The sequence below is a fragment of the Halorubrum kocurii JCM 14978 genome, assembly GCF_000337355.1.
GTDB lineage: Archaea > Halobacteriota > Halobacteria > Halobacteriales > Haloferacaceae > Halorubrum > Halorubrum kocurii.
Genome location: NZ_AOJH01000047.1, coordinates 1 through 55014 on the forward strand (window position 1 = coordinate 1; position 55014 = coordinate 55014).

Here is a 55014-nt window from a genome sequence, read left to right on the forward strand (position 1 = left end):
CAGAGATGTGTATAAGAGACAGGTCGAGCACTCTGTCTCGGAGGTCCGGGTGAGCCTCTATCAGCGCGTCCAGCGCGTCGCCGACCGTGTCGCCCGGCTCCGCCGCCACGTCGATCTCGCGTCCGCCGGCGATCTCCGCGAGGTCGGCGAACAGCTTCCACTCCATACGCGGATCCCCGCGCGGGCGACTCAAGAGCGTTGCGCCCGGTCGGCGTCGTCGCTGTCGTTGGATGCGTCGCTGTCGTCCGCGTCGGGATCCTCCTCGTCGTCTCCGTCCGAAGGCGTCGATCCCGCCGCCGCGGCCGCCTCGAACCGGCGGATCGCGTCCGGGCGGCCGACGAGGTACACGAGGTCGCCGGCCTCGAACGTGTACGCGCGCCGGGGGATCGGCTGGACGGAGCCCTTCTTCGGGCGGACCGCGGCGACGACGGTACCCGCCTCTCCGACGGTGCTGCCAGCGAGGTCGCTCCCCGCCCCAACGGTGACGGACGCCATCGTCTCGTCCGCGGTGCGCAGCAGGGAGGCGAACTCGCGGTCCGCCTGCGGCTCCGCGGGGAGCGTCACCAGCCGGTACCCGCCCTCCCCGACCAGCCGCTCGGCGTCCGACTCATCGAGCGCGACGGTGACGGCGTCGTCCGCGATCCCACGGAGCTCGCCGGTCGCGACCCGTTTCGGCTCCGGGTCGTCCCGCCACAGCTGGACCGTGTCGCCGGCGGTCGCGTTGTTCGGCGGGTCCGTCGCCACCGCGACCGCCGCCGACCCCGGCGCGAGCGTCGGTCCGAGCCCGGCGGCGCGGGAGCCGACCGCGAAGTACTCGACCGTCCCCTCCGCGTCGAGGTCGACGTCGACGTAGCCGACGCCGTACTCATCTTTGAGCCGGGCGACGAGCCGCTCGCGGAGGTCCTCCTCCGAGAGCTTTCGCGCGAAGAGGAGCGTCGTCTCGGCGAGCTCCTCCTTCTTGTCCGGCGAGACGGGGTCGTATGTGTCCATGTCGCCGATCGCGTCGGCAGACGGGAGCGTCACCGCCGTGAACCGGCCCACCACGCGAACGACGCCGCTCAGCTCGCCTTCGAGCTGCTTGGCGCCGGTGAGCGCGAACACGTCGACCGCGAGCCTGTCGCCCGCGTACCGGCCGATCGGTGCCATCACCGCCGCCACGCCGAGGGAGACGAGGTTGAAGAACACGCTCTCGGGCGCTAACAGCGCCGGGTTGTCGCCGACCGCGACCGCGCCCAGCGAGGTCGTGTTGAGGTACAGCGCGACGACGGCGACCCCGAGCAGGCCCGTCACCCCGTCGGGGATCTCCGTGCGGAAGTACCAGCGGTACGCCAGCGACGCGCTTCCCGCGACGAGCACGGCGAGGACGGCGAACGTGGTGAGGGTGACCGCCGCCTGCCGGGGTCGGGCGAACCCGACGTCGACGGCGGCGACGACGGCAGTGACGGCGGCGGCGTCCGCACCCGCCCCGCCGACCTCCGCGACGACGACCGCGGCGGTCGCGAGCGTCACGCGGCCACCTCCTCGAACCGATCGAGCGCGTCTCGGCTCCCGACGACGAACAGCTCGTCGCCCGCCGAGAGCGGCTGTGACCCGCTCGGCGCGATCGTCCACGACTCGTGACGCGCCGCGAGGACAGCCACGTCGTACGCCTCTCGGACCTCGACCTCGCCGATGGTGTGGCCGTCCAGCGGTCCGCCCGCGACGACCGAGACCCTCCGGAACCGCTTGCCAGTCCGCCGCAACAGCGCCGTGAGCTCGTACTCTCGGCGGGTGCCCCGCGACAGCACCAGCACGCGCCCCCGGTCGGCGCGCAGCAGCGCCGTCGCCTCGGAGCGATCGACGGCGACCGTCACCCGGCCCTCGCCGCCGGTCGTCGTCGGCGCGGTCGCCGCCGGGGGAGCGGCGACGGCCTCCTCTCCGCCGTCAGTCCGGAGGTCGTCGGCGGCGCCCTCGTCGACGGTCGAGTCGGGGATCGGTGCGGCGCCCGCGCCGGGCTCCGCCTTTCCGCTCGACCGGGCCGCGAGCACCGCCCCCTCCACGTCGTGGTCAGGGGTGACCACGCGAACGAGGTCGCCCCGGGCGAGGCCGGTCGGCACGAGCGCCGACAGCGACACCGCGCGCCTCCCGGCCGGGACCCGCTTCGAGAGCGCGCCGGTGGGGGGTGCGGCCGCCACGGTCGCGCGCGCCTGCTCGTCGATGCGGACCGACACGTCGGCAAGATCGAGCTCGGTCCGTAGCCGCTCCCCGAACCGCTCTTCGAGCTCCGCGAGCGGGAGGTGAGCCGGGAACGTCCAGTCGCCGTCGAGGATCGCCCGGCGGGTCTCGGCCGGTAGCGGCGGGTACCCCTCCATGTCGCTCACCTCGCCGGTCACCTCCACGGAGACCCGCCCCCGACCGCCGACGAGCTCGATCACGTCGGTCGAGAGCGTCCGGTCGCGGAGCTGTCTGAGCGAGATCCGCTTGGGGACGCTGGCGCCGAGGCGGTCCCCCTGCGCGTGGGCGTACATCGAGAGCATCAACACCACGACGATCGCCGTGAGGACCGCCGGCGCGCGCTCCGACGACCGGATCGTCTCGTCGTTGAGCGCGAGCAGTCCGCCGTTTATGCCGGCGATCGCGAGCGACAACACGACCACCCCGAGCCCCGGGATCGTCACGTCGGTGACGTACTTGAACACGAACCCGAGGACCCCGGCCACCAGTGCGGGGACGATCCCGGTGATGACGCCGAGGTAGATCCCGAAGACGATCTCGACCGGCAGTGACATACGCCCCTCACTCGGCGGCGGGTTTAAACCTGTGTCGGCGTTGGGAGCGACCCGAAGCGTCTGTCAATCCCTCTCAGGGGCGTCGTCGACGTCGCTCGCGGGGTTTAAGTTCGCCGTCGGCGACCACCTCGCATGGAGTTGACCCGCGATTGGGTGACCGTCAGAGCATCCATTCTCCTGACGTTCGCGGTCGCGGTGCTGTCGATACTCGCCGGGCTCGCCCAGATCGGCGGGCTCGGGGTCGACGGCCCGCTCTCCCCGTACGTGCCCGTGGTCGTCCGACAGACCGTCGGGTTCACCGGGACGATCACGGGGTTCGCGATGTTCGGAAGCGGCTTCGCGCTGCGGAACGGCTACCGCGTCGGCTGGTACTCCACGGCGATACTGCTCCCGCTAACCGCCCTCCAAGGCCTGATGCAGGCCTCGGTGTTGTCGTTCCCGTTGGTGGCGCTGTCGTTCGTGTCGATGCCCGCGCTGGCGTACAACCGCGGGCGGTTCGACAGGAACTTCTCGCCGTCGCCGACCCAACTCGCGGCGGGCGCCGCGCTCGTGACCGCGGTCTCGTACGGGACGGTCGGGACGTACGCGCTCCGCGACCGGTTCAACGGGGTCGAGACCATCGTCGACGCGTTCTACTTCACCGTCGTCACCGCCTCCACGGTCGGCTACGGGGACGTGACCCCGGAGACCGGTTCGGCCGCCGACATCGCGCAGCTGTTCGTGCTCTCCTCGCTCGTCATGAACGTCGCCGCGTTCGCGGTGGCGCTCGGTGTCCTCCTCACCCCGGCCATCGAGGCGCAGCTCTCCAAGGCACTCGGAAAAATGACCGACAGACAGATAGACCTCCTCGACGACCACGTCCTCGTGCTCGGCTACGGGGACCTGACGGAACCGATTCTCGAAGAGCTCGACGCCCGGGACGGCACCGAGTACGCCGTCGTGACGACCGACCAGACCGCCGCCCAGCGGCTCTCCGACCACGAGGTGCCGGTGCTCGTCGCCGATCCCAGCGACGTCGAGCCGCTCGAACGAGTCAACCTCGAGGGCGCCCGCGCGGTCGTCGTCGCGACCGAGGACGACGCGCGCGACGCGCTCGCAATCCTCACCGCCAGACAGCTCAACCCCGACGTGCGCATCGTCGCCGCGGTGACTCAGCGGGAGAACATCAACAAGCTCCGTCGGGCCGGCGCAGACCAGGTCATCTCGCCCACGACGCTCGGCGGTCACATCCTCATCGACTGCGCGTTCGGCGCGGACAGCGGCGACGCGACGACCAACCTCCTCGGCGACGCCATCGACGACGTGGAGGACCTCGACGACCCGGCCGACTGAGAGCGAGTCCCGTTCTCCGTCGTCGCTTCAGCGGCTCTGACGCCCCTTCGTCTGCCGGTAGTCCCGACTCAACACGTTCTCGCGCATGTGTTCCCGGAACGCGTCGGCCTCGGCGTCCGTCATCTCAGTCGGATCTTTCATCGGTACCAGCTCGAAGCCGCGACCGCGGATCGTCGTCGCGTGCTCGGCGTCGAGGTCGAAGGAGTCCGGCCGCCGGGTGGTGTACTCGATCGCGAGCTCGCGGAGCGGTCGCTCGCCCACGGGTACGATGATCTGCGGGTTTATCATCCGGATCTCGGCGTTGAGGAACGGCTCGCACGTCTCGACCTCGCGATCGGTCGGCTCGCGGTCGGGGTGCCGACAGCGCGTCAGGTTCGTGAAAAAGACGTTCTGCACGTCGGGCTCCGTCGCGTCCGGCGCCGACCGGACGAACCCGAGGTCGGCGAAGATCGACTGCACCCGCTCGCCGGCGCCCGCGCCGGTGAAGGGGACGCCGTTGGCCTCGGCGGCCGCGCTCGGTCGGGTGCCGACCACGAGGAACTCGCCGCCCACGTCGCCGTAGCCGTGAACGACGCGGTCGCGGGGGCCGCACAGCTCGGGACAGTTCTCACACTCCGTATCCATCCCGAACGGGTTTCGAAACTCTGTCTGGTTCGCGTCCACGGCCTCACTGCGTTCCGCGGGCTGGTAAACGCTCCGCTGACCGGGTCGGGGAGCGTCGAGAACGGACCGGTGAGACCGTCAGTTCAGCGCGTAGGTGTCGCCGTCGCAGTCGACCATGTCCTCCTTCCGGAGGGTCTTCAGGATGCTGTACAGCGAGAGCTTCTTCATCCCCAGCGAGTCGCCCATCTCCGAGACGGTCGCGTCGCCGTTCGTCGTCAGGTACAGGTACACGAGCTTCGCGCGGGGAGACTGCAGCTCCGGCGGCAGTGCCGGCGCCGCGGTGCGTGCGGTCTCTGTCTCTAACATCTTGTCTGAGACATAGAGTTCGACGATAATAAACCCCCCATTCAACGATCGTCGAAATCACTCGAACAGCCGGTAGCGGGGCGAACACGCCCGATACGCGTCAACTATTGGGTCGAATCGGTGAGCCCACCGCCGCCGTCCCCGGCCGATCCGCATCGGCTTTCGACCGACGACGGATAGGAAATCGTGAACGATCCGGATCGATCGTCGGCGACTCGCCGCTTAGTACGACCGGCTCTTCGGCTCGTACGTCTTGTCTTCGCCTTCGAGGATCGTCGGCTTGTACCACAGTTCGGGCTCGCCGTCGTTCCAGGAGACGAGCGTGTGTTTCAGCCACTCCCCGTCTTTCCGCTCCTGGTGCTCCTTCCGCCAGTGGGCGCCGCGGAACTCCTTGCGCGCGAGCGCGCCCATCGTGAGCGCCTCCGCGATGTCGAGGATGTTCCGGGTCTCCATCGTGTGGATGAGGTCGGTGTTGAACGTCCGGGACGGGTCCGAGACGGCCACGTCCTTGTACGCCTCTCGCGCCTCGCGGAGGTCGCCGAGCGTCTCCTCGAGCCGGCCCTCCTCGCGGAACACATTGACGTTATCGGTCATCGTCTGCTGGACCCTCGAGCGGATCTCCGCGTGGTTCCGGCCCTTCCGCGAGAGCAGTTCCTCGACGCGGGCCTTCGCGCGCTCGACCTCGGCTTCGAGCACCCCGTCGGGGTCCGTCGCCACCGCGCCGCCGTCGGCCGCCGCGGGGCCCTGTCCGCCGGCCTCGCCGACCTCGACCTCGAACTCGTAGTCGGCGGGCTCCCAGTCTCCCGCTTTACCGGTCGTGATCTCCGCTTCGCCCATCTCCTCGCCGGCCGCGTGGCGCCCGGCGCGCTTGCCGAAGACAATGAGCTCCGGAAGCGCGTTGCCGCCGAGGCGGTTCGCCCCGTGGACCGACGCGCAGGCACACTCGCCGGCCGCGTAGAGACCGCCGATGGCGGTCTCGCCGAACTCGTTCGTCTCGATGCCGCCCATGGCGTAATGTTGGCCGGGCTTGACCGGCATCGGTTCGGTGAGCCCGTCGGCGCCCTCGAAGTCCTCCGCGAGGTGGAGGATGTTCTCAAGCCGGTCGAGGATGCGCTCCTCGCCGAGGTGACGCATGTCGAGGTGGACGTACTCGTCCTCGATGCCGCGCCCCTCGTTGACCTCGGTCAGCTCGGCCCGGGAGACCACGTCGCGGGAGGCGAGCTCGCCGTCGTTGTTCGCGTAGCCGTGCTCGAACATGAAGCGCTCTCCCTCCTTGTTGTAGAGGATACCCCCCTCGCCGCGGACCCCCTCGGAGATGAGCACGCCCGTCGACGGCAGCGTCGTCGGGTGGAACTGGATGAACTCCATGTCCTCCATCGGGACGCCGGCGCGGTACGCCATCGCGACGCCGTCGCCGGTGTTCGCGACCGCGTTCGTGGTGTGATCGAACACCTGTCCCATCCCGCCGGTCGCGAGAATGACGCCGTTCTCGGCGCGGAAGCCGCTTATCTCGCCGCTCTGAATGTCGTAGGCGACGACGCCGTGACAGGTCCGGTCGGCGGGGTCCTCCTCGTCGGTGACGGCGAGCTCCATCACGTGCCACTCGTCGTACACCGTGATTCCGCGTTTGACCACCTGCTCGTACATCGTGTGGAGCATCTGGTGGCCGGTCTCCGCGCCGGCGTACGTGGTGCGCGGGAACGACAGCCCGCCGAACGGCCGCTGAGAGACGCGCCCGTCGTCCTCGCGGGAGAACGGCATCCCCCAGTGTTCGAGCTGGATGACCTCTTCCGGGCTCTCCTGACAGAGGGCCTCGACCGCCGGGGCGTCCCCGAGGTAGTCGGAGCCCTTCATCGTGTCGTAGGCGTGGTCCTGCCACGAGTCGGCGTCGCGAAGCGCCGCGTTGATCCCGCCCTCGGCCGCGCCCGTGTGCGATCGGACCGGGTGGAGCTTCGAGACGATGGCCACGTCGGCCCCCGCTTCCTGTGCCGCGATCGCCGCCCGGAGTCCCGCCCCCCCGGCGCCGACAACGATAACGTCGTGTTCGTGCATTGTTGTATGGTATCTCGTTAGGTTCGAAGTAACTTGAGCGTGTCCACCGTGCTCACCAGAACTTCAGGTTGTTCTTGACTGCCTCGCGTTTCAGCTCCTGGATGTGCTCGGTGAGCGGGATGTCCTTCGGACACACCTCCGTACAGGAGAACTGCGTCTGACACCGCCAGACGCCGTGTTCCTGCTCGATGATCTCCAGTCGCTTCTGTTTCATGTCCTCGCCCTCGCGCTCGTCCATCGCGAACCGGTAGGCCTTGTTGATCGCGGCGGGGCCGAGGTACTCGTTGTCGCCGGCGGCGATGTTACACGAGGACATACACGCACTACACCAGATACACCGAGTCGACATCTTGATCTTCTCGCGGTTCTCCCGCGTCTGGCGCTGCTCCTCCAGTTCGCCGTCGGGGTACTCGTTCGTCTGGAAGTACGGCTCGACGGCCTCCATCTGGTCGTAGAAGTGCTCTAAGTCGACGACGAGGTCCTTCCGCACCTCGGCGTGGGGAAGCGGCTCCACCCGAATCGGCTCTTCGAGGTCCGAGATCTGGGTCTTACACGCCAGCTTCTGGCCGCCGTTGACGAACATCGCGTCGGACCCGCAGACCGCCTGTCTGCAGGAGTGCCGGAACGTGAGCGAGGAGTCGTACGTGTCCCGCGAGTACATCAGCGCGTCCAGGACGGTCATCCCCTTCGTGAACGGGACGTGGAACGTGTCGAACCGCGGCTCCTGTTTCCCCTCGATCTCGGGGTCGTATCGGAACACCTTCAGCTCGACCGTCTCCTCGTCGGCGGCGGCTTTCTCAGCCTCCTCCGCCTGACGGCGCGCGCGATCCTCGGCGGCGCGCCGTCGCTTCTCGTCTCGACGCTCGTCGCCTTTCGAAGGCGCCTCCGCCTCGGCGTCGGTGTCGCTCGATTCGTCCGTCTGTTTCGGTATCTGCGTACTCATAGTTCAGAGAAGCGGGAAACCGCCCGCCCATGCGTTTGCCGTCCGAATCCCCTGGAACAGCAGCACGACGCTCGCGGCCACGAGCGACCACTTGACGACCGTGCGCTTGGTCCCGGTCAGCCCCTGGTTGACGAGCGCGTTGTACACGCCGTTGACCCCGTGGAACGTCGCGGTCACGAGGAACAGTACCATCAGCGAGTAGTAGCTCAGCTGCTCCATCCGCGCCGAGCTGGCCGCGAGCGTGACCTCGTCGGCGTGGTGGACGAAGTGAAGCAGGAAGAAGTGGAACGCCAGCACGACAAGCAGGAACGCCGCCGTGACGCGCTGGAGCAGCCACATCCGCCCGCCAGACTCGAACGAGGAGTAGCGCTCCGCCATGTCAGAACGCCCCCGCGATGAACGTCGGAACCGACGCGACGGTGATCGCTCCGGTCAAGATGAGCGACGCGTAGAAGCTCTTGTCTTGTGCCTCCAGTCCGACCCCGAGGTCGACGAGGAGGAGCCGGGTGCCGTTGAGCATGTGGAACACGGCGACTGCGAGCAGGCCGACCTCAAGGATACGCACTAAAAGCAGCCCTTCGAGGCTGACGATCGTTCCCGTGAACACGTCCGTCTGTGACCCCTGGAACATCATCGTCGCGCCGTCGGCTGCCGGGATCGCGGTACTCAACACGGCGATGTGAGTGAACAGGTAGCCGATGAGCACCCACCCCGTGAACTTATGAAAGATCCAGGCCCACATCCCCGCCTCGAACTCCCGCCAGCGGCTGAAGTCCTCGATGAGGCCTCGATTGTACGACTGACTCATACCTAACGGTTCCGCACCGGGGTCGTATAGTAGTTACTAACGTGGCGGAGTCTTCGGGGTATCGACGAGCGGCGTCGCCGGCCTCGTGTTGCGAATCTGTCACCGGCTCGGTGCGCTCGGGGGGCACCCGAATGGGAGCCGCGAGAGCCGCGGTTTGCGGGGGGATAATCACGTGTGGCGGGCACGGTCGATCGCGGGTCGCGGGCACGGCTCCTAGCGGCCTGTCCGTGGGGCGGGTTCGCACGCCCGAACCGCTCGCGGAAGCCTTTTATGTGCTCCACTCCCCGGTACGAGTGCAATGGCGAAAGGCGAAGTTGACTTCTTCAACGACACTGGCGGCTACGGATTTATCGAGACTGACGACGCGGACGAGGACGTGTTCTTCCACATGGAGGACGTCGGCGGCCCGGACCTGGAAGAGGGTCAGGAAGTCGAGTTCGACATCGAGGAAGCGGACAAGGGTCCGCGCGCGACGAACGTCACCCGCCTGTAACTCCGGCGACGACGTTCTCAGGTGTATCGGCTTTTCGACTGTCCTACGCTCCTGAGCGACTGCTCCGTCCGCTATCGCGACCGAAACGTCACCGACCGACAGGGATTTACCGATTGCTGACTGACCGGTCAGTCAATGAGCGACGAGCCGAGCGCGGCGGACGAGATCATGGACGGGGTCTACCGCGCGCTCCGCGCACACGGCTACGCCGACGCGACGATGCAAGACATCGCCGACGAGTGTTCGAAGAGCAAGTCGCTGCTCCACTACCACTACGACACGAAGGAGGACCTGCTCGTCGCCTTCCTCGATCACGTCATCAGCGACTCGGAGCGTCGGATCGCGGCCCACGCCGACGACCCGCCGGCGGAGCGGCTCGCGGGGTTCATCGGGTGGTTCGTCTTCGAGCGACAGGCGGTCGACCGGGAGGCGTTCCACATCGCCCTCCTCGAGCTCCGCACGCAGGGGCCGTTCAACGAGCCGATCCGCGAACAGCTCGTCCGGAGCGACCGGCTGCTCCGCGGGACAGTCGTCGACATTCTCGAATCCGGCATCGAGGCGGGGGTCTTCCGCGACGTCGACGTCGAGGAGACGGCCGCCCTCTTGGTGGCGACGCTGGACGGCGCGCGGACGCGACAGATAACCTTGAGCGGGGGGGCCGACGACGCCGCCGACGGCGAGGGGTTCGGCCGCGACCGGTCCGACGACTCTTCGCCCGACGACTCTTCGCCCGACGACTCCTCGCCCGACGACTCCTCGCCCGACGACTCCTCGCCCGACGACTCCCCGTCCGGAACGTTCGACGCCGCCGACCGTCCCGAGCCGACGTATACGCGAGCGGTCGCGGAGGCGACCCTCCGCCGGATCGTCGACCCGCTGCTCGCCGAGGGCGTGGAGCTCCCCTCGCTCGAAGTGGGGATCGCTGAGATGGCGCCGGAGGGCGGGGGGCGGACCGAGAACGGGGACGCGGACGAATGATCGGCGGCCCGGGCCGGAACGGCGTCGACCGCGTCCCCCGCCGCCCGACGAGGCGGGGTGGCTGAGGTGGGGCTGCTCGGGTTCGATCGGCCGCCGACCGTGCTGCTCGCGGTGATCGCCAGCACCTTCTTCGTCGGCTTCGGCGGCGGGGTCGTCTTCCCGATCCTCCCAAACCTCGGCGCGGTCCTCGGCATCTCGGCGTTCATGGTCGGGGTGATCCTCTCGGCGAACCGGTGGGTGCGGCTCGTCGCGAACGCGCCGGCCGGCGCCTTGGTCGACCGGTACGGAACGCGCACCCCGTTTGTCGTCGGGCTGCTCGTGGAGGGCGTCGCCACCCTCGGGTACGTCGTCGCGCTCGCGATGCCGCCCGCCGAGTCGCTCCGTCCCCTCGCCGCCTCCCTGCCGACGGTCGCGGCGGGGCCGGTGACGCTCGGCGCGGAGCAGTGGTTCGCTCCGATCGGGGTCGCCGTCGCGCCCGAGACGTGGTTTCTGCTCGCGCGGGTCCTCTGGGGGCTCGGGTCCGCCGCGGTGTTCGCGACCGCCTACACCATCGCCGCCGACCTCTCCGACAGCGGTTCGCGGGGGACGAACATGGGCGTCGTCCGCGGCGGGATCACGATGGGGTTCCCGGCCGGCCTGGTGCTCGGCGGAATCGTCTCCGCGCTCGCGGGCAACATCGCCGCCTTCGCCGTCGCGGCCGCCTTCGCCCTGACCGCCAGCGTCGTCGCCTACCGCTACGTCCCGGAGACCCACGTCACGGGCGACCGGTCGGGCGACGCGATCAATCCGTGGGACGTGGACACCGCCGTCCCCGCCGTGACGGTCGGGCTGGTCAACTTCGGGCTGATGTTCGCGTACATCGGCGCGCTGTTCTCCACGCTCGTGCTTTTTCTCGGGGCGAACGACATCTCACTCTTCGGGCTCGCCCCGCAGGGGACCTCCGGGCTGTTCATGGCCGGCACCGTCCTCTCGGCGTCCTTCTTCATGCTCGTCGGCGGTCGGATATCGGACACTCGAGACTCGCGGACGCCGATACTGCTGACGTTCCTCGTGGTGTCGTTCGTCGGGTTCCTGCTGCTCGCGCGGGCCGGGTCGGTGGTCTCGCTCGGGCTCGCCTGCGTCTTCATCGGCGCCGGGCAGGGCGGGACGAGCGGTCCGATGATGGCCCTCCTCGCGGACCTGACCCCCGACGAGCGGATGGGCCGGGCGTCGGGGACGAACAACGTCCTCGGCGACGTGGGCGGCGGCCTCGGGCCCATGGTGTCGCTCCCGCTGATCGAGGCGGTCGGGTTCGCGCCCATCTACGCCGCCTGCGCGGTCCTCCCGCTCGCCGCGGGAGTCGCGCTGCTGCTCGGCGTCCGCCGCGAGACCGGGACGTTCCTCCCCGGGCGCACGGCTCGCGAAGCGGTTCCGGGAGACGGGTCGCCGCCCGCGGAGCCGTGATCCGCATCGGGTCGCCGGCGATTCGGTGGCGGTCACCGCGCGGGAGCGCTTATAAGCGATCTCCGCGTCCGGAGTGTCCCCCCAAACGACGTAACGGCCGCACCACGGCCGATCACAGTGGTGTGCGAACCGCTGGCTCCCGCTGCTCGAAAGAACAACCGTTAAAAGTCGCCACCGGGTTCGTACGGATATGGCTGGAACTATCGAAGCGCTCGTCCCCGGCGGGCAGGCCACCCCAGGCCCGCCGCTCGGTCCCGAGCTCGGACCGACGCCGGTGGACGTTCAGGACGTCGTGTCGCAGATCAACGACGAGACCGCCGCGTTCGACGGCATGGAAGTGCCCGTCACCGTCGAGTACGACGACGACGGCTCCTTCACGATCGAGGTCGGCGTCCCCCCGACGGCCGAACTGATCAAAGACGAGGCCGGCTTCGAGACCGGCTCCGGCGAGCCTCAGAAGGACTTCGTCGCGGACATGTCCATCGAACAGGTGAAGAAGGTCGCCGAGCAGAAGTCGAGCGACCTGCTCGCGTACGACGTGAAAAACGCCGCCAAGGAAGTCGGCGGCACCTGCGCCTCCCTCGGCGTCACCATCGAGGGCGAGGACGCCCGGACGTTCGACGACCGCGTCGACGCCGGCGACTACGACGACGTCCTCGACGAGTAACCCTCGCCCGCGGCTTTTTCAGGCGGTCTGTTCCGTTCCCACTGAACACCGGCGAGTCTCGACCGTCCGCCGACTCACACGGCGGGCCGATTCGCGGTGTCGGGTTCCGTCGCGTCGGTCGCGACCGGCCGCACGTCGGTCCACGTCCAGCCGATGATCGCGGCGGCCGCGACGATCGCGTAGAACTGGACGAACACCCCGGCGATCGTGCCGAGGACCGGGACGACGGAGAGCACGCCGATCGCCAACGAGCCGGCGAGCGCCACCGCGATTGCGGTGAGCCACCCGACGGCGTACGCCCGCTTCGAGACGACGCCCCAGAGCGCGCCGAGCGCGAAGCCGTCGCCGACGCGCCCGGACTCCGCGACCGCGGCCAGCGCCGCCGGCGTCACGTAGACGCCGGCGACCGAGACGGCCAGCGCGGCGACGACGAGCAGCAGCGCCAACAGCCCGCCGACCAGCCCGCCGAGGATGCCGCCGGCGCCGTCACCGGAGCCGAGAACGGCCGCGCCGACGCCGAAGACGGCGGCGACCGCCAGGATCGCGAGCGGCAGCAGCGAATACACGAACGTGACGGCGAACGCCTTCGCTCCCTCGACGAGGAGGTCGCCCCACTCCTCGAAGACCGGCGGTTCGTCGTCGCCGTCGGCCGTCTGCCGGAGAACCCGTGCGAGATATCCGAGCACGAGGAACGAGGGAATCAGGAGCGGACTCGCGAGCAGCAGTACGCCGCCGATCGCGACCGTCACGATGGCGTCGTCGCTGTCGCGGAGGTAGTTTAGGGATTCTGACAACATGCGTGATCCCCTGTGTGAACGCGCTGTGAGGACTTAACACCCTACGGTGGTTTCGACCGGTGAGGCGCGGTCGCCCGTCTCGGCCGCCTTCGGACGGCGGTTTTATTCCCGAATCGCGCGCATGTCCCGGTATGCCCGACCTCAATCCGATCGCCAAGCGCATCCACAACGTTCAACCGCGGCCCGTCCGGCTCACCCTCGACGACGGCGAGACCGGGGTCTACGAGTTCTCCTCGACGGAGTTCTTCCAGCGGGAGTTCCGCGGCGAAGGGGTCCGGACGGACGCCGACGGCGACGCGGCGTTCCGCCTGATCACCGACGACGACTACGAGTCCGTGTTACTCGGGCGCTCCGGTCCGGACGAGAACGGGTGGACGGTCGTCGGCGAGGTGACCGAGGCGGAGCAGGCTGAAGACTGATCCACGTCGCCGCCGGCGCCCCGTTTTAAATACATACCTCACCGAACGACCGTCACGGGCACCTCGGCCCGGCGGACCACGCCCTCCGCGACGCTCCCGAGCAGGACCCGGGAGAGCCCGGTCCGCCCCTGACTCGCCAGCACGACGTGGTCGAACGGCTCGGCGGGATCGTCCTCGCCGACCGGCTTCTCGCCGCCCGCCACGCCGAGAATCGTCGCCGTCGGCCGCCCCACCTCGAGTCTCGTCTCGACCTCGCGGTCGACCGTCGCGGCCGCCTCGCTCAGGACCCGCTCGCCGCGCTGCTTGGCGCTGTCGTACCACTGGTCCGCGGCGCCCGGGAACCCGCCCTCCGCGCCGGTCGCCGAGTCGGCGGGGTTGATCACGTGCAGGGCCGTCAGCTCGGCGTCGGGCCACTCCGTCGCCGCGAACTGAAGCGCCTCGGCCGCCTCCGCCGACCCGTCGATCGCAACGAGGATCCGTTTGCCCATAGGCCAGTTTCTCAGTCTCGAGGTAAAAAGGCCGGCGGCGGCTCCGACTCGGCGGCAATCCGGTCGCGATCGAGCTCGCACCGATCCCGACCGGCGCGCGCGCCCGTCCGCTCACTCCCCGTGGCGAGTCACGCACTCCGAGAGCCCGATCAGCTCGACGGGCTCGGAGTTGTCCGGGGAGTAGACCACCATCTGCCCCTTCTCCATGTACGGGACCTTCCCGGCGAGGTTCGCGGGGATGTTGACGCTGGAGATCGCGTCCTCGTCGCCGAGGTTCAAGACGATCTTCGTGTTCACCTGTTTAAATACCGACTCGGCAACGTCCTGCGGGTCCTGCGTGATCAGGAAGAGGCCGAGCCGCTCCTTCCTGCCCTGCTTCGCGGCCTCGGTGAACTTCTGGACGACCTTGCGGGCCTGCACCGTGTCGGCGTCCGCGAGGAAGTTGTGCGCCTCGTCCATCCCGATGAGCAGCGGCGTCTCCTCGATCCGGTCGCTGTCGGGGTCGTTCGAGAGCTTGTCGTCGACGAGCAGGCCCGCGACCGCGAGCACGACGATCTCCTTCTGCCGAGACGTGGGGAGGTGGTACGTCGGGATCACGGAGAGCCCGCCGGGCCGGACGAGGGTGTGGTCCAGCTCCGTGATCGGCTTCGCGTCCTGGTCGAAGACACCGCCGGGCACGCCGCGGACCCGCCGTTTGACGGCGTCGAACGTCGCCTCGTGGACCCGACCGCTCTCGTCGAGCTCCTCTTTGAGCGCCGGGTCGTCGAGGTACGAGAGGAACTGGCTGTAGGTCCCGTCGTCGCCGTAGTCACGGAAGAAGCGGTTGAGCAGGGTCAACAGGGCGGGATACTGGTTCTCGTTGAGCCCGGAGCCGGCGACGAGCCACGGCATGTCCCGCGCCAGCGAGAAGGGGATCGTGAACTCGACGCGCTCGGCGCGGTGGCCCTCGCCCGGATACGTCGCGTTCGCGGCCCGCGGCACCAGCGCGACGGTGTCGTCGTGGCCGCCGTGCGCGATCCCCTCGCGGTCCAGCCGGCGCGCGAAGTCGGCGCCGAGGTCGGGGTTGTCGTCGTGCATCTGCGCGTACTCGTCCTGCGGGTCGAACTGGACGACCGCCATCCGCGACTCCCGGCCGTCGCCGGTCGGGTACGTGCGGTCCGAGTCGAGGTACTGCCGGAGGACGTTCTTGGAGGCGTGGGTCTTCCCCGACCCGGTCCCGCCGGCGACGAGGGTGTGGCGGAACGCGAGCGGGTCGCCGTCCGCGTAGTCGTCCTTCACCCGGTAGTCGACCGTGGGCGGCTCGGCCGCCGTCCGGACCTTCTCGCCGCCGACGGAGAGGTGGCCGAGGAAGACGCCGTCCTCGGGGATCTTCAGCCCGGTCTTGATCTCGGCGTCGTCGGAGGCCTCTTCGACGACCGCGCCCGGCTTCGGGACCCGGTCGGTCATCCGTCGTTTCATGTCGTCGCCGGAGCCGTAGACGACGGACATCGGCTCCAGTTCGGCCATGAACTTGTAGTCGCGCTCGGCGAAGTCGTCGCGGCGCATCTGCCGGCGGGCGTGGATCTCGGTGGCGTCGTCCGACCGGAACTCCTGTGCGTACTCCAACCCCGTGATCCGACAGAACAGCCGCTCACCGTCCGGATACGGGATCAGGAGGTACTTGCCGAGCCGGACCGACTCGCGGTTCCCGGTCGTGACGAACGCCCGCAGCGTCGTCTCGTCCTCCTCCTCGGCGACTCGGAGCCCCTGCGAGACGGAGACGACGCCGAGCCCGGCGTCCTCGCCCGCCGGTTCCACGTCGTACGCGGCGAACCCGCCGCCGGCCGCGCCCCCGTCCGACGACGCGGTATCGCCGCTCTCACTGTCACCGCGTTCGGCGTCACCGCGCCCGGCGGCCGGGGGGTCGGCGGCGTCGGTATCGCCGCCGTCGCCCTCGTCGCCGCCGAACTCGGTGAAGTCCTCCAGCGTCATGGCAGATCCACCGCCTCCCACGCCGAAAGCGTTTCCCCCTCGTCGCCCGGTTTCGGGACGTTCTCACGGGCCCCTTTTGAGTCTCCGGACCGTACCGAGGGCATGATACTCGTTCGCGGCAGCGGCGGCGGGACGGAGCTCACCGGAACGGTGTTCGAGCGCGGTGAGGAGCCGCCCGGTTATAAGGGCGCCCCCGACGAGGACGCCCCTTACGTCTGGGTGTGCGACTCCTTCTACGAGGTCGAGAGCGGCGGGTCGTCCCTCCTCGTCGACGACGAGGAGATCCGGGTCGCCTTCGAGGAGCCGATGCCCCGCGGGTTCGACACCCGCGATCAGGCGCTGACCGCGGCGAAAGAGCACGTCAGAACCCAGTTCGCCCGGATCGGCGTCGACTCCGCCGCCGTCGAGATCGAGGTGACGAAGGAGGATCCGGCCTGAGCGCGCCCGGGGCGGCGCGCTACGCCTCGTCGTCCCTCGTGTCCTCGTCGTCCTCGCCATCGGCGTCGCACACCCCGAGCGGGAGGCTCTCGGTGCGCGCGGCGTCGGCGTCGAGCCCCTCGTAGGCGTCGTCGATGAGCCGGGCCAGTTGCGTCTCGGGGCTCACGCCGCGGGCGGCCGCGAGCGCCGCGAGCCGGTCGTACTGCTCGTCCGGCACGGACACCGTCCCCTCGTTCATACGCGCCGGTCCGACCCGGAAGTACAAAAGCGTTGTTCGGAATCCGACGCTACCCCGGGCGCTCGGCGCGATCTTCCCCGGTCGGCGCTGACCCGCTCTCCCCGGGCAGCCCCCGCTCCTCGAACCGATCGGACAGGGCGTTCATCACCGACGTCAGTACGCGTATGGGCGCCCCGGGGTCCCGGCGTTCAAACGCGTTCCGACGGCGCGCTTATTGGACCGCGCCGTCAAGGATGACCCGGATGTCCGACCGACCCTCCAACGGCGGCCGCGAAGCGGAGCCTTCGGCCGCGGTCGACGACGTGTCCGTCGACGGGGCGCCGGCCGAGAGCGCCGACGGGGCGCCGAGCGACGTCGACGACGATGGCGCCGCCGAGGTCGACGATGAGGTGCGGCGCCGCCTCAGAGAGGCGTACCTCAACGACGCCGAACGCGAACTCGTCGTGACCGGGGTGCGGTCGGCGGGCGACGAGGTCGTCGTGGAGTTCCGGACCCCGCACGGCGACGCGACCCACGCGGAGCGGTTCCCCGCCCCGCGGAACGGCTCGCTGACGGAATCGGACGCGTTCCTCGCGTTCCTCGAAACGGTCGGGGTCTCGCCGCTCGACGTCGACGAGCTCGTCGGGGCGCGAGTACCGGCGACGTACGACGGCGACGGGTGGCGGCTCGACGAGTCGTATCTCCCCGGTCCGTCCGAGGGAGCGGTCGACGGCGACGCGGGGAGCGTCGGTCCTCACCCGGCAGCGGCGTTGGCGCGGTCGAGAGAGTGGATCTGGACCTACCGCTACTGGCTGTTCGCGGCGGTGCTGATCGGCGGAGAGCTGCTGTTCGTGGCGCTCGTCATCGTTCTGTTCGGCTGAGTCCCCCCGTCGGGCGACGGGCGTGCGTTACTCCTCCTCTTCGAGGATCTCGCCCGCCTCGTCGCGCTCCGCCTCGTCGGTGTCGGCGCGCCGCCGGACGTCGACGCGGTAGTCGGTGAGGATGTCGCGGCCGAGGAGGAGGGGGTACTCCATGTGGCCGCGGTCCTCGACGCTGGCGGTGACTGTGTGCTGGTTCCCGCCGATGCCGATCACGAGGTCGACGACGGGGCGGGCCTTCCCGCCCTTCACGCTCCCCGATTTCACGCGAGTCATGCTCTTTATTGGTCCGGCGCCAATCTCGGCGGCGAGCTGGGTATCGATGCTGGTCCGCGTCGCGCCCGTGTCCGACTTCGCGAGCGCCTGCGTGGAGCCGGAGGTGCCGGTGACGACGACCTCCTCGATATAGCCGATGTCGGGCTGCTCGGTCGAGGCCGGCTTCGGCGCGGGCGCACACGAGGGCCGCGAGTCGTCAAGGGTGGCCGCGATGCGCTCGACGGCGTCGTCGTCGACCTCGCCGCCGACCGTCTCGATCGCGAGTCGCGCGATGTGCGGGGCGGGGCTCGTGCCGGTCGCCTCGAACAGCCCTTTAAATCCGGCCGTCGGGTTCACCTCCAGCACGTACCAGCCGTCGTACCCCTCGACGAGGTCCACGCCGGCGTAGTCCAGGTCCATCACGTCGGCCGCGTACAGCGCGGTCTCGGCCGCCTCTTCGGGCATGTCGTCGGTGGCGTCCTCGACCGCGCCGCCGAGCGCGACGTTCGTCCGCCAGTCGCCTTCGGGCGCGTAGCGGTACATCGAGCCGACGATCTCGTCGCCGACGATGTACACGCGCAGGTCGCGGTGCTTCTCGTCGTCGCGGTCGATGAGCCGCTGGAGGAACGCCTGTCGGTTCCCGACCTTCGGGTTCACCCGCTCGGTGAGGTCGACCTTCCACGTCCCGCCGCCGTGGGTGCCGATCGCTGTCTTATAAACGCCGACCTCGCCGAAGCGCTCGCGCCCCTCGTTGAGCCGGTCGTTCGAGAGCGCGAGCAGCGCGTCGGGCACGCGGATGTTCCAGTCCGCGAGCGTCGCCGCCGTCGCGAACTTGTGGATCGACGCGAGCACGGCGTCGGGCTCGTTCAGCATCGGCCGGATCCGCTCGAACGTGGTCGCCAGCCCGAGCAGCTCCGCGGGCTGGTCCGTGTTCGAGAGCAGCAGCCGGTTCGCGATCACGTCGACTGGCGGCTCGACCGACACGTCGCCGTCCTCGACGCTGATGGCCGCGTTCTCCTCGCGGAGCCACACCGGCTCATGGCCTAGGTCCTCGACCGCGTTGCAGATCGCCTTCGTCTCCTTGCTGTTGTGCAGCGACAGCACTCCCACCCGTACCGAGTCCGAACTCATGCCCACAACTGCGTGGGCCCACCTAAAAGGTCGACCGATCGCTCGATTCGAAAGCGGCACCGATCGTCGTCGGTCTCCGCCCTCGTCGCTCGACCGGAGCGCGGCCGGCGGGTCGCCATATATATACCCCCTGCCGTGCTCCGGTCCGACATGAGCGACGACCGGGTGTTCACGTACAACGGCGGCGCGGTGCCGCCGGGCGAGACGCAGAACATCCGTTACGGAATCAGCGAGACGTATCTCGGCGATCCCGTCCGGATCCCGGTGACGATCGTCAACGGCGAACGCGACGGCCCGACGGTGTTCCTCACGGCCGCCGCGCACGGCGACGAGCTCAACGGGATCGAAGTGGTCCGCGAGGTCGCACACGACTGGGACCTCTCGTCGCTGTGCGGCACGCTCGTCTGCCTCCCCGTGCTCAACGTCCCGGGATTCATCGCGCAGAAGCGATACCTCCCGGTGTACGACCGGGACCTCAACCGGTCGTTCCCCGGCGAGCCCGGCTCGACGAGCTCGAAGCGGATGGCCGACCAGATCTACTCGAACTTCATCGCGCCCTGCGACTTCGGGCTCGACTTCCACACCTCCACCCGCGGCCGGACGAACATGCTCCACGTCCGCGGCGACATGACCGACGACGGGGTCCACCGCCTCGCGATGGCGTTCGGCTCGAAGGTGATCATCGACAGCGAAGGGCCGAGCGGCACCCTCCGCGGCGAGGCGTCCGCCGACGGCGTCCCCACGATCACGATCGAGATGGGCGAGGCCCACCGCTTCCAGCGGCCGCTCATCGACGACGCGCTCGCCGGTGTGCGGTCGGTGTTCGCCGAGTACGGGCTGCTCGAAACCGACACGGTGCGCTGGCCCGGCTGGCGGACGATCGTCGCTGGCACGGGCGAGAAGACGTGGCTCCGCGCCGACTCCGGCGGCATCGTCGACACGCACTTCGAGAGCGGGTCGCTCGTCCGCGAGGGCCGGCGCATCGCAACGATCACCAACCCGTTCAAGGAGGACGCCGTGGGGGTTCAGGCGCCCTTCACGGGGCTCCTCATCGGGCTGTTGGAGAACCCGGTCGTCTACCCCGGTAACCCGCTGTGTCACCTCGTGGAGATCGACGAGTCGACCCGGCGCGCGATCGAGACGGGCGACGCTCCGAAACCGGTCGGACAGCCGAGCGCGGCGGACCGAGAGCGGTAGGTCGACCGGGGCGGCCGCGCGGCCCTCGTTACTCCGGTCCCGCAGCCCGCGTTACTCCGGCCCCGCGCCCGACCGCCCCCTGAGCCCGAGCGCGGCCGCGGCGACCACCGCGAAGAAGCCGACGAGGAACGCGACCGGCTGGACCGCGACCCGCTGGGCGACGACGGCGCCCGGCTCGCGCTCGACGGTCCGCGTCCAGAACTCGTAGCGCTCGCCCTCGTACGCGACCACGAGGAGCCCGTCGCCGAGGGACGGGTCCGTCGGGTACGACAGCGAGTCGACGCGGGAAGCGGGGTCTTCGACGCCGAACCCGCCCTCCGCGTCGCGAGCGCGGTCGAACGCCGCGCGGGCCTCGGGGTCGAGGTCCGCGTAGTCGACGACGCCGTCGGCGGTGTCGACCCCCTCGTCGGGCGCGTCGACCCCGGCGACGGGCGACCCGTCTTCGACCGGCTGAACGGTGTGCGTGTAGGCGGGATTGGGCTCACCGACCGGAACGGGGAGGTACAGCGGGTTCACCATCAGGAGGACGCCGACGGCGAGGAGGCCGGCAACCGCGAGCCGGGTGCGCATACGCGGGGTTCGGCGGGGGAGGGTTTGAGGCTTTCCGCGCGGGGACCGAGGGGCGGGCGGGAGGTCCCGCCTGCTCGACGACGGTGCGAAGGGGCCGCTCGACGGTGCGAGGGGTCCGCCTACTCGATGTCTGGCGCCTTCTCGCCCGCGGGAACGACGATCTCCAGCCAGTTCTCCTCGGGCGGGAGCGGACAGGAGAACGTCTCACTGTACGCGCAGAAGGGGTTGTACGCGAGGTTAAAGTCGATCGTTACCGCGTCGCCGTCGCCGAGCTCGCCGTCGGGTTCCAGCTCCATGTACCGCCCGTTGTGGTATGTCTGCTGGCCGGTCGTCTTGTCTCGGAAGGGGACGAAGACGGCCCCCTCGTCGCCCTCCTGCCGGTACCCCGCGAGCGCGTGCTCCTCTCCGCCGACCTCGAACGCGAAGGTGACGACCCGGAGGTACCGAACCGGGTTGCTCGCGGTGGTCTCCATCTCGACCGGCTCGGGGTCGTCGTGGACGGTGACGGTCGCCTCGACCCGGTAGTCGGGGTTCGGCTCGAAGTAGTCGAGCCCGTCGAACTCGTCGCGGTGTTCGGGCGGGACCGGCGACTGCGGGTGCTCGGCGAAGAACTCGTCCTTTTCGCGGCGGTTCCCGCGCAGGCGCTCGGCGTAGTCGTCGCTCATGTCCGGAGCGAGGGCGGCCGGGGGTTTCAGAGTCGCGGTCCGGGCGCGAGCGCGTGCCGAGGCCGACTCACCTCCCCGGTGACCGACTCACAGCGCCTGGAGGTCGGTCAGGCAGTCGTCCAGATCGCGGGTCGAGGTCGCCAGCGAGAACCCGTCGACCCGCGCCAGGTCGGCGGCGTGGTCCCACAGGTCGCCGTCCTCGATCCCGTGGAGGACGACCGCGTTCGGCGTCGGGCTCACCACGCGCAGCGCGACCAGCGGCGACTCGCCCCGGGTGACGCGGGTGAACACGAGCGCGCGGTTCGTCGACTGGCCGTACAGCCGGTAGAACTCCTCGCTCGACAGGCGGGTGATCGCCTCGATGGAGTTGATGACGGTGTGGCCGTTGACGTGGTCCTGCTCGCCGCGGACGACCTCCGTCGCGCCCATCGCCTCGTAGAACTCCTCGAGCGGGACCGCCGTCGAGTACTCCCGGAGGTCGTGGACGATGTCGCTCTCGAACCCGGCGGAGAGTACCCGCGCGTACTGGCGGAGCCGGCCGCCGCCGCGCCGCTCGTCGATGTCCAAGAGCCCCTCGACGGTCCGTCGGACCACGCCGATCCCCGGACTCTCGCGGCGCCCGCTCTCGTAGTCCGAGACGACCGACGAGGAGACGTCGAGCTGGTCGGCCAGCTCCGTCTGGGAGACGTCGAAATCGGTCCGCCACTTCCGGAGGGTCGCTCCCGGGTCGTCGCTGAGCGTTATCTCGCCGGCGATCCGCCGAGAGAGCTCCTCGCGTGCGTCGCTCATACCCCGATCCGACGACCGAGCTCCGCAAAAGGCTACCGAAAACGGGGTTCGTCGAACGTCGACACCGGGTCGGGACGGAGGAGGAGGGTGACGGGAGTACGCGACCGTCTCGCTCGCCTCACTCCATCGACAGCGAGTAGACGATGACGCCGAAGCCGATCGCCGTCAGCAGGCTGTTGATCGCGATCCCGACGGCCAGCGTCGATCCGATGATCTGGTGTGAGACGCCGCCGATCAGCGCCCCGAAGGTGACGACGCCGAAGCCGATGCCGAGCGCGCGCAGCGAGGGGTTTCCGGTCCGACCGTACGCCCGGAGTGCGTAGTAGGTGATGCTGCCACCGAGCACCAGGATGGCGGTCTTTGCGACGATGATGAACAGGTTGATGTACGTATTCATGTTTCCTCGCGGAGCTCCGACCACAGGTCGGCCAGCCGTTCGTCCCGGGTGCGTTCCGGGCGCGTGAACTCGATCTCGAACTCGCGGTCGCTCTCCTCGTCGATCGAGACGGTCACCGTCTCGAACGAGACCGCGTAGCGGGTCGTGTGTTGTCCGTCGCGGCGGATGTCCGTCGACTCCGACAGGAGGGAGGCCTCGGTGAGCAGCTCCAGCTTCCGGTAGGTCGTCGACAGGGGGATGTCGCACTCCTCCGAGATGTCGCTGGCCGTCTTCGGCTCGGAGAGCGCCGCCACGATCCGCCGTGCGTCGTCGTCTGCCAGCGCGTTCAGCACGTCGTCGACGGACGGCGGATCTTTCTCGCGCGACGAGTCCCGCACCATACCTGACCGTTCGCCCGCCGGGACTTAAAGCATCGAACTTCCGCCCGCGGCGACGCCGAACGCGGCCCGTTTTTGTGGGTGGGTCGCGTACGACGGCCCGATGGACTCGTGGAAGCGGCGCGTCGCCGGCTACTCTGCCTTCGTCCTCTTCGTCCTGATCTTCACCGCGGTCGCCTACCGCTACGGGATGCGGGTGTACGAGGGCGACCCACGGACGATGATCGAAGCGCTGCGCTTCTCGATCGAGATGTTCACCACCACGGGGTTCGGCGGGGACTCGCCGTGGGAGAGCCAGGAGCTGAACGCGTTCATCGCCGTGATGGACCTCGTCGGCATGTTACTCCTGATCGGCGCGCTCCCGGTCGTGGTGACGCCGCTCTTGGAGGAGGCGTTCTCGACGACGGCCCCGACGTCACTGGACGGGGACCGGTCCGGACACGTCGTCGTCTGCTCGGACACATCGCGGGCGGCGGCGCTCATCGAGGAGCTCGACTCGCGCGACATCGCGTACACGATCGTCGAGCCGGACGACGACCGGGCGGCGCAGCTGTACGAGACGGGCCGAAACGTGATCTGCGCGGACCCGGAATCGACGGAGGGGTTGGCGGCCGCGAACCTGACCGCCGCGCGGGCGCTCGTGACCGACGTCTCCGATCAGGTGGACGCGAGCATCGTGCTCGCCGCGAAGGAGTTGGCGCCGGACCTGCGCGTCATCAGCGTCGTCGAGGACCCGGACCGCGAGCGGTACCACCGGCTCGCCGGCGCGGACGAAGTCCTCTCGCCCCGCTCGCTGCTCGGCGAGAGCCTCGCCGCGAAGGTGACGACCGCGCTCCAGACCGACCTCGGGGAGGCGGTCGCCATCGGCGACTCCCTCCGGCTGTCGGAGGTCTCGGTGCCGCACGGGAGCCCCCTCGCCGGCTCGACGCTGGCCGAAAGCGGGATCCGCGAGCGCGCCGGCGTCAACGTGATCGGCGCGTGGTTCAACGGCGAGTTCGACGCGGCGCCGCCGCCGGACGCGACGCTGTCGGCCGGGACGGTCCTGCTCGTCTCCGGCCGGTCGGACCAGTTGGAACGGCTCGTCGATCTGACGAACTCCGGCACGCGCCGGTTCGGCGCGGGCGAGACCGTGGTCATCGGGTACGGACAAGTCGGGCAGACCGTCACCGAGGCGGTCTCGGACGCCGACCTGCCCGTCACGGTCGTCGACCGGGAGGAGGGCGACGGCGTCGACGTGGTCGGCGACGCGACCGAGCCGGAGACACTGCGCGACGCCGGCGTCGAAACGGCGCGGACGGTCGTGCTCGCGCTTCCGGACGACACCACGACGGAGTTCACGACGCTCGTGGTCCGCGACCTGGCGCCGGACACGCAGGTGCTCGCCCGGGTCGACGAGTCCACGAGCGTCCGGAAGATGCACCGGGCGGGCGCCGACTACGTGCTCTCGCTCGCGACGGTCACCGGCCGGCTGTCCGCCTCGAGCGTCATCGAGGACCGCGACGTGCTGTCGCTCAACCAGCAGATCGAGGTCGTCAGGAGCCGAGTGCCGCGGCTCTCGGGGCGGACGATGGCCGAGGCGAGCATCCGGGAGGCGACGGGGTGTACCGTCATCGCCGTCGAGCGGGACGACGAGACGGTGACCGACATCGGCCCCGACACGCGGATCGCCGCCGCCGACGAGCTCGTCGTCGTCGGCACCGACGAGGGGATCCGGGAGTTCGAGCGCCGGTTCACCTGACCGGTCGGCGGCGCGAGTCGGAGCGTCCGGCCGCCTCCGCGCCGGTCTCTCCGGACGTACGACCGACACGAGTCGAACGCTTCAAGTATTCGCTGGGTGTTCTTCCCTGTATGAAAGACCAGGGACGCTCCACGCGCAAGCGGACGGGCGGCCGACTCAAGCACGCCTCGAACAAGAAGCGCCACCAGCTGGGCCGCGAGCCCGCCGAGACGACCGTCGGCGAGACGCGGGTCCAGTACATCGACTCCCGCGGCACCGAGAAGAAGGTCCGCGCGCTCTCGACGAACGTCGCGCAGGTCGCCGACGGCGACGAGGTCAGCGAGGCCGAGATCGAGAACGTCGTCGACAACCCCTCGAACGTCAACTACGCCCGCCGGAACATCGTCACCAAGGGCGCCGTCATCGAGACGTCCGCGGGCCGCGCCCGCGTCACCTCCCGCCCCGGTCAGACCGGTCAGGTCAACGCGGTCCTGCTCGACTGAACGGCGTTCCGCTCGCCCGCGGCCGACCGCTTTCTGAACCTATTTATTCGTCCGAGACGACGAGCGACGCGTGTACCTCGGCGTCGACGAGGCCGGAAAAGGCCCCGTGCTCGGACCGATGGCGGCCGCGGCGGTGCTCGCCGACCCGTCGACCCTCCCGGCGGACGTCGACGACTCGAAGCGGCTCACCCCCTCTCGCCGCGAGTCGATCGACGCCGCGCTCCGAGAGGCCGACCGCGTCGCCGTCGGCGTCGCGTTCGTCGAGCCCGACGAGATCGATCGCCCGGAGACGGACATGAACACGCTCACGGTGCGCGGACAGGCGCGGGCGGTCCGAGCCGCGCTCGCGGACCGGGCTGCGATCGGCGACCGGGCCGCCGCCGGCCCTCTCGACGAGCCGGTCCGCGTCGTCGCCGACGCGGGCGACACCAGCGAGTCGCGGTTCGCCCGCCGGCTGGGCGAGTTCGTCGCCGACGGCGACGCCGACGCCGATCTCCCCGAAGTGGACGTGTCGGCCGCCCACGGCGCCGACGAGGACGACCCGCTGGTCGGCGCTGCGAGCGTCGTCGCGAAGGTGGCCCGCGACCAGCGGATGGCTGCGGTCGACGCCGACTACGCCGCGTACGACGGGGTCGGGAGCGGCTATCCGAGCGATCCGACGACGCGATCGTTCCTCCGGGCGTACGTCGACGACCACGGTGACGTGCCAGACTGCGCGCGACGCTCGTGGGCGACCTGCGACGACGTGTTGGCGGCCGCCGAGCAGTCCGGCTTAGACGACTTTTAAATCTGGGCGAGGCGGGTCGAAACGCTCCGGGCGGGTCAGACCAACCCGGCGGCGGCCGCGCCGACGGCGTCGATGAACGTTTCCCAGACGGAGAAGCCGGCCACGATGGAGAGCACGGTGTCGGCGCCGAAGAAGGCGAACAGCGTCGCCGACGCGAGGTGCGCCCGCCGCATGTTGACCCGGTGGGCGAAGGTGTGGAAGAAGTACGCGTTCGCGACGCTGATCGGGATGATCGCCAGCATCTCCCCGACCCAGATCGCGGAGGTCACCCCGTACTGCACCGCCAGTCCGATCGTGACCAGCTGCGTCTTGTCGCCGAACTCGCCGGTGGCCATGAGCACGAAGATCGGGAGGAAGCCGCCGAGCGACCCCTCGTACCGGTCGAGCGGACCGGGGAGCGTCACCGAGTCCAGCGCGTCGAGGGTCGCGTCCTCCGGCGTCGGGTCCGCACCGGCCGCCGTCGAGTCGCCGTTGGCGGCGGCGCGCTCCGAGTTCCGATCCGGCATCGACCGGTACAGCAAGTACGCGAAGACGAAGAACAGGACCGCGGTCACGGCGTCGAGCACGACTCCCGGCAACGCCGACTGCAGCGCCTGCCCGAAGGCGATCTCCACCGCCGTCCACCCGGCGAACGCCGACCCCGCTGCGGCGACGACCACCTTCGGGTCGTACCGCGTCGACAGCGCGGCGATCATGAACTGCACCTTCTCGCCCGGTAACACGGCTAACTGGGCTACGAACGCGACGATCAGGATCTCCGCGTACGCGGTCATGCGGTCCCGCCCTCCACCGCCTCGCCGGCCGCGGTCGACTGTCCGAGTCCGTCCGCCCGTGCGACGACTGTCGCCCGGATTCGCGTGTCGATCGGGCCCGTCGATCCTGTCGATCCGCGTCGGTCGTCGGTCGTCACGATCGATTTAGAATGGTCTAAACTAATAGTTTGTCGACTCCGCGGATCTCGCGGGGACAGAGCGACGCGGCGTGCCGCCCGCGTCGCCCTACCGGACCGTCAGCAGGCGACGCAGGATGTCCCCGTACGCGGGACGGGTGATCAGCACGCCGATCAGCACGCCGAGGATGGTGAAGATCGCGAAGCCGGACAGGTCGCCGAGCGATAGCACCATCAACGGCGACATCGCGATGATCGTCGTCGCCGCGGCCGCACCGATCACCCAGAAGGCCCGGCGGAACCGGGAGTTGAACACCTTTCGGGAGTTCACCTCGCCCTCGCTCATCACCTCGTCGGCGATGATCACGAGGTCGTCGACCCCCGTCCCGACGACCGCGATGAACCCGGCGATCACGGCCAGCTCGATCGGGTAGCTCAACAGCGCGGCGAAGCCGAGCAGCGCGTACACCTCGGCGAGCGCCGTGACGATCATCGGCAGCGCCACCGCGGGCTCGCGGTAGCGCAGGAACACCATGCCCGCGACCGCGAACACCGCGAGGATTCCGGTGAAGAGCGAGTAGTTCTTGTAGTTCTCGCCCTGCGACGCGGAGATGGACCGCGAGGTTCCCTGCCCGCTGATGTCGAGCTCGGCCGGGAGCGCGCCGGCGCGCAGGTTGATGGAGATCCGCTCCGCCTCGCTGAACTCGCCCGTCGTGAGTCGGAAGCCGCCGTCGGTGGCCCACGAGCCGCTCGCCATGCTGTCCGCGAGGCCGGGGTCCATCCCGAAGGAGTTGACGACCTCTCCGTCGACGGTGAGCAGGAGGCACGGGTTGCTCACGTCGTCCGGATTCGCGCCGTAGTCGCACTGGTCGAGGTCGGAGTTGTACGCCTCCGCGAACCCGCGGTCGGCGACCGCCTGCTGGAAGCTGTGGGCGGGCGACTGCTCGCCCTCCGGCGCGGTGTTCCGGACCGTCACCGGCACGTACGCCCCGGACCCCCGCTCGGCCTGAGCGGCGGATCCCAGCTCTTCGAAGTCGTCCTGCGTCAGCACGTCCTCCTGTATCTCGGTCCCGTTGTCGCCCGGATACGCGATGTCGATCGCGACCGTCCCGCGGTCTTCGAGGAGGTCGATCACGCTGCTGCGGTCCTCCCCGGGCACCTCGACGAGGATGAAGTACTCGCCGGTGAGCGACTGCACCTGCTGGACCGTCCCGCCGGAGAGCCCGGTCTGATCGATCTTGTCCTCGATGATCCCCTCCGCGACGTCCCGGGTCTCTTGAGTCACCCCGGACCGGACGTCGCCGTAGGCGTAGCCCGACGCGTCCATCGCCGCGCGGAACTCCGACTCGGTGACCGACGAGTCGGTCACCTCGACGGCGTTCTCTTCGGGGACCGCACTGACGTCCGTCTCGGACGTGTCGTTCAGCCCCGCCGCGACGGCCTCCGCCACCTCCGGTGCCGGATCGCCGCCGAAGTCGACCTCGGTGGCGGTGTAGCCGACCAGCGGGGCGCGGACCCGCGTCCCGCCCGCGAGGTCCAGCCCGTACTGGAGGTTGGTCACGCCCTGTTGGGCCTCGGAGACGTCCTCGCCGGGAGCGGTCTCCGGGCCGAACTGCGGCGCGAACAGCGCCACGGTCGCGGCGATCACGACGACGACCAGCAGCAGGATCCGCCAGTTGTTCTTGATGGACTCGAACATTACCGTTTCACCCCCTCGAACTTGTACCAGCGAAGCAGCGAGACGTTCAGCAGGTACGTGTTCATCAGGTCGGCACAGAGGCCGACGGAGAGGATGATGCCGATGTTCCGGAGGAGGTCGACTCCGAACAGCGCCGCGACGATCGCCATCACGATCATCGCCGCCATCGACGTGAGCGTCATCGTGACGCCGGTCCGCGTCGCGCGCCGGACCGACTCGTAGAAGTCACCGGTCCGACGCAGCACGGAGTTGTTCAGCAGGATGTCGGAGTCGACGCTGTACCCGATGATCATCAGGAGCGCCGCGATCGTCCCGAGGGTCATCTGGATCCCGAGGAGGTTCATCACCGCGATGGGGATCACCAGGTCGGAGAACGCCGACGCGACCACCGCGACGGACGGGACGAACGTCCGGAACAGCGCGAACACGAGCACGCTCATCCCGAGGAAGGCGAGCGCCACGCCGAAGACCGCGGTCCGGGCCGTGTCGGACGCGAAGCTAGGGGACACCTGGTCGATCGCGCTCGTGGACAACCCCGCCTCGTCGGCCTGCGTCGACAGGTCCTCGGCCAAGCCGCCGGGGTCCTCGTCGGCCGCCCGGAACGTGACCACGTACACGTCGTCCCCGGGGATCGACCGGACCGAGTCGGGCTGCCGCTCGAACGCGGTCTCGATCTGCTGTTCTACGTCGCCGCCGTCGTCGGCGATCCGGAGCTCTACGCCGCCCGTGAACTCCAACCCGAGGTTCGCCGGCGCGCCCGTGACGAGATACCACCCGCCGATGATCGCGAGCGCGAGAACGAGGACCGCGAGCGGGACCGCCACGAGCTGCCGGTTCGAGTACTCGGTGTAGTTGACCTCCGGTACCTCGATCGCTACCATAAATACCGGTTCCTGCGCGGGCGCGAATAAGCCTTCTTACTCACCCGCGAGCGCGTTCCGCCCCGCGGTCTTCACTCGCATCCGGTCGGTCGCCGGCCGACGCGTCGCGCCGCAACGGATTAGCCGCCGGGCGACGTAGTCGGTCGCATGAAACCGAGTGCCACGCGCGTCGTCCTCTCGTACCCCGAGGGGCTCAGCGACTGGGGCCGCGATCAGGTCGAGACAGACCGCTACCGAGGCTACTTCGCCCGGGTCCTCGACCGCGTCGCGGTCGGCGACACCTACGAGGAGTTCGTCGACGTCGGCTGTTGCGGCGACAGCCTCGACGTCCCGTTCCGCGTCGAGCGGGTCGAGGTCAACGGCGACCCGGTCGACGCGGCGGTCGTGAGCGACGCGACGGCCGTCGACTACGAGACGCGGTCCGGCGACGTCGACGGCGGCTGGCGGGTCCAGAGCGCGGCGGGGGCGTCGTGCGCGACCGCCGACCGGGAGTGAGCGGGCCTCGCCGAGCGCCTACGGCATGTACCGCACGCTGACCACGCCAGGCTCCGATCGGATCTCGACGCGGTTCACGCCGAGCCGGGCCGCCCGCGAGAGCGTCGCCTCGCGGTCGTCGATCACGTCTGCGACCGCGTCCGTGGTGTCGGCTTCCGGCGGCGTCAAGACGTGTACCTCGCCGACGCCCGCGCGCTCCTCGCGGGCGAGCTCGCCGGCCTCCGTCTCGGCCGCCAGCTCGCGCTCGTGGACGGTCGGAGGCTCCTCGCTCTCCTCGATCGAGAGGGAGCGCCGCTCCACGACCTCGACGACCTGGTACGTGACCTCCATCGGCGGGTCGGGCGCGACGGTCGCCTCCACGGCGTCGTCGACCGCCAGCCCGGGGTTCGAGCTCAGCGTGTGCACCTGCCCGTCGTGAACGTCTTTCAGCACCGCGGAGTCGCTCTCGACGTGCGTGACGAGGAACGTGCTCTCCTTCTCGTCGGTCATTACCGGTCGTAGGCGGCCGAGCCTTTTCGGGGTTTCGAGCCGCGCTGTTCGGGGTTTCGAGCCGCGTCAGTCCCGAACGACGCGCGGGTCGCCGTCTTCGACGACCACGTCGAGGCCGCGCTCGTGGACGAACGCGGCGGTGTAGTCCGGGACGACGCGTTCGGCGGCGAACCGCGCGCGAAGCAGGGGAACGGCGTCGAGCAGGTCGTCGCCGTCGACCATCGAGGGAGACGACGGTAAGAACTCCACGTCGAGGTCTGCGTCGGCGCCGCGCGCCGCGAGGGTGGGCAGGCTCGGCTCCTCGAACGCGCCGTCGAAGTCGATGGGCGCGGTGAAGCCGGCGTAGAAGGTCCGCCCGCGGGTGGAGGGACCGAGGACGACTTCGTTCGTCCGGAGCTTCATCGCGGCCGAGTCGATGACGGTCCGCGAGAGCAGCGGCGCCTGCGGGGTGACGATCGCGACCGAGTCGGCGTTCTCCTCACGGAGCAGGTGGGTGACGGTGTTGCCGGCGCGCGCGCCAAACGAGGAGCCGACCTGCCGCTCGAACCGGACCTCCTCGGTGCCGCCGAGGGTGTCGGCGACGAGGGCGCGCAGCTCCGCCTCGGGCGCGGTGTCGGTGCGGTGTTCGGCCGGGAGGTCGTCGTCGACCGGGTAGTTCACGAGGAGGTCGCCGCCGGAGCGGTCGACCGCGAGGACGGCGTCTCGGAACAGCGCCTCGTACAGTTCGGCGGCCTCGGCGGTCGACAGCGGTGTCGACTCCGCGAGCCCGGTCGCGACGAGCCCCTCGCGGGGCGGCTTCGCAAGCACGGCGACGACGGTCATACCGGACGAAGTGGCCCGCGCATCTTCAAGTCGCCGCTTCGGTCACGGGCACAGGGTCGGCGGCGGTCGCCTACGCGAAGTCGCGCCGCATCGCGATCTCGAACCACGGGCACAGACGGAGCTGCCGGTACAGCGCCGGGTTCTCGTGGAGGTGCTCGTAGTCGGCCCACAGCAGGCCGCCGATCTCCGCCTCGTCGGGGTCGAGCGAGGTGTCGTCGAGCGTCACCTTCAGCACCGAGCAGACCTCCCACTCGACGCCCTCGTTGGGGTAGTAGCGCTTGTACTCGAACTTGTCCGTTACGCGGAGGTCGCCGTACTGGTCGGGGGTGATCCCCAGCTCCTCTTCGAGGCGCTGTTCCGTCGCGTCCTCCTGCGACTGCCCCTCGACGGGGTGGGAGGCGACCGTCCCGTCCCAATGGCCGTCCCACAGCCGCTTCGTGGGCGCGCGCTGGGCCAGCAGGATCCGGCCGTCGGTGTCGTACACGAGGCAGGTGAACGCTCGGTGACGGATCCCGTCGCCGGTGTGGGCGTCGAGCCGGTTCACCGTCCCCTGCTCGACGTCGTCGGGATCGACGGCGATCACGTCCTGCAGCGCGTTCTCGTGGTCCGTGTCGGTGGCGGCCTGCCCGGCGGAGTCACCGGTGGCGGCCGCGTCCTCGGAGCTCATGCGATGTAGGTCGATCACCAGGGCTAATAAGCGTTCGATACGGCGCCCGCGGACCGGGGCGGCGGCGCCGGCGATCGCCCCGTTCTCGTTCCCCGCTGACGCCGCCGTTCACGGCCGCGGTTCGACGCGCTTAACCGCCTCCCGCGGTTACTTCGTGCGGATGAGTGACCCGGCGCTCGACGTCGTCGAGTTCGTGTTGACGACGCACCTCTACACCGAGAACCGCGACCTCGACGAGAACGACCTGCCGCCGCGCTTCCGGCAGGTGTTCTGGTCGGACGACGCCGCCGACGACGCCCCGGTCGGCGTGGAGCGGCCGCTCAAGCCGACGAGCGAGACGACCCGCACCGCGACCGGCGTCGAGCACCCGTGGGACGCGGTCTCCGACCTGCTCTTCACCCAGCGGACCGAGTTCTCCGGCGAGATATCGCTGACGCAGCCGGCGATGGCGCTGGAGTGGTACCGCGACCACGCGGACGACGAGCGGATCGCCCAGAACCCGACGATCGTCGCCGCGCTGGCCGACGCGGACGACCTCGACGCGCCGGTGACCCACGAGGAGGCCCGCGACAGCGTCCGGCCGATCCAGGCCGACCGCGTCTGGATCGACGCCCTCCTCGAGGAGTACTTCGACGAGGACGAGGACGCGGAGATGCTCGACCTCGTCAACGTCCGCGCGCCGGAGGAGATCGAGACGACCCTCGCGGACCTCGTGCTCACCGGCGACCAGGAGGGCGAGATCCAGAAGATCGTGAAGGCGATCGAGCACCGCGAGTACCTCGCGCAGATCGGGCTCCGCGAGATCGGGAAGCTGCTGTTCGTCGGCCCGCCGGGGACCGGGAAAACCACCATTTCGCGGGCGCTCGCGCACGAGCTCGGGCTCCCGTTCGTCGAGGTGAAGCTCTCGATGATCACGAGCCAGTACCTCGGCGAGACCGCGAAGAACGTCGAGAAGACCTTCGAGGTCGCCAAGCGGCTCTCTCCGTGTATCCTCTTCATCGACGAGTTCGACTCGGTGGCGAAGACCCGGCGCTCCGACGAGCACGCCGCGCTGAAGCGCGCGGTCAACACCCTCCTCAAATCGATCGACGAGGTGTCGCTGGTGCGCGACGAGGTCCTCCTCATCGGCGCGACCAACCACCCGGACCAGCTCGACGCGGCCGCGTGGCGCCGCTTCGACGAGATCGTCAACTTCCCCAAGCCCGACCGCGACATGCGCGCGGACATCCTCCGCGTGGTCACTCGGGAGATGCAGATCGCCGACTTCGACCCCGAGGAGGTCGCCGACCGGACGACCGGACTCACGGGCTCCGACCTCCGGATGGTGCTCCGCGAGGCGGTCCTCGGCGCGCTCACGGAGGACCGGATGACGATCACGCAGGAGGACGTAATGGAGGCCGTCGAGGACTTCGAGGAGCGCGACAACCTCAAGAACATGGACATGATCGACGGCGAGGGCGCGGAGGTGCTCGGCGAGACGGACCCCGACGGGCAGGACCACACGCACGACGACGAGGCCGACGACGCGGCCCACGACCACGGCGCGCACAGCCACTCGCACGACTGATTCACGCCGGCGCAACGTTTTCCGGCCGTGTCCTCGCCGTCGGCGGTTGTTTATAACCGATGGCGATGAGAGTTCGAGGACGAGATTGCTAACAGTCCCGTCTGCGGTACCAACGGCGACTCACGGATGAACGCCGACGAGTGTCTCATTTAAATACAGAACCGAAAACATACATCCTTTCGCGCTCGAATCGTCCCATGAAGCGGCGAGCGATTTTGGTCTCTTGCGGCGTTCTCGCCGGGTTGGGCGGATGTCTGAACCGCAGCGGAGAACCAACCGACAACAGCTCCAACACGACGACACCGAACAGCACCGCAGCCAACAGTTCCACAGCCGACGACACCGAAACGGACGGCGGCCGTCCGTCGTACGTGGTCACCGTCTCAAGGGAGGACGTCGATCAGCCAGACAACAGCTGTCACTTCGAGGAACTCCCCGAGGGGGCACAAGAGGAAGTCGAGAACGCGATAAGGGATCTGGACACCGACTCCGACGATAGGGGAAGCCACGATGTGTACGGAAGTGCGGAATTACTAGATACTGAGTGTTACAACACGTATCTCGAATACGACGGTCAGTACTATTGGACCTCGATAGACGCGGTCAGCGGCTGATCGGCTCTCCGTCCTTGTAATAACTGCCACCGACGTCGACGAATTCGACTTACGCGAACGTGTCGACGACCGTCCCGGTGTCCTCGCCGGTGGTGTAGTAGTAGCCGTCGTCCTCCGAGAGCGTCCCCCAGTCGGCCCAGCTCCCCTCGTAGTTCCGCACGTCCTCGAAGCCGAGCTGGTTGAGGACGAACCAGCCGACCGACGCGCGGATCGCGGTCTGACAGTACGCCACCGCCGGCTCGTCGGGCGAGAGGTCGGCGTCGTCGATCCACAGCGTCTCTAACTCCTCGGGCGTCCTGAGTCGGCCCGCCTCGTCGTCGATGCTCTGGACGAAGTTGAGGTTGGTCGCGCCGGTGACGTGACCGAACCGGTCGAGGTCGCCGCGCTCGTCGACGCCCCAGTACTCCGCGGGCGAGCGCATGTCGAGGATCGGGACCGCGGCGCCGTCCTCGTCGACATTGTCGGCGACGAACTCCCGGGTCGCCACCACGCCGGTGTCGAGTTCGGCCTCGTAGGTCGCCGCCTGCGCCTCGGGCGCCTCCGAGACGGTCTCGCCGCCGGCCGCGTCCCAGACCGAGAACCCGCCGTCGAGAAGGCTGACTCGCCCCTCGTGGCCGAGCGCGTTGAGGGTGTAGATCGCGTACGTCTCCCAGAGGTTCGACTCCGCGCCGTACACCACCACGTCGTCGTCGGGCTCGATCCCCGCCTCCGAGAGCGTCCACGCGATCGCCTCGGGCGAGGCCTCGAACCCGTCCGGGGTCTCCTCGGCGTAGCTGTCCAGCATCTCGGCGTTCGGGAAGTGGTACGCGCCGGGGATCCGGCTCTCGCCGAACGCCGCCTCGTCGCGGACGTCGAGCAGGTGCGCGTCGTCGAGGTTCGATTCGAGCCACTGGCCGTCGACGACGCCGTCGAACTCGGCCGCCGCGGGCGTCGCGTACGCCGCCGGTTCGTCGCCGCCGTCGCTCGACCCGAGGCAGCCGGCCGTCGCCGCGAGCGCCGCGCCAGCCGAGGCCAACACCGATCGTCTGGAGGTCAGCGTGGAGCTGTCGTCCATTCGGTCGCGAGTTGCGGCGTGAGCGCGATAACCCTGTCAGTGGTGGCCCGTGTTACCGTCGGCTCCGACGGCAGCGGCGTCGGCGTCCGCGGCACCGGACAGACTTGCGAGGCCGCCCCGCACCGACGCCGTCTCTCACCGACTCACTCCCGCACGCCGACGACCGTGTAGCCGAACCCGCGGTCGACGACTCGCGGGTCGAACCCGGCGTCGGCGAGCGCGGCGGCGAGGTCGTCCGGCGCCCGGAACCGCGACTCCATGCCGATCGCGTGCTCGGCCGCGACGAGCGCTCGGCCGAGGGGGTGCGTCGGGTCGAACTCCCGGATCACGAGCGCGCCGCCGGGCGCGATCACGCGCGCGGCCTCCTCGATCGCGGCCGCTTGGTCCGGCAGGTGGTGGAACGCGTCGACGATCGTCGCGGCGTCGACCGACCCGTCGCGGAACGGGAGCCGCCCCGCGTCTCCGCCGACGGCGCCGCGGTCGCGGTGCTCCTGAGCGCGCGCCAGCATCACGAGCGAGGCGTCGACGACGGTGATCTCGGGACCGGTCAGCGCGGCCGCCGCGCGCCCGGAGCCGCCGCCGACGTCGAGCAGCCGGTCGATCGGTCGCGTCGCGTGCGTGAGCCCCGCGGCCAGCGCCTCGCCGTCGGCCGGCGGCATGACGCGGTCGTACAGCGGGGCGATCCGGTCGAAGAAGCGAACGTCGCCGAGGCCGTACATAGCGAGGATCGGCGGCGGCGGTAGTTAAAAGGCGGTCTCGGCGAGCCCCCGCTCATTTACCTGAGTGAGCCGTACCGGGCGCCATGGAGTACGCGCTCGTCGGCGGCCCGGGCTCGGGGGCGACGCTGCGGCTCGACTACCGGGCGTTCGCCTACGCCGGCAAGTTCGTCGTCGGCGCGCCGGGCAAGGCGGTGTTGCGGACGCCCGACGGCTCGCCGGCGGTCCCGGAGTGGGAGCCGGACGATCCACTCCCGCCGACCGTCGAGGCGAGCGAGTTCGATGACGACGTGGTCGCCGCGGTCTCCTTCTCGCCCGACCGGACCGACCCCGACTGCTGTCGCCTCCGGTACGTCACCGTCCACGTCGCGCGCCGCGGGGAGGGGCTCGGTCCGCGGCTCGTCGATCGCACGGTCTCCCGGCTCGCGGCCGACGGCTACGACCGCGTGCGGATCGCGGTCAACAACCCGTTCGCCTACGCGGCGCTTTATAAATGCGGCTTCGCGTACACGGGCGAGCGGACCGGGATCGCCGAACTGGTGTTAGAGCGGCCGGCGGCCGAGGGCGGCGTGGGGGGCGGCGGGGAGGGCGAACTGAGCGGAGAGAAGGGGGCGGACGGGGATCGGTACCGGGCGGGGCTGCGCGCCTTCCGCGACGGCGACCGCGACCTCGACCCGGTGGAGCGAGAGTTCGTCGCGGCGCGGCTCGGGGAGGGCGAGGAGCCCGGCGGTCGAGGAACGCGGGAGGAGTGAGGGGCGGGAGTCGACGGCCCGTCAGTTCAGCGCCCAGATCCCGTAGTTGAGCGCGGTCGCGAAGCAGACCCACGCGAGGTACGGGACGAGCAGGAGGGCCGCCCGCCTGTCGACCCGATCGAACGCGGCGATCGTCGCGACGACGAGCGGGAGCAGGAGCCCGAGGACGACGAGCCCGAGGTCGGGGCGTTCGAGCCCCCAGAAGACGGGCGACCACGCGACGTTGACGACGAGCTGGACGCCGAACAGGGCGAGCCCGATCCGGGCGTCTCGGGCGAGCCGCGCCGCTCCGCCGGCGCGCCCCTCCCCCTCGCGACCGCCGAGGTAGACGAGCGCGGCCGCGGCGCCGATCAGCGCGTACAGGACCGGCCAGACGACGCCGAACGCCCATCCCGGCGGGTAGTAGGCCGGCAGTTCGAGCCCGGCGAACCACGCGCTCTCGGTGGCGGTGAACGGGACGCCGACCGCGCCGATCAGGTTGACCGCGACCGCGGCGGCGACCACGAGCAGGGCGTCGCGGCGGTCCGGGAGACGCCCGCGGACGGCGGGCGACGGAGGGTCAGTGGATGCCATCGGACCGATGGTAGGCGCGCGTGGGATTTAAAAGGTCCTCCGGGGGTCGCTCCGTCGCGCCCCGCTAGATCACGTCGTAGTCCTCGCGGAACGTCTCCAGCGTGGCCGCGAGCACCCCGATGACGATCGGGCCGACGAACAGCCCGGTGAACCCGATGGCGTAGATTCCGCCGAACACCCCGAGGAGGATCACCGCTGGGTTCAGGTGCGCCTGCTGGTCGATGACGATCGGGCGCGCGTAGTTGTCCACCATCGCGATGACGAGGACCCCGTACACGGCGAGGAACACCCCGGCGGCCACCTCGTCGATCGCGACGAGGTACGCCGCCGCCGGCCCCCAGACGAAGAACGCCCCGACGAGCGGCACCAGCGCCAACACCGCCATCACGAAGGTCCAGAAGACGACGTTGGGGATCCCGACCGCCCAGAGGCCGAGCCCCGCGACCAGCGCCTGCAGCAGCGCCACGACGATGTGGCCGATCACGACTCCGCGGGTCATCGCGTCGACGCGGTCGACGAGGTCCGCGGTGACGTTCGACGGGAGCGGGCTCGTCAGGCGGAGCCACCGCACGAACGCCGGCCCGTCGAGCAGGGTGTAGTAGACCAAGAACAGCGCCAGCGAGAGTCCCACTGACGCGCGGATCGCGGTGGTGACGATCCCACCCACCCCGCCGAACAGGGTGTTGGCGAGCACCTGCCCGGCGGTCGCGAGGACCTCGCCGACCTCGACCTGCTCGCCCGTGAGCGACGCGATCTCTCCCTCGATGGCCGCGACGTCGATGTCGGTGTTCCCTCGGGCGATCTCCGTGAGGTCGCGGACGAACACCCACGAGATGTACGCGAGCGGCAGGATGACGGCGACGATCGCCGAGAGAATCAGGAGGAGCGCGGACAGCATGTTGCCCAACCGGTTCGCCAGCGACCGTCGAACGCGCCCGGCGAGCGACCGGCGAAACCGCCGCGAGAGCCGCACGTGGAACGGGTAGAGGACGTACGCGAGGATCGCGGAGGCGATGACGTACTCGACGAAGGGGTTGATGACGTACAGCGTCAGGATCGCGACCGACCCGATGAGGAGGAGGAGAAACGATTGCCCGCGGTTCATGTCGGCCAGTCACGTCGGTGACGTATAAACGTGGGCGGCGGCCCGCGATGCGCGGACGGCGGCTCGCGACGCGTCGACGCCGTCGCGGGGGCGCGGCCGTCCGGTCAGGCGCTCGCCTCGTCCTCGTCGAGCCCGGGCGCGACCGATGGATCGACCTCCTCTGGCTCCTCCGTCTCGCCGCCGACGACCGTCTCCCCCTCGTCGGTCTCCACGTACACGTCGTCGGCGAAGCCGGCCAGCGCGTTCTCGTACTCCGGCGTCTCCAGCTTTTCGGGCGTCTCGGGGGCGTCGACGACGCCGTCGGCGGGCCGGAACCCGCCGAGCGGGTCGTCGATCGTGATCCCGTGCTCGCCGAAGAAGGACTCGTACCGCCGGTAGTGCGGCTCCAGCTCGTCGCCCGGGATCTCCATCATCTCCGTCCACCCGTGGTTGAAGAAGTCGAAGTTCGCCTGCACGTGAGTGATCTCACGGGCCTCGGCCTCCGGGAAGCCGGCCTCCAAGGCGGCGACGTAGGTGTCCATCGTCGCGTCGAAGAAGTCGTCGAGGTGAGCCCGTCGCTCCTCGCGGCGGTCCTCGTCGGCCTTGTTGAGGAAGATGCTCGTGTGGAGGTCGACGAGCTTGTCGTTCGCAACGTCGCCGACCACCGGAGTCGTCAGCGCCTTCTTGGCGGCCCAATGACGGATGTTCTGCCGGATCTTCATAAGCGGTGTTGGTGGGCGACGGCCTTGAATCTGTGGCGACGCGGCCGCCGCTCGGTCCCCGGAGACGCCGACCGACCCGACGAAAGCGTTATTGCATAAAATATACAATATAAAGACATGACCGAGACGACCCCGGGCGGGGACTGGGCCGCGCAGATCGAGGCGCAGCGACGGGCGAAGATCGAGCGGTTCCGCGACTCGGGGCGGTCGCCGCTCCCGGTCTCGATGCGGGGCGACGCCTTCCCCGGGCTGGAGTACTTCGAGCCGGACCCGGCGTACCGGTTCGTCCTCCCGCTTCATGAACACGACGAGAAGGAGACGGTGACGGTCGAGACGACCGCGGACGGCGAGCAGACGTACCGTCGCTGGGGCGAGTTCCGGTTCGAGGTCGACGGCGAGTCGGTGGCGCTGCAGGCGTACCGGCCGGCCGACGGCGCCGATCGCTTCTGGGTGCCCTTCCGCGACGAGACCAGCGGCGAGACGACGTACGGCGCGGGTCGGTACCTCGACTTGGAGCCGGAGCGCGACCGCGTCGACGGCGAGTGGATACTGGACTTCAACGTCGCGTACAACCCGACGTGCGCGTACAACCACGCGTACGAGTGCCCGCTCATTCCCACGGAGAACTGGCTGGACGTCGCGATCGAGGCGGGCGAGAAGGAGTTCCCCGCCGAGCCCGCGGGCGCCGACCACTGAGGGGGTCGATGGCCCCGTCTGCCGGCATTGCGTGTGAATCGCACGGTCTCAGGCGTGGATGACAATCCACATTAACCATGAATCCGAACCCCCGCGTATGAGCGATTCGTACGTGATTATCGGTGATGGTATCGCGGGCGCGTCCGCGGCCGAGACGCTCCGCGAGGAAGCGCCCGACGCCGAGATCACGGTTCTCACGGACGAGGGGGAGTCCCTCTACAACCGGATCCTGATCAAGGAGTACGCGAAGGGGAAGCTCCCCGAGGCCCCGATCTCGATCCACCAGGAATCGTGGTACGACGACCACGACGTCGACCTCCGGCTCAACACGGTCGTCGTCGACATCGACGTCGAGAACGACGCGGTCCACACCCACGAGGGCGAGACGTTCGAGTACGACTCCCTCCTGCTCGCGATCGGCGGCACCCCCCAGCAGCTCCCGGTCGACAACGCCGACGCCGACGGGATCCACCACTTCTGGACGTTCCAGGACGCCCGCCGGATCAAAGAGAGCGTCGAGGACGCCGAGCGGGCCGTCATCGTCGGCGCTGGGCTCCTCGGCATCGACTTCGCGGCCATCTGCGGCGCGCAGGACGTCGAGGCGAAGTACCTGATGCGCGGCGACTGCTGGTGGCGCTACGCCCTCTCGGAGGAGGGCGCCGAGATCATGCACGACGCGATGCGCGAGCGGGGGGTCGAGCCCGTCTTCGACTCCGGAGTCGACCACTTCGAGGTCGACGACGACGGCCACGTCACGGCCGCGATCGACCCGAACGGCGAGCGCCACGAGTGCGACTTCGCCGGCGTCGCCATCGGGCTCAACTTCAACACCGAACTCGTCGAGGACACGCCGCTGGAGACCGAGGACGGGATCGTCGTCGACGAGTTCATGCGCACGAACCTCGACAACGTGTTCGCCGCGGGGGACATCACCACGTTCAACGACCTCGTCTTGGGCGAGCGGGCGAAGAACGGCTCGTGGGGGTCGGCCAAGGAACAGGGGACGATCGCGGCCCGCAACATGGTCGAGTACGGCAGCGAGGCGTTCGAGTGGGTCTCTTCGTACTCGATCACGCACTTCGACTTCCCGTTCCTCTCCTTCGGTCACCCGACGCTCGGCGACGACTCCGTCGAGGCCACCACGGCCGAGGGGGAGTGGCGCCGCGTGGCGCTGAAGGACGGCAGGGTCGTCGGCGGCGTGCTTATCGGCGACTTGTCGCCCCAGTCCGCGTTCAAACAGCTGATGCGCGAGGGCCGCGACGTGAGCGACCAGACGGAGGTCCTGATGGAGCCCGGCTTCTCCGTCGACGACCTCGCGGCGACGACCGAACAGCAGTAGCGGACGACCGCGCGTCGGGCGACGAGGACCGCGCCTCGGCCGCCGATGACCACGCCTCGGTCGCCGATGACCACGCCTCGGTCGCCGATGACTATGCGCCCATCGCCGCCGACCCAACGGCGGTCCTCGTCGCCCGAACCGGTCGCTAACCGCCTCTCGGACGCCACGCCCCGGCCGAGGTTCGTTCAGTAGGTTTTCCCTCTTCGACGCCGTACCGGCGTTTATATGTCTCGCGGAAACGGCGACGAGGAGACCACGCCGCCGGCCGGCGAGTTCTTTGCGTCCGTCGTCGAGGAGCACACGGACCCGATCGTCTCGGTCGACGGGGGCGGCGAGATCGTCTACGTCAACCCCGCGGCCGAAGCGGCGCTGGGCCGTGACGCCGCGTCACTCGTCGACCGCCGGCTCGCGGAGCTGATCCCGGACGCGACCGCCGAGCGGCGCGGCGCCTCGCTCCGCGAGCTGCTCGGCGCGCCGGCGCGGCTCGTCGACGCCGGCGACGTTCCGATACCGCTGGCGGCGGCAGGCGGCGAGACGCGCGTCTTTTCGGCGCGGTTTCACGCGCACGAGTCCGGCGGCGAGACCGCGTACACCGGCGTGTTCCGCGACGGCGGCCAACCGGCCGGCGACCGCGAGCGGAAACCGTTCCGCAACCTCGTCGAACACGCGGGTCACGCCGTCTACGTGACCGACACGAGCGGGACGATCCAGTACGTCAACCCGGCGTTCACCGAACACACCGGCTACGAACCCAGCGACGCGATCGGCGAGACGCCGGCGATACTCAAGTCCGGGGAGATGTCGGACGAGTACTACGAGTCGCTGTGGGAGACGCTCAGGGCCGGGGACGTGTGGGAGGAGGAGATCGTCGATCAGCGGAAAGACGGGAGCTACTACCACGCTCACCAGACGATCGCGCCCGTGACCGACGAACGGGGGACGATCTCGCGGTTCATCGCGATACAGATCGACATCAGCGACCGAAAGGCCGCGATGGGGCGACTGAAGCAGTACCGCGACATCGTCGAGCAGATCGACGACCCGGTCCTGTTGCAGGATCTCGACGGAGAGATGGAGCTGCTCAACGACGCCGTCTGCGAGTTCGCCGGCATGCGCCGGGAAGCGCTCTACGGGGCGGACGAGTCCGCGTTCATGGACGACGAGACCGCCGCCGAGATCGAAGCGCACCGACGCTCGGTGCTCGAAACGGAGACGGCGGCCGAGTACGAGGTCGCCCCGACCTTCCCGCGGACCGGTCGCGAGCCGAGGTTCAGCACGCAGCGGTACCCGTACTACGACGGCGACGGGGAGCTGGCGGGGACGTTCGCGGTCTGCCGCGACGTCACCGAGATCAAGCTCCGCGAGGCGGAACTGGAGCGGTACGAGCGTGCGGTCGACGGCGCCACCGACCTCATCGCGGCCGTCGACCGCGAAGGTCGATTCCTCTTCGCGAACCGGCAGTACCGTGCGTACCACGGGATCGACACCGCCGCCGAGATCTCCGAACTGACCCTCGAAGACATCCTGGACGACGGGCAGTACGCCGACGTACGACACCACGTCGACCGGGCCCTCGAAGGGCGGAACGTCGAGTACCGGACGACGCGGGTCCACTCGGACCGCGGGAAGCGGACGCTCGACGTCCGGTACTACCCCCTCGTGAACCCCGTCGAGGACGACGGCGGGTTCGCCGGCGTCGTCGGCGTCCTGCGAGACGTGACCGACAGCGAGAGCCGGGCGCGGCAGCTTCGGGTCGTCGATCGGGTGCTCCAGCACAACCTCCGGAACGCGCTGACGGTGATCCGCGGTCGCGCGGAACAGATCGCGGAACGCGACGCGGCGCGGACCGGCTCCGGGGGGGCGCGGACCGGCTCCGACGCCGAGACCAGCGGGGAGGTCGCCGACGCCGCCTCGGATATCGTTACCCGGGCCAACGCGCTCCTCTCGACGAGCGAGAAGTCTCACCACATCACCGAGATCCTCGGCGACGCGGCCGAGCGCGAACCGATCGACGTCGGTCGCGTCGTCGAACACCTCGGCTCGGTGGTCGAGGCGGAGTACCCGGCGGCCGAGCTCTCGATTTCGACGCCGGACGATGTCGCGGCGCTCGCCTCGGTGACGACGTGGATCGACCGGGCGCTCGGCGAGCTGATCCGGAACGCGGTCGAACACCACGACCGAGACCGACCGGTGGTCGAGGTCACGGTGGAGGCGAAGCCGGGCGCGATCGAGGTTCGCGTCGCCGACGACGGGCCCGGACTGACCGACATGGACCGGGACGTGCTCGAGACCGGACAGGCCGTCGAGGCGCTGTACCACGGGAGCGGACTCGGCCTGTGGCTCGTCTATTGGGTGGTCCAGCAGTCCGGCGGGTCGGCGACCGCCCGCGACGCGGACCCCCGCGGAACCGTCGTCACGCTCACGCTGCCGCGCGCGGTCCGGTAGGGTTCGCCCGGGGGGCGAGCCCGCAACGTTTATGATTGATAATGTCATATGATACCACATGCCATTGAGGCAGACAAACAGGCGCATGCGGCTCCGACGCACCGGAATAGTCCCGTCGGACGCGCGGGTCCGCCACTACGACGAGCTCGAGGAGGAGACGCAGGTGGCCGTCCGCGAGCTCGCGGGGCGGCCGCGGACAGCACCGGAGACCGACGACCTCGACGACGGTGACGTGGTGAAGTTCACCGACTACTACCAAGTCCGCGCGCGCTGAGTCGGTTCCGAGCGCCTCCGGCGGGGCGGTGGCGGAAGCGAAGTTGTTTTCGCCCGCGGCGAGAACGGTTACCCATGGACAGTGGCGGATCTACCGACATGACGCTGGCGTTCGAGCTGAAGGCGTTGAAGACCCTCGCGGACCCGAACGACGTGTTCAACAACGCCCGGCAGTGGACGGAGTACGTCGGCGTCGTCAGCGAGAAGCCGACCTACGTCGTCACGAACTTCACCCGAAAGCACCGCGTGCGGCAGGACTTCTTCTCGGGACCGCGCGGCGTCGAGGAGAGCCTGGAGAACATCGCCCAGCAGTTCGACACGGAGCGCCACGTGTTCGTCGGCGTCGACGAGGAGGACGAGGCGCTCGCCGAGGCGACGGACTGGGAGTTCCTCCACGTCGAAGACGCGGCCGACGCCGCGGGATGGACCCTCGCCACCGGCGAGGAGGAGACGGAGCCCGCAGAGGAGTCCACGCGCGACGACTGGCCCTAGGCCCTCTCGCACCGCCGTTCGGTCGACCCTTTCTACTCCGACTGAGACGCGGGGTGTTTTGGCCGTCCCCGCCGAACGACGGGCCATGAGCGACGACGTCTCACACGAGGACGGTCACGGCGACGACGGCGACGGCCACGATCATCACGTCGACGACGCCGACCACCACGACCACGACGGTCACGACGACCACGGCCACCACGACGACCACGGCCACCACGACCACGGCCACCACGACGACCACGGCCACCACGACGACCACGGCCACCACGACGACCACGGCCACCACGACGACCAGCACGGCCACCACAGTCACGACGCCGACGACGTTGCGATCGCGGTCGTGACGGTATCCTCCTCGCGGTCGCAGGACGACGACCCGTCCGGCGACTACCTCGTTTCGTCGTTCGAGGAGGCCGGTCACGAGGTGGTCGTCCGCGACCTGGTCCCCGACGAGTACGACAGCGTGCAGGGGACCGTCGACCGCCTCGCCCGCCGGAAGGACACCGACGCGGTCGTGACCGCCGGCGGAACGGGGGTGACGCCCGACGACGTGACGCCGGAGGCCGTGCGCGGGCTGTTCGCCAAGACGCTCCCCGGCTTCGGCGAGCTGTTCCGCCGGCTCTCCTACGAGGAGATCGGGACGCGCACCATCGGCTCGCGGGCGACCGCCGGCGTCGTCTCCGCCACCCCTGTCTTCTGTCTGCCCGGCTCCGAGAACGCGGTCCGGCTCGGCGTCGACGAGATCGTCCTCCCCGAGATCGGCCACCTCGTCGGGCTCGCGAGCCGGGGCGTGGAGGACGACGAGGAAGCGGGAGACGGCGACGAGGAAGCGGGAGACGGCGACGCGGAAGCGGGAGACGGCGACGCGGAAGCGGGAGACGGCGACGCGGAACCCGACGACGACGCCTGACGGCGGCGACGACGGGGGTGCGCTCTTTTAAATCGACGCGAGGAAGTTCCGGATGAGGTCGTGACCGGCCGCGGTCAGCACGCTCTCGGGGTGGAACTGCACCGCCTCGATCGGGTGGTCGCGGTGGCGGATCCCCATCACGATCTCCTCGCCGTCGTGGTCAGTGGTGGCGGTCACCGCGAATGCGTGAGGGATCTCGGTGGCGGCGAGCGAGTGGTAGCGCCCCGCGCGGAACCCCTGATCGAGCCCGGCGAACACCCCCTCGCCGTCGTGGTCGACGGGGAACGCCTTGCCGTGGATCGGCTCGGGCGCGTGGCCGACCGTCCCGCCGTACTCGTAGACGGCGGCTTCGAGGCCGAGGCAGACGCCGAGCGTCGGGACCTCCGGGGAGAGGTCGCGCAACACGTCCATCGTCACGCCCACGTCGCGCTCGTTCTTCGGGTGGCCGGGGCCGGGACTGATCAGGATCGCGTCCGGGTCGGCGTCGCGGATCGCCGCGAGCGACGCGGTGTTCTTGAACACCTCCACGTCGACGGGTTCGCCGTCGAGGGGCTGGTCCGAGACGTACTCGACGAGATTGTAGGTGAACGAGTCGAAGTTGTCGACGACGACGACCTTCATTCGTCGACCTCCGTGCCAGCGGGGAGGGGGTCGTCGGAGGAGGCGGAGTCGTCTTCGGCTTCCGCGCCGCCCACCCGGATCCGGTCGATCGCGGCCAACACGCCGTCCATCTTCTGCTCGGTCTCCTCGTACTCGGCGGCCGGGTCGGAGTCGGCGACGAGCCCGGCGCCGGCGCGCACGGTCACCGCGGTCTCCTCCGGGCCGCTCGCGTCCGGCGGCGACTCGTCGAGCGTCGCCGTCCGGATCACGATGGCGAAGTCGGCGTCGCCGGTCCACGCGTAGTAGCCGACGCCGCCGCCGTACGCCTCCCTGGGGGTCGTCTCCAGCTCCTCGATGATCTCCATCGCGCGCACCTTCGGGGCGCCGGTGAGCGTGCCCGCGGGGAACGTCGCGCGCGTCGCGTCGAAGGCGTCAGCGTCGCCCGCGAGGGTCCCCGTCACGGTCGACTCGATGTGCTGGACGTGGCTGTACTTCAGCACGTTCATGAACTCCTCGACGCGGACCGAGCCCGCCTCCGAGACGCGCCGGACGTCGTTGCGCGCGAGGTCGACGAGCATCGTGTGCTCGGCGCGCTCCTTCGCGTCGGCGAGCATCTCGCCCGCGAGCCGGCGGTCCTCGACCGGGCTCGTCCCGCGGGGGCAGGTGCCCGCGATCGGGTTCGAGACGATCCGGTCGCCCTGCACCGAGACGAGCGTCTCGGGGCTCGCGCCGACGATGCTCCGGTCGTCGTGGCGCAGGACGTACATGTACGGCGAGGGGTTCACCTCGCGCAGCGCCGCGTACAGCCCGAGCGAGTCGACCTCCCCGCGGAGCTCGCGGCTCCGCGAGATCACGCCCTGGTAGATGTCGCCGTCGAGGACGTGGCGCTTCGCGGTCCGAACCGCCTCCTCGTATTCCTCCCGGGGACCGGCCGACTCCGACGCCACGCGGATCCCGTCGGGCTCCGGCGGCGCGGCCTCGCGCAGCTCGGCGCCCACCCGCTCCGCCTCGGCGACGAGGTCGTCGTAAACGGCCGCGGGGTCGTCGTCGACCCCGATCACGGGCGTGAAGACGATGTCGGCGGTCCCCTCTTTCTCGTCGAAGACGACGGTCCGCGTCGTCAGCGCGAACTCGGCGTCCGGAAACTCCGTCCCGGGCCGCTCGACGCCGACCTCCTCCAGCCAGAGGTCGTAGACGGCCTCGTACGCGAGGAATCCGACGAAGCCGCCCGAGAGGATCTGCCGGTCCGTGTCCGGGAAGCCGCGCAGGCTCACGTCCGGGAACGCCGCCCGGATCCGGTCGATCGCGTCGCCGGCGTCGGGCCCCAGATCGCTGTCGGGCTCGTCTCCGACGAACTCGGCCGCCGGCCCGAGCCGCGTCACGTCGGTCCGGTCCGGGTGGACCGAGACGATCGCATCGGGGTCGTAGCCGACGAACGAGTAGCGCGCGTGTTTGTCGGCGTCGCCGTCGGCGGTGAACGCCCCGTCGGGGTCGCTGGAGGCGACCTTCTCGCCGGACTCCAAGAGGAACCCGTACGGCCCCTCGCCGACCAGCGTCGCGTACGCCGCGAGCGGGGTCACGTCGGCGTCGAGCGACGCGGACGCGCGGACCACGACCGGCTTCTCGGCGTCGGCCGCGAGGTCGACGAACTCGGCCTTCGAGCGGTCGAGCGGAGTCGCCGACGCGGTCATGCCAGCTCCATCTCCCGCCCCGCGTTCGCCACGAAGCGGGCGACCGCGTTGTGGTCCTTGCGCCCGTCGGACAGCTCGACGCCCGAGGCCACGTCGACCGCGAACGGGTCGGCGGCGCGAACCGCCTCGGCGACCGTGTCGGCCGTGAGGCCGCCGGCGAGGACCACGGGCGAGGTGAGCCGGGCGGCGAGGTCGCCGGCCCGCTCCCAGTCGTGGGTCTCGCCGGTGCCGCCCGCGCCGGACTCGTCGGTCGAGTCGATCACGAGCGCGTCGGCGACCGCGTCGAACTCCTCGGCGCGCGCCGGGTCGTCCGCGTCGACCGCGAGCAGCACCTTCCGCTCCGTCTCGGCGCGGATGTACCGGATCTCGTCGGGCGTCCACTCGCCGTGGAGCTGGACGGCGTCCGGCGTGACCGTCCGCAGGAGCTCGACCGCGCGCTCGGCCGACTCGGGCATCGTGACGAGCGTCGCGGTGACGAACGGCGGCACGTCGGCGAGCAGCTCCGCCGCCGTCGCCGGGTCGACCTCGCGGGGGGAGTCGACCGGGATCTCCGAGATGACGCCCACCGCGTCGGCGCCGGCGTCGACCGCGGCGCGGAGGTCGGCGCCCCGCGTCAGCCCACAGATCTTCACCCGCGCCATCAGTCTTCCTCCGGGGCGGCGGTCTTCGAGGCCGCCGCCTCGGCGTCCCCGGCCGACTCGCCCTCGACCGATCCGGCGGTGTCGCCGCAGAGGGCCGCGAACTTCGCCGCGGCCGCGCCGGAGTCGATCGCCTCGGCCGCGCGCTCGACGCCCGCCGCGAGCGTGTCGGCCTCGCCGGCCACGTAGATCGCGGCGCCAGCGTTGGCGAGGACGAGGTCGCGCTTTGGGCCGGTGACGGAGCCGTCGACGATGCCGCGGAGGTCGGCCGCGTTCTCCTCGGGGGTCCCGCCCGCGACGGCTTCGATCGGGGCGCGGTCGAGACCCAGGTCCTCGGGGGTGATGGTGAACTCCCGCACCTCGTCGCCGGTGACCTCGGCGGCCACCGTCTCGTCGTGGATCCCGATCTCGTCCATCCCGGCGCCGTGGACGACCAAGGCGTTCTCGACGGGCATGTGCGCGAGCGACCGGGCGATCGTGGGGACCAGCTCCGGGTCGTACACGCCGAGCACCTGCGCGTCGGCGCCGGCCGGGTTGGTGAGCGGGCCGAGGACGTTGAAGATCGTCCGCATCCCGAGCTCCTTGCGCGGGCCGATGACGGCCTTCATCGCCGGGTGGAACACCGGGGCGAGCATGAAGCCGATCCCGTCGTCCTCGATGGCGCCCTCCACCGCCGGCGGCTCGGCCTCCACGTCGGCGCCCGCGACCTCCAGCACGTCGGCGCTCCCCGACGAGGAGGACACCGAGTAGTTGCCGTGCTTGGCGATCGGGACGCCGGCGCCCGCCGCGACGATCGCGGCCGTCGTCGAGACGTTGATCGTGTCGTAGTCGTCGCCGCCGGTCCCGCAGGTGTCGACGAGCGGCTCGCGCTCGGGCTCGATCGTCCGGGCGGCGTCGCGCATCCCCTGCGCGAACCCCGCGATCTCCGCCTCGGTCTCCCCCTTCGCGCGGAGCGCGGCGAGCAAGGCGCCGATCTGCGCCTCGGTCGCCTCCTCGAAGACCAGCCGCGCGGCCTCGCGCGCCTCGTCGACCGTCAGGTCTGTCCCCTCCGTCACGCGTTCGACCGTGTCGTTGATATTCATTGTGTACACCGATGTAGTGTTTCGCGTTGTGATGTACAAGTATGTACATCGGTATAACGCTGTCGCCGGGCTGAGAACCGATAGCACGCGTTGAGGAGCGGGGGAGGACGTTGGAGGTGAGAGGGGAAGCGGAATCGCGGGGCCGGATCAGTCGTCCGCGGCTGCGGGCGCGGGCTCCCGTTCGGGAGCGGCCGGCGCCTCGGGGTCAGCCGCGGCCGGGTCGGACGCGGCCGGTTCGGGCGCGGGCCGCCACTCCATGTCGCGCTCGTACTCGAACGCGCGGTGCTCCTGGGTCGGGTCGACGACGGTCAGCGAGAGCCAGTCGTTGTCCAGCAGTTGGACGACCGCCTCGTGGTCGGCGAGCGCCTCGGCGACGCGCTCGACGGGCGCGTGGACGACCGTCGAGAGGCGGAGCGGCTGGTGGTACGGCTCGTCGTCGGCCGCCATCAGCGACTGGAGCGGGAGCCCGGTCATCAGGTCGCCGCCGTTGCCCTGATAGACGCCGACGTTCCCGACCGGGTTGTGGGTCACCTTCGACCCGCTCCCGTAGACCGCGTTGTCGACGGTCGAGAAGTAGTACTGGGCGTTGATCCACTGGGTGACGACCATCGGCCCCGTGAGGATCGCCTCCAGCGCGTCGCCGTCGGGGTCGGTCGACCAGTCGTACGAGTGGAGGAAGGCGCGCCCGTCGAGGTCGAGGTCGCTCGTCAGTTCGCGGGGGCCGACGACGAAGCCGGCGTTGCCAGCCAGTCCCCACTCGGGACGCGTCTCGGCCCAGTCGGCGGCGCGGCGCTCGGTCTCGTCGACGCTCGCCGCCGCGTCGCCCCCCATCGACGAGGCGCGCTCGGCGGTCGCGTCCTCGCGGGCGGCGGCGAGGTCAGCGCGCAGCCCCTCGAGGTCGTCCGCGTGGCTCTCGGGCACGTCGCCGTAGAGCTCGATCTCGTCGGTCGTCGTGTTGTGCTCGCCGGCGAGGAAGACGGTGTCCTCGGGGATCTCGAAGCCGCGGTCGCGCAGCGCCGCCCGCACGTCGGGGTCGGCGCAGATCTCGGCCAGGACGCGGGCGTTCGGCCCGCCGGGGTTGCCCGCGCACGCGCCGCAGTCCAGGCTGGAGTCGTAGGGGTTGTTCGTCGTCTCGCTCGCGTGCCCGACGAAGGCGACGAGCCGACCGAACTCCGTCCACCCCATCAGCTCGAAGGCGGTGGCGGCGTACTCGACCCGCTCCTCGCGGGTCAGGCCCACCGGGAGGTCGCCGGCGTGAGTGTGTTGGTGCCGAACGATCTGGTCGCAGAACTCGTGGTCGTCCGGGACCGCCGCGTCGGCCGTGTCCAAGAGGCCGTGGACGCGGCCGGGTATGAGCGTGCGGGCCGCGAGCGCTAGGCCGTAACCGCTCCCGGCGTTCTCGACGAAGCCGAAGGCGCTGGCGGGGTTCGTCTTCAGCTTCTTGACGACCTCGCCCGCGACCTCGCGGACGCTCGACCACCGGTTGTGGCGGTCCTTGGCTTCCCCGTCGGTCGGGACCTCGCTGATGCGGTGTTGCGCGTCGAGGATGGGCGGACAGGCGTCCACCGACACCTCGGCGTCGTACCCCCGGTACTCCATCGGGATGCCGAAGAAGCCGGCGTAGCCGTGCGTCTCGTACTCGCCCGCGGCCTCGATGTGACGGCGGATCACTTCCGAGCGGGTGTCGATACAGAAGACCAGCTGCGCGTCGGGGCGCTCGGACGGGTCGCTCTCGGCCCGCTTCCGGCTCTCGGCGGAGACCCGGTCGACGACCGCCGAGCGGTAGCTGGCCTCCCACGCGCTCAGGAACGCCTCAGCGACCTCGTCGGTCGGGTCGGCGTCGGGGGCGTCGGGACCGGTGGACGGCTCGACGTCGACGCCGAACCCGTCGAGGAGCGCGAGGCGGACGGCGAGGTACCCCGCGAGCGTGATCGGACACGCAGACTGCCACGCCCCTCCGTCGGCCGCGCGCTGCTTGATGAGGCCGGTCCACCCCGGGAGCGCGGCCAGCTGCTCCTCGAAGATGGGCACCCACTGCCCCTCCGGATACGGCTCCAGAACGGCCTCGATGGTCTCGACCGGCGTGTCGGGCAGCGACGCGAGGACCCCCGAATCGGGGATTTCGCCGTCGTGCGGGGCCAGCTCGCGGAAGGCGGCGTAGAACCCGTCCTCGCGGTTCGGCATCGACCACGTGGCGTGCCCCTCGTCGAGGAAGGCCGACAGCCACTTCGCCAGCACGGTGTCGACCCGCTCGGCGGCGGTGTCGGACTCGTCGGCGTCTGACTCGTCGGTCCGCGCCCCCGACTCGGCGCCGGCGTCCACGCGTTCGAGCAGCGTTTCCGGGTCGGCGTCGTAGCCGCGGTCGGCGAGCGCCGACTCGAGCCGCTCCGGGTCGATCCGGCCGTCGTCGAGGGCCATGCGGAACGTCTCCCGACTCGGGTAGCCGCGGCCGCCGAGCAGGTCGGTCGCCTGCGTCACCGCCTCGCCGAACGTCATGTCTTCGAACCCCGAGAGGGGGTTGGCGGTCACGAACGAGTGGATCGGCCAGACCGACCCGACCGTCGTCGCCGCGTCGTCGATACCGTCTTCGATGGTGGAGTGAGTGCTCATTGTGCGCCTCCGTTGTCGTACTCGTTCGCGTTCGTCAGCACGGTGCCCGGCGAGGGTTGGCCGGCGTTCAGGAGCGCGACGTAGAGCCGCCGGCTGCGCTCGTGGACGCCCGCCTCGATCGCGACGTACGCGGCGAGGAAGGCGACGGCCACGAGGCCGTGGAGCGCGGTCAGCTCGGTCGGCGCCGAGGCGACCGGGACCCCGGTCAGGAGCCCCGAGACCCCCTTATAAACGAGCGCGTACACGGTGATCGCCGGGAGGAAGACCAGCGGGATCGCCCCGTAGCGGACCGACGCCGGCAGCGACACATGCCGGACCGCGCTCCGCGCCGCGTGGAGGGTGGTGAACACCACGAACAGGACGAGCAGGAGCCCGCTGTCGACGCTCGTTCCCTTCCCCGTCAGCAGCACGAACGCGGCGCCGCCGGCCAGCCCGGTCAGGAGCATCACGGCGACGTCGGCGACGCCGGAACCGCCCGTCGCGCGCCGCGCCTTCTTCTCCGGACTCGTCCGCTCGACCAGCTGTCCCGAGCCGAGGAACTGGTACGCCTTATAAAACCCGTGCAGCACGAGGTGGGTGATCGCGGCCCCGAAGAAGCCGAGGCCGGCCTGCATGATCATGAATCCCATCTGTCCCGACGTCGAGCAGGCCAGTTTGCTCTTGACGTCCGCCCGGACGGACTTGAGGAGCTTCCCGAGCAGGGCGCTGGCCGCGCCGACCGCGACGATCGCGAGCATGAGGCGCTCGTCGACCGTGACGACCGGCGCGAAGCGGAGCAGCAGGACGCCGCCCGCGTTGACGAACCCGGCGTGCATCAGCGCCGACGCCGGCGTGGGGGCGGTCATCGAGGAGAGCAGCCAGCCGTGGAACGGGACGAGCGCGGACTGGATCATCGCGGCGAGGACGAGGGCGACGGCGGCGAGGAGCCACACCGGGCCGCCGAGCGCGTCGGCGCTCGCGGCGATGCCCGAAACCGTCGTCGCGCCCGTCGCCCACCAGAGCGCCGCCAGCGCGACGCCGAGGAGCGCGCTGCTCGCGAGGAAGGAGCGCCGGGCGACCGCCGCGGCGGCCCGCGCCTGCTCCCACCCGCTGACGACGCCGATCAGCTTCGCCATCAGCAGTCCCATCGCGAGCCACAGGGCCCCGAACAGGGCGACGTGGTCCGCGGCGACGAGCGCCATCACGGCGATCGAGAACCCGAACACGGCGAGGAAGAACTCCGTCTCGTTGGCGCTTCCAGCCATATACCGGCGCGAATAGCTGTGAACGATGCCGCTGAAGAAGGCGACGACCACCCACATCAGGACGGTGAGGCCGTCGACGGCGACCACGCCGGGGACCTCCGGCGCGAAACCGAGTCGGACTCGACCGAAGAGGGCCGCGAGGCTCGCGGCGAACAGCGACCACGTGAGCCACGTGAGTGCGACGGGCACGAACGGCGAGTCCGTCGTCGTGTCCGGTAGCGCTCCGACCGTCTGTTTCGGGGTAGAGCCTGACATCGTTCAGTCCAGCCGACCACTCTCGGCGGCCGACGCGAGGTCGACGAACCGGTACTGGTCGTCTTCACTCGTCTTGGAGAACAGATTGCCTATTAAATCTATGTATTTTCACAATACGTTCGATACAACTACATTATAGAACATTATGGTTATTATCGGGGCGACGAGGACCGCCGGCGGCGGCCCCCGAACCGCCGCGTTTGCGGGCCTCGGGCGGGCGACGACTCGATCACCCGATCACCCACTCGCTCCCTCACTCTTCTCCCTCGCAGTGACCGATCCGGCACCGCAGACCGGTTCAGTTCCCGAACCGTTCGAGCTGCGCGTTCAGAAAGCCATATCGGTATCCGATCCGGAGTGTCGGTATGGATGAAGTCACGGGAACCGTCCTCGCCGGTGAGTCGTACGAGCCGATTCGCGGCCGGCTCGTCGTCGAGGACGGCCGGATCGAGGCCGTCGAGGAGACCGACACCGAGTCGACGGACATCGTCGTCCCGGCGTTCGTCAACGCGCACACTCACCTCGGGGACTCCGTCGCGAAGGAGGCGGCCGTCGGGCTCTCCCTCGACGAGGCGGTGGCCCCGCCGGGGAGCCTGAAACACCGGCGGCTGGCGGCCGCCGACCGGGCCGAGCTCGTGTCGGCCATGCGCCGGACGCTCCGGTTCATGCGGCGGACGGGCACGGTCTCCTGTCTGGACTTCCGGGAGAACGGGGAGTACGGGGCGCGGGCGCTCCGCGAGGCGGCGGCACCGGTCGACGTCGACCCGTTCGTCTTCGGAAGTGACGACCCCGCCGTCCTCGACGTCGCCGACGGGTACGGCGCCTCCGGCGCGAACGACGACCGGTTCGACGAGGAGCGGGCCGCGTGCGACGCCCGCGGCGTCCCCTTCGCCATCCACGCCGGCGAGCCGGACGCGACCGACATCCACCCGGCGCTCGACTTGGACCCGGACCTGCTCGTCCACATGGTTCACGCCGAGCGAGCGCACCTCGACCGCGTCGCGGAGCAGTCGGTCCCCATCGCCGTGTGCCCGCGCGCGAACACCGTCCTCGGCGTCGGCGACGCGCCCCTCCGGGAGCTGCTCGACCACACGACGGTCGCGCTCGGCACGGACAACGTGATGTTGAACGCCCCGTCGATGTTCCGCGAGATGGCGTACGCGGCGAAGCGATTCGACGTGTCGTCACGGGAGGTGCTCCGGATGGCGACCGCCGCGGGCGCCGAGATCGCGGGGCTCGACTGCGGGGTCATCGAACCCGGTCGCCGGGCGGCGCTCGTCGTCCTCGACGGCGCCTCCGACAACTTGGCCGACACCGAGGACCCGGTGCGGGCGGTCGTCCGACGCGCGAGCGCGCTCGACGTGAAGCGCGTCGTGGGATAGGCAGCGGTTCCGAGCGCGTCGAGGGACAGGCGGCGGCTCCGAGCGCGCCGCCGATCAGTCGTCCGTCTCGCCGTTGAACTTGCCGAAGGGCGTCGTCTCGTGGCTTCGAACGAGGACCTCGTCGGCGACCGTGAGCCCCATGTCGAGGAGCTCCTGTGCGACGGGCGTGATGTCGCTGTCCGACTCTCCGACCACCGTCACGAGGAGGTTCTGTTCGCCGGTGACCAGCTCCTGGACCGAGACGACGCCGTCGATCGCGAGGATCTCCGGGAGCAGCTCGC

Annotated in this window: 61 protein-coding genes (1 of these 61 only partly in view); 23 read left to right on the top strand and 38 right to left on the bottom strand. The window is 69.9% G+C overall.

Annotation, left to right across the window (positions count from 1 at the left end; translation table 11 throughout):
* From C468_RS19180 to C468_RS06715, 3 genes are all read right to left on the bottom strand, one after another.
* The coding region (locus C468_RS19180; protein ID WP_008848131.1) for a ubiquitin-like small modifier protein 1 at nt 1-166 on the bottom strand (166 nt) is incomplete at its 3' end.
* A gap of 23 nt (nt 167-189) precedes the next feature.
* Nucleotides 190-1509 (bottom strand): cation:proton antiporter regulatory subunit, encoded by a 1320-nt coding sequence (locus tag C468_RS06710; protein ID WP_008848132.1) that lies wholly within the window; start codon nt 1507-1509, stop codon nt 190-192.
* Nucleotides 1506-2768 (bottom strand): potassium channel family protein, encoded by a 1263-nt coding sequence (locus C468_RS06715; RefSeq protein ID WP_008848133.1) that lies wholly within the window; start codon nt 2766-2768, stop codon nt 1506-1508. The genes C468_RS06710 and C468_RS06715 overlap by 4 nt, the downstream gene beginning before the upstream one ends.
* 132 nt (nt 2769-2900) lie before the next feature.
* On the opposite strand from C468_RS06715, the gene C468_RS06720 reads away from it, so the two are divergent.
* The gene (locus tag C468_RS06720) at nt 2901-4100 is read left to right on the top strand and encodes an NAD-binding protein (RefSeq protein WP_008848134.1); all 1200 of its coding nucleotides are present in this window, start codon (nt 2901-2903) and stop codon (nt 4098-4100) included.
* Between the two features lie 27 nt (nt 4101-4127).
* Here C468_RS06720 and C468_RS06725 read toward each other — a convergent pair whose 3' ends face one another.
* The 6 genes from C468_RS06725 to sdhC form a co-directional block, all read right to left on the bottom strand.
* On the bottom strand, nt 4128-4763 hold the full coding sequence (locus tag C468_RS06725) for a uracil-DNA glycosylase (protein WP_008848135.1): 636 nt from the start codon (nt 4761-4763) through the stop codon (nt 4128-4130).
* 78 nt (nt 4764-4841) lie between these two features.
* Nucleotides 4842-5069, bottom strand: coding sequence for a hypothetical protein (locus C468_RS06730; protein ID WP_008848136.1), 228 nt, complete (start codon nt 5067-5069; stop codon nt 4842-4844).
* A 222-nt stretch (nt 5070-5291) separates the two neighbouring features.
* The gene (locus C468_RS06735; RefSeq protein WP_008848137.1) at nt 5292-7121 is read right to left on the bottom strand and encodes an FAD-binding protein; all 1830 of its coding nucleotides are present in this window, start codon (nt 7119-7121) and stop codon (nt 5292-5294) included.
* A 52-nt stretch (nt 7122-7173) separates the two neighbouring features.
* On the bottom strand, nt 7174-8064 hold the full coding sequence (locus C468_RS06740; protein WP_008848138.1) for a succinate dehydrogenase/fumarate reductase iron-sulfur subunit: 891 nt from the start codon (nt 8062-8064) through the stop codon (nt 7174-7176).
* Nucleotides 8065-8067: 3 nt separating this feature from the next.
* Nucleotides 8068-8442: a succinate dehydrogenase subunit D gene (locus tag C468_RS06745; protein ID WP_008848139.1), complete on the bottom strand. Its 375-nt coding sequence runs from the start codon at nt 8440-8442 to the stop codon at nt 8068-8070.
* 1 nt (nt 8443) lies between these two features.
* Nucleotides 8444-8872 carry a succinate dehydrogenase, cytochrome b556 subunit gene (gene sdhC / locus C468_RS06750; protein WP_008848140.1) on the bottom strand — a complete coding sequence of 143 codons (429 nt, stop codon included), beginning with the start codon at nt 8870-8872 and terminating at the stop codon, nt 8444-8446.
* 298 nt (nt 8873-9170) lie between these two features.
* On the opposite strand from sdhC, the gene C468_RS06755 reads away from it, so the two are divergent.
* The 4 genes from C468_RS06755 to C468_RS06770 all read left to right on the top strand — a co-directional run bounded on the left by C468_RS06755 (nt 9171) and on the right by C468_RS06770 (nt 12453).
* Nucleotides 9171-9365: a cold-shock protein gene (locus C468_RS06755; RefSeq protein ID WP_004046659.1), complete on the top strand. Its 195-nt coding sequence runs from the start codon at nt 9171-9173 to the stop codon at nt 9363-9365.
* A gap of 135 nt (nt 9366-9500) precedes the next feature.
* Nucleotides 9501-10343 carry a TetR/AcrR family transcriptional regulator gene (locus tag C468_RS06760; RefSeq protein WP_008848141.1) on the top strand — a complete coding sequence of 281 codons (843 nt, stop codon included), beginning with the start codon at nt 9501-9503 and terminating at the stop codon, nt 10341-10343.
* Between the two features lie 66 nt (nt 10344-10409).
* Entirely contained in the window at nt 10410-11786 is a 1377-nt protein-coding gene (locus C468_RS06765) for an MFS transporter (protein ID WP_008848142.1), read from the top strand.
* A gap of 190 nt (nt 11787-11976) precedes the next feature.
* Entirely contained in the window at nt 11977-12453 is a 477-nt protein-coding gene (locus C468_RS06770; protein ID WP_008848143.1) for a 50S ribosomal protein L11, read from the top strand.
* A gap of 74 nt (nt 12454-12527) precedes the next feature.
* Here C468_RS06770 and C468_RS06775 read toward each other — a convergent pair whose 3' ends face one another.
* Nucleotides 12528-13250 (bottom strand): DUF4013 domain-containing protein, encoded by a 723-nt coding sequence (locus C468_RS06775; RefSeq protein ID WP_008848144.1) that lies wholly within the window; start codon nt 13248-13250, stop codon nt 12528-12530.
* A 131-nt stretch (nt 13251-13381) separates the two neighbouring features.
* Between C468_RS06775 and C468_RS06780 the strand changes: the two genes are divergently transcribed.
* Nucleotides 13382-13669 carry a hypothetical protein gene (locus C468_RS06780; protein WP_008848145.1) on the top strand — a complete coding sequence of 96 codons (288 nt, stop codon included), beginning with the start codon at nt 13382-13384 and terminating at the stop codon, nt 13667-13669.
* A 38-nt stretch (nt 13670-13707) separates the two neighbouring features.
* Here C468_RS06780 and C468_RS06785 read toward each other — a convergent pair whose 3' ends face one another.
* Entirely contained in the window at nt 13708-14157 is a 450-nt protein-coding gene (locus tag C468_RS06785) for a universal stress protein (protein WP_008848146.1), read from the bottom strand.
* Between the two features lie 111 nt (nt 14158-14268).
* On the bottom strand, nt 14269-16128 hold the full coding sequence (locus C468_RS06790; RefSeq protein ID WP_008848147.1) for an ATP-binding protein: 1860 nt from the start codon (nt 16126-16128) through the stop codon (nt 14269-14271).
* A gap of 102 nt (nt 16129-16230) precedes the next feature.
* Between C468_RS06790 and C468_RS06795 the strand changes: the two genes are divergently transcribed.
* Nucleotides 16231-16566: a DUF7113 family protein gene (locus C468_RS06795; protein ID WP_008848148.1), complete on the top strand. Its 336-nt coding sequence runs from the start codon at nt 16231-16233 to the stop codon at nt 16564-16566.
* A gap of 19 nt (nt 16567-16585) precedes the next feature.
* Here the strand turns inward: C468_RS06795 and C468_RS06800 are convergent, their stop codons facing one another.
* Entirely contained in the window at nt 16586-16804 is a 219-nt protein-coding gene (locus C468_RS06800; RefSeq protein ID WP_008848149.1) for a hypothetical protein, read from the bottom strand.
* Nucleotides 16805-17046: 242 nt separating this feature from the next.
* Between C468_RS06800 and C468_RS06805 the strand changes: the two genes are divergently transcribed.
* A complete protein-coding gene (locus tag C468_RS06805; RefSeq protein ID WP_049912119.1) occupies nt 17047-17664 on the top strand; it encodes a hypothetical protein in 618 nt (205 codons plus the stop codon).
* Nucleotides 17665-17691: 27 nt separating this feature from the next.
* Here C468_RS06805 and C468_RS06810 read toward each other — a convergent pair whose 3' ends face one another.
* On the bottom strand, nt 17692-19053 hold the full coding sequence (locus tag C468_RS06810; RefSeq protein ID WP_449272014.1) for a putative ATP-dependent zinc protease: 1362 nt from the start codon (nt 19051-19053) through the stop codon (nt 17692-17694).
* A 144-nt stretch (nt 19054-19197) separates the two neighbouring features.
* Here C468_RS06810 and C468_RS06815 point away from each other — a divergent pair, with 144 nt between their 5' ends.
* On the top strand, nt 19198-20244 hold the full coding sequence (locus tag C468_RS06815) for a succinylglutamate desuccinylase/aspartoacylase family protein (protein ID WP_008848152.1): 1047 nt from the start codon (nt 19198-19200) through the stop codon (nt 20242-20244).
* Between the two features lie 51 nt (nt 20245-20295).
* On the opposite strand, the gene C468_RS06820 is transcribed toward C468_RS06815, so the two are convergent.
* The 5 genes from C468_RS06820 to C468_RS06840 form a co-directional block, all read right to left on the bottom strand.
* Nucleotides 20296-20814: a hypothetical protein gene (locus C468_RS06820; protein WP_008848153.1), complete on the bottom strand. Its 519-nt coding sequence runs from the start codon at nt 20812-20814 to the stop codon at nt 20296-20298.
* 119 nt (nt 20815-20933) lie between these two features.
* The gene (locus C468_RS06825) at nt 20934-21479 is read right to left on the bottom strand and encodes a DUF1684 domain-containing protein (RefSeq protein ID WP_008848154.1); all 546 of its coding nucleotides are present in this window, start codon (nt 21477-21479) and stop codon (nt 20934-20936) included.
* 87 nt (nt 21480-21566) lie between these two features.
* A complete protein-coding gene (locus C468_RS06830) occupies nt 21567-22268 on the bottom strand; it encodes a helix-turn-helix domain-containing protein (RefSeq protein WP_008848155.1) in 702 nt (233 codons plus the stop codon).
* 118 nt (nt 22269-22386) lie between these two features.
* Nucleotides 22387-22665, bottom strand: a complete 279-nt coding sequence (locus C468_RS06835; RefSeq protein WP_008848156.1) for a DUF7521 family protein — start codon at nt 22663-22665, stop codon at nt 22387-22389.
* A complete protein-coding gene (locus C468_RS06840; protein ID WP_008848157.1) occupies nt 22662-23045 on the bottom strand; it encodes a winged helix-turn-helix domain-containing protein in 384 nt (127 codons plus the stop codon). Before C468_RS06840 ends, C468_RS06835 begins: the two co-directional genes overlap by 4 nt.
* A gap of 100 nt (nt 23046-23145) precedes the next feature.
* On the opposite strand from C468_RS06840, the gene C468_RS06845 reads away from it, so the two are divergent.
* The 3 genes from C468_RS06845 (at nt 23146) to rnhB (ending at nt 26049) form a co-directional block, all read left to right on the top strand.
* Complete coding sequence (locus C468_RS06845; protein WP_008848158.1) at nt 23146-24780, top strand: potassium channel family protein; 1635 nt, start codon at nt 23146-23148, stop codon at nt 24778-24780.
* A gap of 110 nt (nt 24781-24890) precedes the next feature.
* Nucleotides 24891-25262, top strand: coding sequence for a 30S ribosomal protein S8e (locus tag C468_RS06850; protein WP_008848159.1), 372 nt, complete (start codon nt 24891-24893; stop codon nt 25260-25262).
* A 70-nt stretch (nt 25263-25332) separates the two neighbouring features.
* Entirely contained in the window at nt 25333-26049 is a 717-nt protein-coding gene (rnhB, locus tag C468_RS06855; RefSeq protein WP_008848160.1) for a ribonuclease HII, read from the top strand.
* 35 nt (nt 26050-26084) lie between these two features.
* On the opposite strand, the gene C468_RS06860 is transcribed toward rnhB, so the two are convergent.
* The 4 genes from C468_RS06860 to secF all read right to left on the bottom strand — a co-directional run bounded on the left by C468_RS06860 (nt 26085) and on the right by secF (nt 29518).
* Nucleotides 26085-26822: a TMEM165/GDT1 family protein gene (locus tag C468_RS06860; protein WP_008848161.1), complete on the bottom strand. Its 738-nt coding sequence runs from the start codon at nt 26820-26822 to the stop codon at nt 26085-26087.
* Nucleotides 26819-26959, bottom strand: coding sequence for a hypothetical protein (locus tag C468_RS18370; protein WP_161609725.1), 141 nt, complete (start codon nt 26957-26959; stop codon nt 26819-26821). Before C468_RS18370 ends, C468_RS06860 begins: the two co-directional genes overlap by 4 nt.
* 88 nt (nt 26960-27047) lie before the next feature.
* Entirely contained in the window at nt 27048-28637 is a 1590-nt protein-coding gene (locus C468_RS06865) for a preprotein translocase subunit SecD (RefSeq protein ID WP_008848162.1), read from the bottom strand.
* Nucleotides 28637-29518 (bottom strand): protein translocase subunit SecF, encoded by an 882-nt coding sequence (gene secF / locus C468_RS06870; RefSeq protein WP_008848163.1) that lies wholly within the window; start codon nt 29516-29518, stop codon nt 28637-28639. The genes C468_RS06865 and secF overlap by 1 nt, the downstream gene beginning before the upstream one ends.
* Before the next feature lie 147 nt (nt 29519-29665).
* Between secF and C468_RS06875 the strand changes: the two genes are divergently transcribed.
* Nucleotides 29666-30013 (top strand): hypothetical protein, encoded by a 348-nt coding sequence (locus tag C468_RS06875; protein WP_008848164.1) that lies wholly within the window; start codon nt 29666-29668, stop codon nt 30011-30013.
* Nucleotides 30014-30031: 18 nt separating this feature from the next.
* On the opposite strand, the gene C468_RS06880 is transcribed toward C468_RS06875, so the two are convergent.
* The 3 genes from C468_RS06880 to C468_RS06890 all read right to left on the bottom strand — a co-directional run bounded on the left by C468_RS06880 (nt 30032) and on the right by C468_RS06890 (nt 31991).
* Nucleotides 30032-30502, bottom strand: coding sequence for a DUF5812 family protein (locus tag C468_RS06880; protein WP_008848165.1), 471 nt, complete (start codon nt 30500-30502; stop codon nt 30032-30034).
* A 66-nt stretch (nt 30503-30568) separates the two neighbouring features.
* The gene (locus C468_RS06885; RefSeq protein WP_008848166.1) at nt 30569-31324 is read right to left on the bottom strand and encodes a DUF2064 domain-containing protein; all 756 of its coding nucleotides are present in this window, start codon (nt 31322-31324) and stop codon (nt 30569-30571) included.
* A gap of 70 nt (nt 31325-31394) precedes the next feature.
* Complete coding sequence (locus C468_RS06890) at nt 31395-31991, bottom strand: NUDIX hydrolase (protein WP_008848167.1); 597 nt, start codon at nt 31989-31991, stop codon at nt 31395-31397.
* Nucleotides 31992-32151: 160 nt separating this feature from the next.
* On the opposite strand from C468_RS06890, the gene C468_RS06895 reads away from it, so the two are divergent.
* Nucleotides 32152-33558, top strand: a complete 1407-nt coding sequence (locus C468_RS06895) for an ATP-binding protein (RefSeq protein ID WP_008848168.1) — start codon at nt 32152-32154, stop codon at nt 33556-33558.
* A gap of 197 nt (nt 33559-33755) precedes the next feature.
* The gene (locus tag C468_RS06900) at nt 33756-34172 is read left to right on the top strand and encodes a hypothetical protein (RefSeq protein ID WP_008848169.1); all 417 of its coding nucleotides are present in this window, start codon (nt 33756-33758) and stop codon (nt 34170-34172) included.
* A 49-nt stretch (nt 34173-34221) separates the two neighbouring features.
* Here the strand turns inward: C468_RS06900 and C468_RS06905 are convergent, their stop codons facing one another.
* The gene (locus tag C468_RS06905; RefSeq protein ID WP_008848170.1) at nt 34222-35226 is read right to left on the bottom strand and encodes a sulfurtransferase; all 1005 of its coding nucleotides are present in this window, start codon (nt 35224-35226) and stop codon (nt 34222-34224) included.
* 143 nt (nt 35227-35369) lie between these two features.
* Complete coding sequence (locus C468_RS06910) at nt 35370-35945, bottom strand: class I SAM-dependent methyltransferase (protein WP_008848171.1); 576 nt, start codon at nt 35943-35945, stop codon at nt 35370-35372.
* Nucleotides 35946-36028: 83 nt separating this feature from the next.
* Here C468_RS06910 and C468_RS06915 point away from each other — a divergent pair, with 83 nt between their 5' ends.
* On the top strand, nt 36029-36694 hold the full coding sequence (locus C468_RS06915) for a GNAT family N-acetyltransferase (RefSeq protein ID WP_008848172.1): 666 nt from the start codon (nt 36029-36031) through the stop codon (nt 36692-36694).
* A gap of 21 nt (nt 36695-36715) precedes the next feature.
* Here the strand turns inward: C468_RS06915 and C468_RS06920 are convergent, their stop codons facing one another.
* From C468_RS06920 to C468_RS06930, 3 genes are all read right to left on the bottom strand, one after another.
* A complete protein-coding gene (locus C468_RS06920) occupies nt 36716-37267 on the bottom strand; it encodes a TspO/MBR family protein (protein ID WP_008848173.1) in 552 nt (183 codons plus the stop codon).
* A 64-nt stretch (nt 37268-37331) separates the two neighbouring features.
* Entirely contained in the window at nt 37332-38372 is a 1041-nt protein-coding gene (locus tag C468_RS06925; protein ID WP_008848174.1) for an AI-2E family transporter, read from the bottom strand.
* Between the two features lie 104 nt (nt 38373-38476).
* On the bottom strand, nt 38477-39073 hold the full coding sequence (locus tag C468_RS06930; protein WP_008848175.1) for a DUF6149 family protein: 597 nt from the start codon (nt 39071-39073) through the stop codon (nt 38477-38479).
* 117 nt (nt 39074-39190) lie between these two features.
* On the opposite strand from C468_RS06930, the gene C468_RS06935 reads away from it, so the two are divergent.
* The 6 genes from C468_RS06935 to C468_RS06960 all read left to right on the top strand — a co-directional run bounded on the left by C468_RS06935 (nt 39191) and on the right by C468_RS06960 (nt 45231).
* Entirely contained in the window at nt 39191-39769 is a 579-nt protein-coding gene (locus C468_RS06935) for a DUF1684 domain-containing protein (RefSeq protein ID WP_008848176.1), read from the top strand.
* Between the two features lie 97 nt (nt 39770-39866).
* Nucleotides 39867-41108: an NAD(P)/FAD-dependent oxidoreductase gene (locus tag C468_RS06940; RefSeq protein WP_008848177.1), complete on the top strand. Its 1242-nt coding sequence runs from the start codon at nt 39867-39869 to the stop codon at nt 41106-41108.
* Between the two features lie 225 nt (nt 41109-41333).
* The gene (locus C468_RS06945; RefSeq protein ID WP_008848178.1) at nt 41334-43553 is read left to right on the top strand and encodes a PAS domain S-box protein; all 2220 of its coding nucleotides are present in this window, start codon (nt 41334-41336) and stop codon (nt 43551-43553) included.
* Between the two features lie 58 nt (nt 43554-43611).
* On the top strand, nt 43612-43827 hold the full coding sequence (locus tag C468_RS06950) for a hypothetical protein (protein ID WP_241430990.1): 216 nt from the start codon (nt 43612-43614) through the stop codon (nt 43825-43827).
* Between the two features lie 74 nt (nt 43828-43901).
* The gene (locus tag C468_RS06955) at nt 43902-44318 is read left to right on the top strand and encodes a DUF7124 domain-containing protein (protein ID WP_008848180.1); all 417 of its coding nucleotides are present in this window, start codon (nt 43902-43904) and stop codon (nt 44316-44318) included.
* A gap of 85 nt (nt 44319-44403) precedes the next feature.
* On the top strand, nt 44404-45231 hold the full coding sequence (locus C468_RS06960; protein ID WP_008848181.1) for a MogA/MoaB family molybdenum cofactor biosynthesis protein: 828 nt from the start codon (nt 44404-44406) through the stop codon (nt 45229-45231).
* 27 nt (nt 45232-45258) lie between these two features.
* Here the strand turns inward: C468_RS06960 and trpG are convergent, their stop codons facing one another.
* The 6 genes from trpG to C468_RS06990 all read right to left on the bottom strand — a co-directional run bounded on the left by trpG (nt 45259) and on the right by C468_RS06990 (nt 53351).
* On the bottom strand, nt 45259-45852 hold the full coding sequence (gene trpG, locus C468_RS06965) for an anthranilate synthase component II (protein WP_008848182.1): 594 nt from the start codon (nt 45850-45852) through the stop codon (nt 45259-45261).
* Nucleotides 45849-47522, bottom strand: a complete 1674-nt coding sequence (gene trpE, locus C468_RS06970) for an anthranilate synthase component I (RefSeq protein WP_008848183.1) — start codon at nt 47520-47522, stop codon at nt 45849-45851. Before trpE ends, trpG begins: the two co-directional genes overlap by 4 nt.
* Complete coding sequence (locus C468_RS06975; RefSeq protein ID WP_008848184.1) at nt 47519-48163, bottom strand: phosphoribosylanthranilate isomerase; 645 nt, start codon at nt 48161-48163, stop codon at nt 47519-47521. The genes trpE and C468_RS06975 overlap by 4 nt, the downstream gene beginning before the upstream one ends.
* A complete protein-coding gene (gene trpD / locus C468_RS06980; protein WP_008848185.1) occupies nt 48163-49242 on the bottom strand; it encodes an anthranilate phosphoribosyltransferase in 1080 nt (359 codons plus the stop codon). The genes C468_RS06975 and trpD overlap by 1 nt, the downstream gene beginning before the upstream one ends.
* Nucleotides 49243-49389: 147 nt before the next feature.
* Nucleotides 49390-51852, bottom strand: coding sequence for a DUF2309 domain-containing protein (locus tag C468_RS06985; RefSeq protein ID WP_008848186.1), 2463 nt, complete (start codon nt 51850-51852; stop codon nt 49390-49392).
* Nucleotides 51849-53351 carry a proton-conducting transporter transmembrane domain-containing protein gene (locus tag C468_RS06990; protein ID WP_008848187.1) on the bottom strand — a complete coding sequence of 501 codons (1503 nt, stop codon included), beginning with the start codon at nt 53349-53351 and terminating at the stop codon, nt 51849-51851. Before C468_RS06990 ends, C468_RS06985 begins: the two co-directional genes overlap by 4 nt.
* Nucleotides 53352-53716: 365 nt before the next feature.
* Here C468_RS06990 and C468_RS06995 point away from each other — a divergent pair, with 365 nt between their 5' ends.
* Nucleotides 53717-54733 (top strand): amidohydrolase family protein, encoded by a 1017-nt coding sequence (locus C468_RS06995; protein ID WP_008848188.1) that lies wholly within the window; start codon nt 53717-53719, stop codon nt 54731-54733.
* A 54-nt stretch (nt 54734-54787) separates the two neighbouring features.
* Here the strand turns inward: C468_RS06995 and C468_RS07000 are convergent, their stop codons facing one another.
* Nucleotides 54788-55014, bottom strand: the 3' end of a protein-coding gene (locus C468_RS07000; protein ID WP_008848189.1) for an Lrp/AsnC family transcriptional regulator. The gene runs 247 nt beyond the window's last position; the window shows 227 of its 474 coding nt (coding positions 248-474); the start codon falls outside the window, past its right edge; it ends in the stop codon at nt 54788-54790.

Bases quoted from the DNA above. Each gene is read 5' to 3' on its own strand.
- secF (WP_008848163.1), bottom strand. From the start codon at position 29,518: ATGGTAGCGATCGAGGTACCGGAGGTCAACTACACCGAGTACTCGAAC.
- C468_RS06795 (WP_008848148.1), top strand. From the start codon at position 16,231: ATGATACTCGTTCGCGGCAGCGGCGGCGGGACGGAGCTCACCGGAACG.
- C468_RS06850 (WP_008848159.1), top strand. From the start codon at position 24,891: ATGAAAGACCAGGGACGCTCCACGCGCAAGCGGACGGGCGGCCGACTC.
- C468_RS06945 (WP_008848178.1), top strand. From the start codon at position 41,334: ATGTCTCGCGGAAACGGCGACGAGGAGACCACGCCGCCGGCCGGCGAG.
- C468_RS06975 (WP_008848184.1), bottom strand. From the start codon at position 48,163: ATGGCGCGGGTGAAGATCTGTGGGCTGACGCGGGGCGCCGACCTCCGC.
- C468_RS06960 (WP_008848181.1), top strand. From the start codon at position 44,404: ATGAGCGACGACGTCTCACACGAGGACGGTCACGGCGACGACGGCGAC.
- C468_RS06900 (WP_008848169.1), top strand. From the start codon at position 33,756: ATGAAGCGGCGAGCGATTTTGGTCTCTTGCGGCGTTCTCGCCGGGTTG.
- C468_RS06820 (WP_008848153.1), bottom strand. From the start codon at position 20,814: ATGCGCACCCGGCTCGCGGTTGCCGGCCTCCTCGCCGTCGGCGTCCTC.
- C468_RS06845 (WP_008848158.1), top strand. From the start codon at position 23,146: ATGGACTCGTGGAAGCGGCGCGTCGCCGGCTACTCTGCCTTCGTCCTC.
- C468_RS06735 (WP_008848137.1), bottom strand. From the start codon at position 7,121: ATGCACGAACACGACGTTATCGTTGTCGGCGCCGGGGGGGCGGGACTC.
- C468_RS06715 (WP_008848133.1), bottom strand. From the start codon at position 2,768: ATGTCACTGCCGGTCGAGATCGTCTTCGGGATCTACCTCGGCGTCATC.
- trpD (WP_008848185.1), bottom strand. From the start codon at position 49,242: ATGAATATCAACGACACGGTCGAACGCGTGACGGAGGGGACAGACCTG.
- C468_RS06895 (WP_008848168.1), top strand. From the start codon at position 32,152: ATGAGTGACCCGGCGCTCGACGTCGTCGAGTTCGTGTTGACGACGCAC.
- C468_RS06775 (WP_008848144.1), bottom strand. From the start codon at position 13,250: ATGTTGTCAGAATCCCTAAACTACCTCCGCGACAGCGACGACGCCATC.
- sdhC (WP_008848140.1), bottom strand. From the start codon at position 8,872: ATGAGTCAGTCGTACAATCGAGGCCTCATCGAGGACTTCAGCCGCTGG.
- C468_RS06950 (WP_241430990.1), top strand. From the start codon at position 43,612: ATGCCATTGAGGCAGACAAACAGGCGCATGCGGCTCCGACGCACCGGA.
- C468_RS06720 (WP_008848134.1), top strand. From the start codon at position 2,901: ATGGAGTTGACCCGCGATTGGGTGACCGTCAGAGCATCCATTCTCCTG.
- C468_RS06985 (WP_008848186.1), bottom strand. From the start codon at position 51,852: ATGAGCACTCACTCCACCATCGAAGACGGTATCGACGACGCGGCGACG.
- trpE (WP_008848183.1), bottom strand. From the start codon at position 47,522: ATGACCGCGTCGGCGACTCCGCTCGACCGCTCGAAGGCCGAGTTCGTC.
- C468_RS06905 (WP_008848170.1), bottom strand. From the start codon at position 35,226: ATGGACGACAGCTCCACGCTGACCTCCAGACGATCGGTGTTGGCCTCG.
- C468_RS06835 (WP_008848156.1), bottom strand. From the start codon at position 22,665: ATGAATACGTACATCAACCTGTTCATCATCGTCGCAAAGACCGCCATC.
- C468_RS06825 (WP_008848154.1), bottom strand. From the start codon at position 21,479: ATGAGCGACGACTACGCCGAGCGCCTGCGCGGGAACCGCCGCGAAAAG.
- C468_RS06800 (WP_008848149.1), bottom strand. From the start codon at position 16,804: ATGAACGAGGGGACGGTGTCCGTGCCGGACGAGCAGTACGACCGGCTC.
- C468_RS06770 (WP_008848143.1), top strand. From the start codon at position 11,977: ATGGCTGGAACTATCGAAGCGCTCGTCCCCGGCGGGCAGGCCACCCCA.
- C468_RS06860 (WP_008848161.1), bottom strand. From the start codon at position 26,822: ATGACCGCGTACGCGGAGATCCTGATCGTCGCGTTCGTAGCCCAGTTA.
- C468_RS06955 (WP_008848180.1), top strand. From the start codon at position 43,902: ATGGACAGTGGCGGATCTACCGACATGACGCTGGCGTTCGAGCTGAAG.
- C468_RS06740 (WP_008848138.1), bottom strand. From the start codon at position 8,064: ATGAGTACGCAGATACCGAAACAGACGGACGAATCGAGCGACACCGAC.
- C468_RS06995 (WP_008848188.1), top strand. From the start codon at position 53,717: ATGGATGAAGTCACGGGAACCGTCCTCGCCGGTGAGTCGTACGAGCCG.
- C468_RS06730 (WP_008848136.1), bottom strand. From the start codon at position 5,069: ATGTTAGAGACAGAGACCGCACGCACCGCGGCGCCGGCACTGCCGCCG.
- C468_RS06990 (WP_008848187.1), bottom strand. From the start codon at position 53,351: ATGTCAGGCTCTACCCCGAAACAGACGGTCGGAGCGCTACCGGACACG.
- C468_RS06925 (WP_008848174.1), bottom strand. From the start codon at position 38,372: ATGAACCGCGGGCAATCGTTTCTCCTCCTCCTCATCGGGTCGGTCGCG.
- C468_RS06760 (WP_008848141.1), top strand. From the start codon at position 9,501: ATGAGCGACGAGCCGAGCGCGGCGGACGAGATCATGGACGGGGTCTAC.
- C468_RS06745 (WP_008848139.1), bottom strand. From the start codon at position 8,442: ATGGCGGAGCGCTACTCCTCGTTCGAGTCTGGCGGGCGGATGTGGCTG.
- C468_RS06910 (WP_008848171.1), bottom strand. From the start codon at position 35,945: ATGTACGGCCTCGGCGACGTTCGCTTCTTCGACCGGATCGCCCCGCTG.
- C468_RS06865 (WP_008848162.1), bottom strand. From the start codon at position 28,637: ATGTTCGAGTCCATCAAGAACAACTGGCGGATCCTGCTGCTGGTCGTC.
- trpG (WP_008848182.1), bottom strand. From the start codon at position 45,852: ATGAAGGTCGTCGTCGTCGACAACTTCGACTCGTTCACCTACAATCTC.
- C468_RS06815 (WP_008848152.1), top strand. From the start codon at position 19,198: ATGAGCGACGACCGGGTGTTCACGTACAACGGCGGCGCGGTGCCGCCG.
- C468_RS06930 (WP_008848175.1), bottom strand. From the start codon at position 39,073: ATGAAGATCCGGCAGAACATCCGTCATTGGGCCGCCAAGAAGGCGCTG.
- C468_RS06830 (WP_008848155.1), bottom strand. From the start codon at position 22,268: ATGAGCGACGCACGCGAGGAGCTCTCTCGGCGGATCGCCGGCGAGATA.
- C468_RS06805 (WP_049912119.1), top strand. From the start codon at position 17,047: ATGTCCGACCGACCCTCCAACGGCGGCCGCGAAGCGGAGCCTTCGGCC.
- C468_RS06935 (WP_008848176.1), top strand. From the start codon at position 39,191: ATGACCGAGACGACCCCGGGCGGGGACTGGGCCGCGCAGATCGAGGCG.
- C468_RS06885 (WP_008848166.1), bottom strand. From the start codon at position 31,324: ATGACCGTCGTCGCCGTGCTTGCGAAGCCGCCCCGCGAGGGGCTCGTC.
- C468_RS06940 (WP_008848177.1), top strand. From the start codon at position 39,867: ATGAGCGATTCGTACGTGATTATCGGTGATGGTATCGCGGGCGCGTCC.
- C468_RS06785 (WP_008848146.1), bottom strand. From the start codon at position 14,157: ATGGGCAAACGGATCCTCGTTGCGATCGACGGGTCGGCGGAGGCGGCC.
- C468_RS06790 (WP_008848147.1), bottom strand. From the start codon at position 16,128: ATGACGCTGGAGGACTTCACCGAGTTCGGCGGCGACGAGGGCGACGGC.
- C468_RS06840 (WP_008848157.1), bottom strand. From the start codon at position 23,045: ATGGTGCGGGACTCGTCGCGCGAGAAAGATCCGCCGTCCGTCGACGAC.
- C468_RS06920 (WP_008848173.1), bottom strand. From the start codon at position 37,267: ATGGCATCCACTGACCCTCCGTCGCCCGCCGTCCGCGGGCGTCTCCCG.
- C468_RS06755 (WP_004046659.1), top strand. From the start codon at position 9,171: ATGGCGAAAGGCGAAGTTGACTTCTTCAACGACACTGGCGGCTACGGA.
- C468_RS06780 (WP_008848145.1), top strand. From the start codon at position 13,382: ATGCCCGACCTCAATCCGATCGCCAAGCGCATCCACAACGTTCAACCG.
- C468_RS06915 (WP_008848172.1), top strand. From the start codon at position 36,029: ATGGAGTACGCGCTCGTCGGCGGCCCGGGCTCGGGGGCGACGCTGCGG.
- C468_RS06890 (WP_008848167.1), bottom strand. From the start codon at position 31,991: ATGAGCTCCGAGGACGCGGCCGCCACCGGTGACTCCGCCGGGCAGGCC.
- C468_RS06875 (WP_008848164.1), top strand. From the start codon at position 29,666: ATGAAACCGAGTGCCACGCGCGTCGTCCTCTCGTACCCCGAGGGGCTC.
- C468_RS06880 (WP_008848165.1), bottom strand. From the start codon at position 30,502: ATGACCGACGAGAAGGAGAGCACGTTCCTCGTCACGCACGTCGAGAGC.